We start from the raw sequence: 57,083 nt of genomic DNA on the forward strand, positions 1-57,083 counted from the left end.
CGGGGCGTCCTTTGCCGGCGAGGTGGTTGGCCAGGGCGGTCCCCCAGATGCCGCCGCCGAGCACGCAGACCTTCTCTCTGCGGGCGTTCATCGGACCGCCTTGCGCGCGGCGAGCCGCTCTCCCCGGAGCAGGCTCAGCAGGTTGGGGATGTGGCGCAGGAGCACGAGCGCGGAGGCCGCGCAGGCGAGGAGCATCAGCGGCAGGGGCGGCCGGAAGAGCGCGGCGAAGATCGGAAGGGCGGCGGCGGCGCACATCGAGCCGACGGAGATGTGCCCCGAGCGCGCGACGCCGAAGATGAAGACGAGGAGGGTGGGCACCATCGGGCCTGGCAGGAGCGCGGAGAAGACTCCCGCCGAGGTCGCGACGCCCTTGCCTCCCTTGAAGACGAGGAAGACCGTCCAGACGTGTCCGACGATGGCCAGCGCTCCGCAGAGGAGGGCGAGTTCGAGGTCGTCGGGGCGCATGTGGCGCGCGGCGAGGACCGGCAGGAAGCCCTTGAAGGCGTCGATGCCCAGCGTCCAGAGTCCCGCCGTCGTGCCGGCGATCCGGTAGACGTTCGCCGCTCCGGGGTTGCCGGAACCGTGCTCGCGGATGTCGATGCCCTTCATCTTCTTGGCGATGAGGTAGCCGGAAGGCACCGCTCCGGCGACGTAGGCGGTCGCGGCGAGCGCGACGGACAGGGGGTCGAGCGTCATGGGTATAGTCCCGAATCCCGCGTCCCGGTTTCGATTCTCCCGGGACGCGGAATTCGGGTTTGTCTAGATAAATAAAGCATTTTTTTCGTCGAGCAGCAAACCTACTCGGGAATCCCGGGAGGAGTCCCGGGCGCGGGATTCCCGAGCCTGTGGAGGATGCGGCTCCAGTTCTCCCGGGTGACGCGCAGCCGGGCGTTGAGGCGGCCTCCTTCCGGCCGGAGTTCCAGGACCTGGGCGGAGCGATGGAGGAAGTCGATGAGGGCGCCGTCGGGCTCCACGACGGCCTCGCGCAGCAGCCACCGGTGGTTGAGGACTCCCTGGACGCCTTCGAGCAGGGCCTCGAGCCCCGCGCCGGTCTTCGCCGAGACGAGCAGACGGTCCTCGCGCTCGAGCGCGGCGCGGCGCCCGGCGTCGAGGACGTCCGACTTGTTCGCCGCGGCGAGGCGCGGGATCCCGTCGGCTCCGAGCTCGCGCAGGACGCCTTCGACGGTCGCGCGCTGGGCCTGGGCCTCGGGCGAAGAGGCGTCCTCGAGGATGAGCACGCAGTCCGCTTCGAGGACCTCCTCGAGCGTGGAGCGGAACGCCGCGACGAGCGCGGTGGGGAGGTTGGAGATGAAGCCGACGGTGTCGGTGAAGACCGCCCAGCCTCCCTGGGGAAGGCGCACGCGTCGGGTCGTGGGGTCGAGCGTCGCGAAGAGCTTGTCGTCGGCGTAGACGAGGGCGCGGTTGGAGGGCCGCGCGGCGCCCGCCGCCTTCGTCCGTTCCTCGCGCGCGGAGTCCGACATGCGGATGAGCGCGTTGAGGAGGCTCGACTTCCCGACGTTCGTGTAGCCGATGATGGCGACGGAGGGCACCGGGATGGAGAGCCGCCGTCGGCGCTGGACCGCGCGCTGGCGGCGCACGCGCTCGATGTCGTTCTTGAGATGGGAGATGCGCAGCTGGATGTGGCGGCGCTCGTACTCGAGCTTGCGCTCGCCGGGCCCGCGCGTGCCGATGCCTCCGACCTGCTGCGAGAAGCCGCGCCAGGAGCCGGTGAGCCGGGGCAGCATATAGGAGAGCTGGGCGAGCTCCACCTGCAGCTCGCCTTCGCGGGTGCGGGCGCGCCGGGCGAAGATGTCGAGGATGAGCCGGGTGCGGTCGATGATCTTCGCGTCGAGCTCGCGTTCGAGCGTCTTCTGCTGCGCCGGCGAGAGGTCGCGGTCGACGATCACCGTGCGCGCGCGGGCCGCGCGGACCGCGCGGGCGATCTCCTCGATCTTCCCGCTGCCCAGGAGCGTGCCGGGATGGTAGCGCTCCAGGCGCTGGACGATGCGGTCGACGACGAGGCCGCCGGCCGTCTCGGTCAGCCGCTCGAGCTCCGCGAAGCTCTCCTCCGAGCGCGCCGGGTCCGCGGCGCGCAGGTACGCGCCGACGAGGAGCACCCGTTCCAGCGGCCGCGTCTCGACGGGGCTCATCGGAGCTCCCCCGCGAGGGCGTCGAGGTCCGCGTCGGGCGCCAGCCAGCGGGCGTCCGTCTGACCGCGGAACCAGGTGCGCTGGCGCTTCGCGTACGCGAGGGTCGCGCGCAGCATCCCGGCGAGACCTTCCGCGGGAGCGAGGCGGCCCGCCGCGCAGGCGACGGCTTCGGGATAGCCGAGGCAGCGGAAACCCGGTTCGTCGCCGCGCAGACGCGTGGGGACGAGGCGGCGGACCTCCTCCACCATCCTGGGGAACATCTCCTGCGTGCGCGCGCGGATGCGTTCGCGCAGCTCCGCGGGGCTCCGCTCGACGGCCAGATACTCGGCGCGCCGCTCCCCCGCGGGCGGGCGGACGGCGAGCGCGCTGAAGGGCTTGCCGGTCAGCGCGCACACCTCGAGCGCGCGCACGACGCGCTGGAGGTTGTTGGGCGGGATCGCCCGCGCGGCGTCCGGGTCTCGGCGCTCGAGCTCCGCGTGCAAAGCGGCGCGGCCTTCGGCCGCGGCGCGGCGCTCGAGCTCCGCGCGGAGCGCGGGGTCCCGGGGAGGCAGAGGGGCGAGCCCCTCGAGGAGGGCGCGCACATAGAGGCCGGTGCCGCCGCAGACGATGGGCCGGCGCCCGCGGCGGAGCACGTCCTCGAGGACGGCCGAGGCCCGGCGCGCATAGGCGCCCGCGTCGGTCTCCTCGGCGGGATCGAGCGCGTCGACGAGGTGGTAGGGGGTTCCTTCGACGAGGAAGACCTTCCCCCCGGGGCCGTCCTCCCAGCGGCCGGCGGGCTTGGCCGTGCCGGCGTCGAGGAGGCGATAGAGCTGCCCCATGTCCGCCGAGAGGATCTCTCCGTCGAGGCGCCGCGCGAGGGCGAGGGCGAGCTCCGTCTTCCCCGAGGCGGTGGGGCCGACGACCGCGATCACTTCAGATTTCGGCGCGGACATGTCGGATGTCTCTATGCGCCGGAATCTGACGCGGGGAGAGAATGGCGATGATCTTGATCCGGGGAAACCGGCAGGGCTTCCCGCCTAGGCTCGGGGAGGCCAGTGCGGCGCCTTCTGCGTCTTCGAGCACATCGGGTGGAAGCCGCAGACGGGGACGCAGGCTTCCGGCAGGCCGAGAGAGATGCGGGTCTGGCAGTCGGCGTCGTCGTCGGCCATGCGGTTGATCTTGTTCTGGTACTTCTGGGCGATCTTCGTGAACTGGATGCCGACGTTGAAGATCTCTCCTTTCTTGGAGACGCGGACGACCTTTCCCTCGATGGGCAGGTGGTCGAGGCCGGGGATGGTCAGCGTCATCTTGAAGACCTTCGTGTGGGGCGGGGCGAGGAAGGTGAGCAGCTGCATGCCGCCGGCGGAGAGGTTGGTGAGGATCGCGGGCTGCGTGCGCAGGTGCTTCGGCACGCCCTCGCCCTTCCCGCCCTTCGGCTCGGCGTAGCGCAGGACGATCGGCTCGACGAGGTCGTGGACGATCGTGAAGCGGCGATGCCTGCGCCGCTCGTTGCTGTGCTTGCCGTTCTTGTGTATCACAAGACGAGTGTACTACGAAATCGCGCGCGTTCGCAAGATGTCGGAACGCGCGGTCGGGAGACCGTTTCCGCAATGTCTCCTCCCCGCGGGAGGAGGCGGGAGGAGGGGCCCTCCCTTCTGTTCCCGAAATCGCGCGCGTTCGCAAGATGTTGGAACGCGTGGTTGGGAGACCATTCCCCTAACTCCTCCTCCCGCGGGAGGAGGCTGGAGGAGGGGGATCTCCTGAAGCTCCCGGCGCTGACGATAGTCTCCCCCTCCCCGGCCCTCCCCCGACGGGGAGGGAGCTGCGGAAGAACGAACCCCTATGGGAGAGGACGGCGCCGAGCGGCCTGGACCAAGAGCCCCGCCTGAGAACACCCGGTGACTTCCGCTTCGACGAGCGTCCCCGGCGCGCCGGCCGGCGACGCGAAGCGCGCGGGATGGAACTGCGGGGTCCGTCCCCCCGTCGGGGTCTCGAGCAGGACCTCGACCGAGCGGCCGACCCAGGAGCGCAGCTCGGCGCTGCGCCGGCCTTCGGCGCGCTCGAGGAGGAGCGCGTGGCGCTCCTCCTTGACCCGGGGCTCGACGTCGTCGGCGAGGGCGAAGGAGGGCGTCCCCTCGCGCGGCGAGTACTTGAAGCAGTAGGCGCCGGCGAGCTCCGCTTCGTCGATGAGCGAGAGCGTCCCGCGGAAGTCCTCCGCGGTCTCGCCGGGGAAGCCGACGAGGAGGTCGGTGCTGAGCGCGAGGCCGCTCACGCGCGCGCGCACGGAGCGGACCCGCGAGAGGAAATCCGCGCAGGTGTAGCCGCGGCCCATCGCGGCGAGGACGCGGTCGGAGCCCGACTGCACGGGGAGGTGCAGCTGCGGGCAGACGGCGGGGATCTCCGCCATCGCCGCGGCGAGGGCCTCATCGAGGAAGAGCGGATGCGGGCTCATGAAGCGCAGGCGCAGCACTCCGGGGACCTCCGCGAGCGCGCGCAGCAGGTCCGCGAAGACGCGCCCCTCGCGGTCCTTCCAGCCGTTGACGGTCTGCCCGAGCAGGACGAGCTCGCGGGCTCCTCCGTCGGCCAGACGACGGGCCTCCTCGAGCACCCGGTCGAGGGCGCGCGGCCGGTCGGGGCCGCGCACCGAGGGCACGATGCAGTAGGCGCAGGCGAAGCCGCAGCCGCGCGCGACGGTGAGGTAGGCGGAGATCCCGGGCGGCGGGCGGACGTCCGTCGCGGCGGGACCGGCTCCGCGCTCCTCGAGCGCGCGGGCGATGAGCGCGGGCGTCTCTTCCACGGAGCGGGCGCCGAGCACGAGGTCCACGAACGGGAAGCGGCGGCGTAGCTCCGGGCCGAGGCGCTCGGCCGCGCAGCCGGCCACGACCACGAGGCGGCCGGGCCGCGCGGCCTTCCAGGCCTCGAGCCGGCCGACCGCCGAGACCGCGCGATGCTCGGCGTGCGCGCGGACGGTGCAGGTGTTGACGAGCACCGCGTCCGCGTCGGCGAGGACGGCGCAGGGCTCGAAGCCGCGCGCGAGGAAAGGGTAGGAGAGCTCGAGCGCGTCGGCCTCGTTCATCTGGCAGCCGAAGCTCAGCACGTGCAGCTTCACCGGGACCTCTCGTAGACGAGGAGCGCGTCGGCGGGCGTGCCCGCGGGAGCCTCTTTCCCGAGCTCGTCGCGCATCCCGTCGGGGAGGGCCTGCACCCAGCCGCGCGGACGGTAGCGCCGTGCGAGCAGGTCCCGCACCCCTTCCTCGAGCCGTCGTCCCGGGGCCGTGGCCACGAGGGTGGACGCCGGGAAAGTCGAGTAGACGAGGAAGCGCGGGGGCGCTTCACGCAGGCGCGCGAGCTCCGCCTCGGCGTCCCCCATCCCGCGCGGGAAGAGCGTGAGCGGATAGACGAAGATGTGCGGCGTGGCCCAGCGTCGGCGCGCGCGGAAATAGAGCTGGGGCTCGGAGCCGAAGACGTAGACGCGGTCGGTCTCCGCGCTGTTCTCCCGGATGAAGTCTGCGGCGGCGCGGGCCTCGTAGAGCGGGTTCGGATAGAGGAGCCGCCGCGCGACGCGTTCGGGTCCTTCCCGGAAGTAGACGGTCGACCACGCGGCGGCCGGATAGAGCGCGGCGAGGAGTCCGATGAGCAGCGCGGCGCGCGGGAGACGGGCCGAGAGCCTCCGCACGCCGAGCGCGGCGCAGAGCGCGAGCGGCGGCGCGGCCGGCAGGAAGTAGTGCGGGAAGAGGAAGAGGCCGGTGAGCGCCCCGAGCAGCGCGGCCGCGAGCCAGAGCGCGCACAGACGCTCGAGGGGGGCGTCCTCCCCGGCGGGCCGGGCGGCGAGGCCGAAGAGCGCGAGGAGGAGCAGAGGCCAGTTCCCGAAGAGCATCTGCGGCGCGAGCGTGCGCGCGAACCATCCGAGCTGCATGCGGGCCCCGCCCGGGACGGCGAGCAGTCCCGCGTAATCGAGGTTGCGCCGCAGGGCTTGCTCGACGAGCGCCGGGAGGCCGCCGCGCGCCAGGAAGTACGCGGCGAACGCCGCCGGGACCAGCGCCCCGCCGAGCGCGAAGGCGGCGGCGACGCGCGCGCGCGCGCCGCGCGGCGCGTGCAGGGCCGCGCACGCGCCCAGCGCGAGCGCCGCCCAGAGCGCGGTCTGCTTGGTCGCCAGCCCCGCGCCCGCGAAGAGGCCCGCGAGGAGGGCGGCGCGCGTCCCCCCGCCCTCCCACGCCTTCCGCGCCCACAGCGCGCAGAAGGCGAGCCAGGCGCAGAGGAAGACCTCCGTGTTCGCGGCGAAGGAGAAGTCGCCCATCGGCTCGGTGGAGAGGACGGCGAAGGATGCGGCCGCGCACAGCCGCGGAGCGGTCCCCCACCGTCCGGGGAGCAGGAAGAAGAGCGCGAGGAGCGTCGCGCAGCCGAAGAGCGTCGCCAGGAGCCGCGGCGCCTCCTCGTTCTCTCCGAAGAGTCCGAAGGCCGCGCGGTACAGGAAGAACACCATCGGGGGCTTCTGGTTGAACGCGTCGCGGTAGGGCACCCCGCCCTCCGCGAGCAGGCGCGCCTGGCAGGCGTACTCTCCCTCGTCGCTCATCATCGGCAGACGCCGTCCGTGCTCGCGCAGTCCGGCGTGGAGGAGGAAGAGGAGGGCGAGGGCGGCGGGGACGAGGAACCGGGCGGTGCGTCGGGCCGCGGCGGCAGCGTCCGCGGGGGCGGACGATGCTTGTTTTTGTAACATCGGTCTGTTATTTTACTAAACGTGATGCGCATCGCGCGGCTCGTCGTCGCCCTTCTCTGCGTCCCTGCGTTCCTGCGCGCCCAGAATGCGGATCCCAGGACCGCCCGCGGAGGGCAGGTCGTGCGCGAGCGCACGCACGGTTCCGGCGAGGCCGAAGCCGTTCCCTACCAGGAGCCCAACGTCGGAGGAGGTTCGTCCGCTCCCCTTTCCCCTCCCGGCGGAGGGTCCTCCGAAGGGGATCCCGGAGGCGACGGAGAACGCACCGCCGTGCCCGACGCCCCCGAAGGCGGGGCTCCGGACGCCTCGGCGGCGGGAGCGAACCCCTCCGGCAAAGGGTCCGAGAACGTGGACGGCGGTCCGGACGGCGGGCTCTCCGGCCCCGACGAGACTCCCCCGGGCGGCCTCGAGGGCGAGGAGACGCCGCCGAGCGGGGAGAAGCCCGATTTCCGCAGGCCCCCCGGTCAGACGACGTTCATCCAGGGCGAGGACCTTCCCGACGAGGATCCGGAGTCTTCCAAGTCCCTCGTCGACGTGAAGCCGGCGGCGCCGTCGAAGAAGGCCCGGAAGTCGACGGCCATCGCGTCCGAGGACCCGGACTCCGCCGCGCAGGACGAGGAGGTTCCGGCGAAGAAGAAGGCGGTCTCCGTCGCCAAGGCGCCGAAGGCTCCCTCCGCGAAGAAGAGCAAGGTCCGCAAGCCCGCCGCGAAGGCCGCCGCCAAGCCGGAGCCGTCGGCGAAGCTCGACGTCGTCAACGGCGACGTGCCCCTCCCCAGGAAGCAGAAGGAGAAAGGAGAGCCTCCTTTCCCCTCCGTTCCTCTCACGCCGCTGACGCCGCAGATCCCCTGACGGTCCTCGTCAGGGCTTCTCTCGAAGATACGGGTCGGTGAGCTCGTCGAATTCCCGCGCGCTCAGGAGGCCGCGCTCGAGCACGAGGTCCCGTACGCCGCGGCCGCGCCGCAGAGCGTCCTTGAAGACGTCGGCCGCGCGCGCGTAGCCGATGCGGGGGTTGAGGAGCGCCGCGAGCGACGGTGTCCGCTCCGCGTTCGCGCGGCAGCGCGCGGCGTCGGCCTCGATGCCCCGCAGGCAGCGCTCCTCCACCGAAGGCAGGAAGTTCAGGAAAAGGCCCATCGTGTCGAGCAGGTCGTAGGCGGTGAGCGGCGTCATCACGTTGAGGTCGAGCTGTCCCGCCTGGGCCGCGAGGCCGACGGAGAGGTCGCGGCCGACCGCCTGGAAGCAGAGCATGGAGAGTCCCTCGAGCAGCGCCGGGTTGCTCTTCCCCGGCATGATCGAGGAGCCCGGCTGGACCGCGGGCAGGCGCAGCTCGCCGAGGCCTGCGACCGGGCCCGAGGCGAGCAGTCGGAGGTCGCCCGAGATGCGGATGAGCTCGAGCGCGAGCTCGCGCAGGGCGCCGGAGAGGGCCGTGAAGGGCTGATGGCTCTGCAGGCCGAAGCGCATGTCCCGAGCGGGCTTGAGCGCGAGGCCCGTCGAGCGCGCGAGCGCGCGCACGGCCCGGCGGCGGAAGCCGGCGGGCGTGTTCGCACCCGTCCCCGCCGCGGTCCCCCCCAGCGGGACGTCCTCGAGGAGCCGCGCGCGCCGTGCGAGCTCCGAGGCGCACGCACGGACCGCCGCGGCGTAGGCCGCGAACTCCTGTCCCAGGGAGATCGGCACCGCGTCCTGCAGGTGCGTGCGCGCGGCCTTGCGGACCCTGCGGAACTCCCGCGCTTTGACGGCGAGGGAATCGGCGAACGCGTCGAGGACCGCGCACAGCGCCGTCGTCTGCCGCAGTGCGGCGACGCGCAGGGCGGTCGGGAAGGTGTCGTTGGTGCTCTGCGACATGTTCACGTGGTCGTTGGGGTGGAGGGCGGCGTAGTCCCCCCGCCGGCGGCCGAGGCGCTCGAGCGCGCGGTTGGCGAGGACCTCGTTGACGTTCATGTTGAAGGAGGTTCCGGCGCCCGCCTGGTAGACGTCGACGACGAACTGGCCGGCGAGCGCTCCCGCGACGACCTCGTCGCAGGCGCGGACGATCGCGCGCGCGCGCCGCGCGTCGAGCGCCCGGCACTCCCGGTTCGCCACCGCGCAGGCCCTCTTCACTTCGGCGTAGGCGCGCACGAGCGAGGGGTGCGCGCGCAGACCCGAGACCGGGAAGTTCTCGAGGGCGCGCAGGGTCTGGATCCCGTAGTAGGCCGAGGCCGGGACGCGGCGCTCGCCGAGGGTGTCTTTCTCGATCCGAGTTTTCATGGGGGTTAGATTTTCTCTAACTGGTCGGCAGGAATCCAGCCTTTCAATCCTTCTCTTAGAACTCCTATTTCGACCCAGCCCGACGATTCACCGAGGACCGAGACGCGCCTTCCCTCGGGGACCTTGAAGCTCACGGGGGCGCTGAGCCCCGGGCCGCTGCGCACTTCAGCGTCGGCGGCGAGGATGACGCCGGGGTTCTGCACGTCCGTGAAGGCGATGAGCGCCCACCCGGCGCCGGCCGCCGCCCAGAGCAGACCGGCGCAGAGCGTCCAGGGGCGCAGGCGCGCGCGCCACTCCGGGTTCCAGAGTCCGGCCGAGAGCAGCAGCAGGAGCAGCCAGAAGCCCAGCCAGTGCAGCGCGGAGGTCTCGTCGCGGCTCAGGATGTGGAAGAGGATGAACGCGGGAGCCGGCATCCCCGCCGGGACCAGGGATTCTCCCGCGCGCTTGAGCGCGAAATCGAGGTTGTGCCGGATGTCGGAGTCTCGCGGGCTGAGCGCGAAGGCGCGCTGCCAGGAGGCGATGGCGCGGCCGAGGTCCCCCGCCTTCGCCCGGCGGTAGAAGGCGTTGCCCAGGTCGTAGCGGGCCACCGGGTCGAGCGGCTCGCGGTCGACCGCCTCCTGGTAGCGGGCGACGGCCTCCTCGTAGCGTCCGGCCTCGTAGTGCCGGGTCCCTTCGTCGATGCCGACGCGGTCGGAGGCCGCGGCGGGGAGCGCGAGCAGGAGCAGCAGGAGCGCCTTCATCGGGAGAGTTCCTCCTCGAGCGCCTTGAGCAGCGTGGCGGCCGCGTCGACGAGCGCGCCGAGATCCGAATCCGCGCCGGGCGCCGAAGGCGCGAAGCGCACGAGGTCGACTTCTTCCCAGATGCGCTTGAGTTCGTCGACGTGCCCTTCGGGGAGCTTCGGGAAGCGCTCGCGCAGCTTCCCCTGGAACTGGCGCAGGGTCAGCCCCGCGTGCGCGCAGTCGAGCTTGTCCCCGAGGTACTCTCCGAGAGCGTCGGCGAGCAGCGAGGACGCCTTCCCCGCGTCGCTCGTCCGGCGCGCCTCCTCGAGGGCGGCGAGCGCGCGCGCGAGCGCTCCGCGGAAGCGTACGCCCGCCGGGTCGCGGACGAGGCGCTCGCGGTAGAGGTGCTGCCCGAGGCAGATGAGGAAGACGATGAGCGGGACCAGGTGCACCGGCAGGGCGCGTCCGACGGCCGAGGCCGCGCGCGCGAGGCCCGGTCCGCGCGCGCCGCGCACGTGGCGGATGTCCTCCGCCACCGCGGTGATGCTCCCGCCGCGGGGCGCGGCGGCGTTCGCGAAGCCGGGCCCCGCGTCCTGCTGCGGTCCCGGCGTCACCTCGACGTCGATGGGGAGGGTCTGCGCCGAGACGTAGTCCTTGCGCTGCGGGTCGAAGTAGGAGAAGGCGATGGGCGGGATGCGCAGGCGTCCGGTGGCGCGCGCGACGAGCACGGTCTTGAAGGCCTTCGAGCCGCGCACCCCGACGGCGTCCTTCGTGAGATTGAGCGAGTTCAGCGTGTCGTAGACGCGGAACTGCGGCAGCTCGGGCAGGGTCGGGGGCGTCAGGGATTTGAGGTTCGCGATGCCGTCGACGGTCACCGTGAGGTTGAGCGCGTCTCCGACGCGCGCCGAGCGTCGGTCCACGTCCGCGACGGCCCGCAGCCGTCCCACCGCGCCGGAGAAGCCCGAGGGCCTCCCGTCCGGGAGGGGCCGGACGCTCAGGGAGATCGGACGCGTCTTGAGCTCCTTGGTCTGCACCGCCACCATCCCCTGGGCGAAGAAGCGCTGGAAGAAGTCCGGAGAAAAGGGGTCGGCGTTCAGCTCCTGCTGGACCTGGCAGACCACGCTGCCGGCTCCGATGTGCAGCTCTCCGGGCTGGACCGGGAAGAGGGCGACGCGGATCGTGTGCAGGATGTAGCGGCGTCCGCCCTCGACGACCTCGCGGGGCGGGTCGGGAGGCAGGTCCTCGACGAGGAACCCCTGCGTCGAGGGCGGCCGCCACTCCGCGTTGCCGAGGACGGGCACGCCCGCGTAGAAGCGCACCGTGAGCAGGACCTGCTCGTTGACGTAGGGGTCGTGCTTGTCGGCCTCGGCGGTGATGAAGAGGTCGGGGCTCGTCGCGCGCGCGTGAGCCGCCCCGGCCTGGGCCCGGGCGGGGGCGCCGGGCGGCGGAGCCGGCGCGGTCGTCCCGGGCCGCGTGACCATGACGTCGATGGGCTGGGTCTGGCGGGTGTTCGAGCCGTCGCTCGCGGTGACCGGGCCGATCGTCGCCCGTCCGGCCATGCGCGGGACCAGGATGTAGCGGTACTGCACGCTGTTGCTGACCGTGCCGTTGACGAAGGAGATGGTGTTGCTCTGGCCGAGGCCGTGCACGTTGAAGGCCGGGATGGCCGGCAGTCGGGGCTCGGGGAGGTCCGTGCGGGCGCCGCTCACCGTGACCGTCAGGACCGCCTGGTCGTCGAGGGTCATCATCCCGCGGTCGACGTTCGCCGAGAGCGCGAAGTCCCGCGGCTGCGCCGAGAGGCCGGGCGCGAAGGCGAGGAGGAGGGCGAGGAGAGGCAGAGCGCGGCGGGAGGCGTTCACCAGTCCTTCCCGCGCGGCGCGCCGCTCTTCTCGTCGGGCTTCATGGCCGCGGGCTGGCGCGCGGACTGCGCCGCCTTCTCGCGGTCCTTGACGGCCTGCAGTACGCGCTCGGCGTCCTCGCGGCTCATCCCGCCCTTCTGCTCCTGCTCTTTGCGGGAGCTCGACTGCTGCTTGGGCGGCGAGGGCTTCTCGTCGTTCCCCCCGCCGGACTTGTCCTTCTGCTTGTCCTGCTGCTTCGGATCGGGCTGCGGCGGCTTCTTGAGGGCCACCGCGAGGTTGTGCCGGCAGTCCTCGTCGTCGGGCGAGAGCAGCAGGCAGCGCCGGTAGGCGTCGACGGCCTCGGGGGGCTTGCCCTGCCGAAGGAGGGTGTTGCCGAGGTTGTAGGACGCCGCCGCGGCGACTCCGCGCGGGACCTTGCGCGGGTCGCAGAGAGCGGTGAAGGCTTCAGCCGCGCGCTCATGCTCCTTCATTCTATAAAGCGCGTCGCCCGCGTTGAAGAGGGGCTTGGGGTTCCGGGCGCCCTGCGCGGCGCGCGCGTAGCTCTCGAGCGCGTCGGCGAAGCGCTCCCCGCGGTAGGCGCGGTTCCCCTTCCAGAGGCGGGCGTCTTCGCGCGGGCTGCAGCCGGCGAGGAGCGCGAGGGCGAGGAAGCCCGCGGCCCGCGCGATGCGGCGCGTGCGCGATTGGGGAGAGGGCGGCGGCAGCAGGAGCGCCGCGGCCAGGAGCAGGACGGAGAGCGCGAGCGGGAAGCGGAAGCGGTTGCGGAAGCGCGTGGCGCTCCCCGCGCGGGAGGTGGAGACGCCGCCGCTCTCGATGCGGTCGATGAGCTCTCCGACCTCGTTCTCGGAGCGCGAGAGGCGCGCGTAGTCGCCGCCGCCGGCGGCGGCGACCTTCATCATCAGCGGTTCGTCGATGCGGGAGACCACCGTCTTCCCGGACTCGTCCTTCTTGTAGCCCACGAGCTGAGCGCCCTCGCGCAGGGGGATGGGTCCGCCCTCGGGGGTCCCGGCTCCGAGGATGAAGACACGTACCCCGGCGGCGGCCGCGCGGGCGGCCGCGTCCTCGGCGCCCTGGCCCAGGTCCTCTCCGTCGGTGAGGACCACGAGCGTCTTGCGGCCCGAGGAGCGCGCGAGCATCTCGAGGGAGCGGTCGATGGCCTTCCCGAGCTCGGTGCCGGGCTGCGGGATCAGACCCACCTGGACGCGGGCGAGGAGGCTCTTGGCGGCGTCGACGTCGGCGGTGAGCGGGCACTGGACGTGCGCCTGGCCGGCGAAGGCGACGACGCCGACGCGCGCGCCCTTGAGCCCCTCGACGAGCGTCGCGAGCGCGCGCTTGGCGCAGTCCATGCGGCTGGGCGGCATGTCCTCGGCGAGCATCGAGAGCGAGACGTCCACGGCGACGACGACCTGCGCCCCGGGGGTCTGCGTCTCGACGAGCTCCACCCCCCACTGCGGCCCGGCCAGGGCGAGCAGGAGCAGGGCGAGCGCGGCGGCCTCGAGCTTGAACGCGCGCAGGCGCGCGCGCGCGGCCTGCGGGTCGTGGATGCGGTCGAGGGTCTCCGGCTGCGCGAAGAGCGCGAGCAGGCGCCGTCGCCGCCTTTCCGACCAGCCGAGCAGGGCCGCGGCGCCGGCGAGCGCGGCGAGCGCGGCCCAGAGCCAGGCGGCGTCGCGGAAGAGGCCGCTCACGGGATCCTCATGAGGAGGGTGCGGCCCAGCGCCATGCCCGCCAGGAGGAGGAGCGCCGCCGGGACCAGCAGCCAGGCGTGGAGGTCGTGGTAGGAGACGACGGGCGGCAGGCGTCGTTCCGTCTTCTCGAGCCGGTCGATCTGTCCGTAGATGTTGTTGAGCTCCATCAGGTTCTGCGCGCGGTAGTAGCGTCCGCCCGTCTCCGCGGCGGCGCTCTCGAGGACGCCCTCGTCGAGCTCGTCGTCGATCTGTACGAGCTGTCGGCCGAGGCGGGGGTCGTCGACGGGGACCATGGCGGGTCCCTTGCGGCCGGTCCCGATCGCGTAGATGCGGATGCCGCAGGCCTTCGCGGCCCGCGCGGCGGTGAGCGGATCGACGACGCCGGTGTTGTTGGCCCCGTCGGTGACGAGGATGAGCACCTTGTTCTTGGCCGGCGCGTCCTTGACGTGGGAGACGGCCGCCGCGATGCCGTCTCCGATCGCGGTGCCGTCGGACTCCGTCATCCCGGACTGGACGTCGGAGAGGAACTCGAGCAGGGCGTCGTAGTCGAGGGTGAGCGGGCAGGTCAGCAGGGGCACGCCGGCGAAGACGAGGATGCCGATGCGGTCGCTGGTGCGCCGGCGGATGAAGGCGCGGGCGGCGTCCTTCGCGGCGCCCATGCGGTCCTGGGACCCGAAGTCGAGCGCGCGCATGCTCAGAGAGGTGTCGAGGACGAGGAGGATGTCCACGCCCGAGGTCCAGGAGGCCTCCTGGCGGAAGACGCGCTGGGGGCGGGCGAGCGCGGCGACCATGAGGACGAGCGCCAGCGCCTTGAGCAGCACGGGCAGCCGCCGCCATACGCCGCCGGCCGCCCCGAAGCGGGCGAGCGCGGCGCTCCCCGGGTAGGCGAGCGGCGCTCGGCGCAGGCGCTCGCGGTGCAGGGCCCACAGGGCCCCGGCGAGCGCGAACGGGATCAGGAGCAGCGCGAGGGGGTCGGCGAACCTCACGCGGCCCCTCCCGGCGGCGGAGCCGCGAGCCGCTCGGCGAAGGCCTGGCGCGAGGCCTGGCGCACGATCTCCCGCGCGTTCTCGAGGTCCAGGGTCCGCTCCCGCTCCTCGGGCGCGTAGCGCGCGAACTTCGCCAGGTCGCAGCGTTCGAAGAGGTTCTTGGCGACGGCGCGGACCGACGGGGGGTCGACGGGCCGCAGGGCGCGCAGGAGGTCGTAGGTGGTCATGCGCAGCGCGGGCAGGCCGTAGCGCTTCTCCAGGTAGGCGCGCACGATGTCCGACATGCGGTCGTAGTGGTCCTTCGGCGGGAGTCCGAGGCCCGGGAGGAGGTCGAGCTCGTCGAGCGCGAACTGCTCGGGGGTGCGCAGGTCGGGGGCCCCTCCCGCGGCGTCCGCGCCGCTCCCGCCCTTGCGGCGGCGTCGGCGCTCCCAGAGCCAGCCGACCAGGCTCCCCAGCGCGAGGAGGATGAGCAGCCACGGCCAGAGCGCGGGCGAGAGTGGCTCGCGGATGTCGTGCATCTCGGGCGCCTGCGTGAACGACTGGGGAGGGATCACGCTCAGGCGCACGGGCGGGCTGAGGACCTCTTCGGGCGCTCCCGCCGCCGGGACGACGGTCCAGGGGAGCGCGGGGAGCGCGGTCTCGCCGAGCTCGAAGGCCGCGGCCTTCAGACGCAGCCGGAAGACGGCGCTCCCTCCCTCCGGGGGAGCCGGCTCGACGCGGACCTCGAGGATCTCGTAGGCGCCGGTCGCGTTCCCCTGGAGCGCGAGCGCGAGCCGGGAGCCCTCGGGGAGGCGCGCGGTCCCCGTCACGTCGAAGGGCGCGCCCAGGAGCACGGTCGTCGTCGCGGGGGAGAGCTCGAAGCTCGCCGGCACCGCGCGCGCGGGGGCTGCGGCGAGGAGCAGGAGCAGGAGGAGACTCACGCGCGCAGCCTCTTCTTGCGCTCCCGGAAGTAGCGCACGATGGGCTCCACGTAGGCCTCGTCGGTCCGGACGCGGATGGCCTCGATGCGCGCCGCGCGGAAGGCGGCCTCGATGCGCGCCTTCTCCTCTCCCCGCCCCCGCGCGAGCTCCGCGCGCAGCCGGGCGTCGGGGCGCACGCTGACGCGCTCGCCGGTCTCCGGGTCCTCGAGGTCCAGCCACGCGGGGATCTCGGGCAGGACGTCCTCGCGCTCGTCGGAGACGAGGACCGGGATGACGTCGTGCTTGCGCGCCGCGCGGCGCAGGGACTGCTCGAAGCCGACGTCGCGGAAGTCCGAGACGAGCATGAGGATGCTGCGCCGGCGCAGGACGCGGTTGAGGGTGTCGAGACTCCCCCCCACGGCCGTGCCGCGCCGCTCCGGTTCGAAGACGAGCACGTCGCGGATGATCTTGAGCACGTGGGCGCGGCCTTTGCGGGGCGGGATGTAGAGCTCCTTGCCGTCGGTGAAGAGGAAGAGCCCGACTTTGTCGTTGTTCTTCAGCGCGGAGAAGGCGAGCACCGCGCAGAGCTCCGCGGCGACCTCGCGCTTGAGCTTGCGCGCGCTGCCGAAGAACTGCGAGCCGGAGAGGTCGCAGGCGACCATCAGCGTGAGCTCGCGCTCCTCCTGGTACTGTCGCACGAACGGGCGGCTGAAGCGCGCGCTGACGTTCCAGTCGATGTCGCGGACGTCGTCGCCGGCGGCGTACTCGCGCACCTGCGAGAACTCCATGCCGCGGCCTTTGAAGACGCTGAGGTACTTGCCGGCGAAGACCTCGTTGACGAGGCGGCCGGTGCGGATCTCGATGCGGCGGACCTGGGCCGCGATCTCCTTCGGGATCATGCGCTAGCGCGCCCGCGGGACTCTCAGGGGACCTCGACGGCGTCGAAGATGGAGCGCAGGACGTCCTCCGAGGTGACGTTCTCGGCTTCGGCCTCGTAGGTGAGCAGCACGCGGTGGCGCAGAACGTCCGCGCCGACGGACTTCACGTCCTCCGGGGTGACGAAGCCGCGCCCCTGCAGGAAGGCGAAGGCCTTCGCCGCGAGGATCAGCGAGATGGTGGCGCGCGGGCTGGCGCCGTACTGGATGAGCGGCTTGAGCTTCTCCAGCTTGTGCTCCTCGGGCCGGCGCGTCGCGAACACCACGTCGAGGACGTAGTTCTTGACCTTGTCGTCGACGTAGATGAGGTCGACGACCGCCTGGGCCGCGAGGACCTGCTGCTGGGTGACCACCGGCCGCGCCGCGGGCGGCGTCCCGGTCGTCATGCGCTCGAGGATGAGGCGCTCCTCCTCCTTGCGCGGGTAGTCGACGACGACCTTCAGCATGAAGCGGTCGACCTGGGCCTCGGGGAGCGGATAGGTCCCCTCCTGCTCGATGGGGTTCTGGGTCGCGAGCACGAGGAAGAGCTCGGGGAGCTTGTGCGTGGTCTCGCCGATGGTGACCTGCCTCTCCTGCATCGCCTCGAGCAGCGCGCTCTGCACCTTCGCCGGGGCGCGGTTGATCTCGTCGGCGAGGATGAGGTTCGCGAAGAGCGGCCCTTTTCGGACGCTGAACGCCGCGGTCTGCGGGTTGTAGATGAGGGTGCCGGTCAGGTCCGCGGGGAGCAGATCGGGCGTGAATTGGATGCGGCTGAACTGCGCCTGCACCGCTTGAGCGAGCGTCTTGATGGCGAGCGTCTTGGCCAGCCCGGGGACGCCCTGAAGGAGGATGTGACCCCTCGCGAGCAGGCCGACGAGGAGCCGGTCCACCATCTCCTCCTGCCCGACGATGACTTGGCCGAGCTCCTTCTTGAGCTCGGCGATGAAGACGCTCTCCTTCTGGACGCGCGCGCTGATCTCCCGGATGTCCATCCGTCCTCCTTTATTCGATGCGGAACTCGGGCTTCTTGCCCGTCGAGGGCTCCTGCTGGGCCTTGCGCTTGGAGCGCACGACGATCTCGTTGTAGTCCGTCTTGAGCTGCTCCTGCAGGGGCAGGAACTCGCCCACGCGCTTCTCCTGGATGCGTGCGAGGGTGCGCAGGGCCTGGAGGCGCACGTCGGGCTCGATGTCCAGCAGCAGCTTGCTGACGTCGGGGATGACCGAGGCATCCCCGCGCTCGCCGATGGCGAGCAGGGCCACGATGCGGATGTCCTTCTCCGGGTCGCGCAGGGCGGGCAGGAGCTGCTTCGGGGCTCCCTTCGAGGACTGGTTGCGCAGGATCTCGACGGCGTTGCGGCGGACCTGCGGCTCGCTGTCGATGGCGAGGGTCTTCTCGAGCAGCGTGAGCGCCTCGGGGTCCTTGATGCGGTAGAGGAGCTCGATGGCCGCCCAGCGCACCTGCGGATCGCTGTCCTTGGTGGCGAGGCGGACCTTGTCGAGCTCCATCTCATCGAGCGCGATGGGCGGAGGCATGTCCATGGCGGGCGGCGGCGAGGGCGGCGGCGGGCCGGGGCGCTGCGAGTACTTCTGGTGGAAGTAGAGGAGGCCTCCGACCACGATGAGGACGAGGAGGAAACGGGGCATTATCTCTTGCCTCCCTGCTGCTGCTGCTTGAGCGCCTCTTCATATTTGCGCTGCGCCTCTTCCTGCAGGCGCTTCTTTTCGAGGATCTCTTCGTTGCGCTTGCGCTGGAAGTCGTTGAGGATCCTCAGCGCGGTCAGGCGGACGCGCTCGTCGCCGTCGCGCAGGGCGTCGCTGATGGCGGGGGCCGCGGCGGCGTCGCCGCTCTTCCCCAGCGCCTCGAGCGCGGCGAGGCGCACGTCGCCGTCCATGTCCTTGAGGGCGCCGATGAGGTGCTCGGTGACCTGGGGGCCGCGGCGGCCGGCGAGGACGTTGACGACGTTCTTGCGGATGTCGGACTCTCCGTCGCGCTTGAGCATCTGGAACATGATGCCCTCCGCGCGGGGGTCCTGCGAGCTCATCAGCACCTGGAGGGCTTCCCAGCGCACGCGCGGCTCGGCGTCGCTGGTCGCCGACTTGACGCGCTCGAGCTGCTCTTCGTCGAGCACCTGCGGCGGGGGCATGACGATCGCCGGCGGGGGCGGGGGCGGCGGCGGTTCCTGGTTGACGACGCGCTGCTTGAACTGGGCGAACCCTATCCAGCCGACGGCCACGACCACCAGGACGATCGCGAGCTGCTTCATGTCGGATGCCCCTCCGGGGGACTGCTCTCTAATATGAAAGTACTAAATATACGCGCGCGCGAAAACCGGGTCCTAGGGCCCAGTCGGCACCGGGACCTTTACCCGCCGCCGCGGGCCCCGAAGACCCTTTGTGGGTCCGGGTCTTCCCCTTATAATCTAGGCAGGATGAAGAAGACCTCGGTCGTGAAGAGCGCCCTCTGCACCCTCCTCGCCGCGGCGGTCGTCGTCGCCGCCCCCGGGCTCGGCGCCTATGAGGCCGCCGCGCAGACCGTCCCCCAGATCCACGTCAACGTCCCCGTCGGCGGCATGCCGGCCGGCGTCACCGGGGTCGGCGCCGCCGCCTCGGGCCTGAACACGCGGGTCGCCCCCACTCTCCCCGGCGTCGGCTTCCTCCCCGGCGTCCAGATCCCCTCGGTCCGGATGCAGGTCCCCGGCCTTACGCCGACGGCCAGCCCGTCCGCGAACGCGGGCGTCTCGCTCGCGCTCCCGGTCTCCGTCATCTCGAACTCCGGCGCTTCGGTCCTGCCGGTCCAGCCGGGCCTGCGCCCTGGCGGCGGAGCTCCCGGGGTAACGGAGATGCCGGTCATCCCCGGCCAGGCCGCTTCCGCCCAGGGCGGCGCCGCCATCGAGGCCGTCCCGAGCGTCGGTGCCGTCGCGGGACGCATCGTCGCCTCCGACGTCGCGGCGGTGCCCGCGGTCGCCCCGGACGCCGTCTCGCTGCAGACGGTCCGCGGACGCGAGAACCGCCTCAACCTCCATTTCGACGCCCTGCGCCGGCTCTTCGAGGAGCGCCGGGATTCCTCGGACGTCCGTCCCCGGAGCGCCTCCGAGGGCTCCGCCGCCGCGGCCGCCTCCGAGGGCGGCAGCACCGTCGTCGAGGCCGCCCGCGGCTGGCTCTCCCGCATCCCCTTCCTCTCCCGGCGCGTCATCGCGACGCCCGACGCCGAGGCGGCCGGCGCGCTCGCGCTGAAGCTCAGCGCCGGCAAGGCCGCCGCCGACGTCCCGGCGCCGGTCGTCCTCGAGGGCGTCGAACAGAGCGCCCAGCCGCTCGAGCGCCCCGCGCTCGCCGCGGACGGCAAGACCGACCTCTCCCTGCCCGCGTCCGTCATCCCCGGGACGAAGGCCTCCTCCCTCTCCTCCGCGGCTCCCGTCGCCGCCGAGACGCCGAAGCCCGAGGAGCCGAAGGCGGGTCTGAGCAAGACGGCCTGGTGGTTCATCGGCTCCCTGCTCGTCGCCCAGATCGCCGCCGAGGCGCTCGGCTCTTCGATGCCGACCCTCGTGCAGAAGACCTTCGGGGACTTCACCGTCGTCGCCCAGCTCGCGGTCTTCTCCTCCATCACCGGCATCGTCGGCCGCCAGCTCGGGCCGCTCGTCGTCGAGAAGTTCGGGGTCAAGAAGTCGTACCTCGGTTCGATGCTCCTGCGCACGGCGTCCATCTCGGCCCTCATCGCCCTGATGGCGACCGGGCACATGACCCTGCCGATGATGATGATCTTCTACTCGCTCAACGCCCTCCTCATGGGCGTGTCCGTCACCGCCCTCAACAGCATCCCGCCGCTGCTCGTCGGGCAGAGCAACTCGGCGCTGGAGCGCTTCTGGTCCACCGAGCACATGCTCGTCGAGATCATCGGCATCGCCGGCCCGATCGTCACCGGCATCGTGGTCTCGAGCTTCGGCTTCCTCCCGGCCCTGCTCGCCTTCCCCGTGACGATGCTCGCCTCCGGGCTCGTCGTCTGGCGCACGCTGAAGCTTCCGGCCGACGCGGACCTCCAGGCCTCCACGGCTCCCGTCGCCGGCCAGGCGAAGCCCGCGGGCGTCGCCGGAGTGTTCAAGGCCTTCTTCCAGAAGATCGGCCGCGGCGCGAAGCTCGTCTGGAACATCCCCGCGCTGCGCTACAGCTTCCTCGGCTTCTCGCTGATCATGATGCTCAACCCCTTCCTCTACTCGATGATCGCCCCCGGCTACGCGATCGCCCTCGCGGGCGCCGCGAACGCCGAGGCCGCGACCGCCATCAGCGGCTGGCTCACCGGCTTCTACAGCGCGGGCGGCCTGCTCGGCGCGATGATCATGACGATGCAGGGCCGGCGCATCGAGAAGCAGAAGGAGGCCGGGAAGATCGACGACGCCCAGGAGACCGCGCTCATGCGGTCCTCGATGCTGCGCTGGATGGTCCTGGCTACGGCCGGCCTCGCCGCCTTCGTGCCCCTCATGTTCACCCTCCCGATGCTCGGCGCCGTCGTCGCGCTGCCCTCCTGGCTCTCCTGGGCCAGCGGCATGACGCTGCCGGCGCTCGCGCTGCTCCCCTTCGGCATCGCCCAGGTCGTCAGCTACCTCAAGCTCCAGAGCTTCTTCCAGTCCCGCGTGCCCCGCAAGGAGGACATGGCCGACGCGATGGGCTTCTTCGGCTCGGGCTCGCTCATCTTCTCGACGCTCGGCATGATCGCGCTCAAGTACCTCTTCAAGGCCTCCATCGGCCTGACGCCCTTCTACTACCTCGCGCTGCTCATGATCCCGCTCGCCGTCTCCTACCTGCTCATCATGAAGGCGCTCGCAAAGCATTCGAAGCCGCAGTCCTAAGACTCTCCCCTACTCGTCGTTCCCTCTCCCTCAATGGACTTCTGCCCCCCCCTCTCCCGCCGCGCGGGACGAGGGGGTATCGGGGGTGAGGGGGCCGGGGCTTGCGTCGACGTGTTCATCGAGGTAGGATAGGGACGTGGACGAGCAAGCCCCGGCCGCGCCCCCCTACGCGAAGATCCCCGACCGCTTCCTGGCCTGGCTCATCGACCTTGCCCCCTTCCTGCTCGGCTACTGGGGCACGCTCTACTACCGGCTCGGGCAGGACCCCTCGCTGCTCGCGGGCGGCTGGCGCCGCGTCTTCGCCGCCTGGGCCGCGGCCTACCTGCTCTACCAGGCGCTCTCCAACATGGTCGGCTGCACGCTGGGCAAGCGCCTGCTCGGCCTGCGGGTGACCCATCTCGACGGCGCCCCTCTCGGGCCGGTGCGCAGCGTCTTGCGCGCGCTGGGCTACGTCGGCGGGATGCCCCTGCTCAACATCGGATTTTTGTGGGCGCTCTTCCACCCGCGCTCGCAGGGCTGGCACGACCTCCTCGCGGGCAGCCTCGTGGTGGAATCGCCGCCGAAGTCGAGCGCGCAGACGGCGCGCAACGCGTTCCTCTCCTTCGGAGTGCTCGCCGCGCTCTTCGCGTTCAAATGGTGGTTCTTCATCCTCAGCCCGACGCCGGCCGACGTAGAGGCCCTGCGCAAGGCCCGCGAAGGGCTCAAGGTGCTCTCCTCCATCGAGGAGGCGCACCGTGTGACGCAGGGCGCGTACACCGACGACCTGGGGCAGTTGGCGCGCTCGAGCGGCAACGTCGCCGACTTCAAAGAAGCGATGGGGAAGCTGTTCGACCCGGACGGCTTCGTGCTGAGCGTGGGGAAGGACTCCTATCAGATCCGCGCCCGCGCCCTCGACCGCCGCCGCACCGAAGTCCTCCTCGAAGGTCCATCTGTCGCCGCCCCGCTCAGCCCGGCCCGATAGGTAATCGGGCCCGGGGAGCGGGGTTCCCTCGCTCCGGAGAGGAATAGTCCTTCCGACGTGGCCTGCGCTCGGCGGCTCGCCAAGGTAGGGGAGGGGCCGGCGGCCCCTCCCCTGCGGGTCGGGCCGCTCGGGTGGGGTCCCGTTGGAGGGCTCTGCCCCGGCACCCCCTCCGGAACGACACGGCATCCCAGTGGGGCACCCCTCCGGGGTTCCCCCTATCCCGTTTCGTCGGCGCCGTCGGCCAGCTCGACCGAGGTCCCGCTCGGTCGAGGGCCAGGACGGCTGAACCCCCTCCCGGAGCGGTGCGGCGGCTCTGCCGCCGCGACTGATAGCGCGAGCGGTATCGAGCGGCGCGCCGCCCCTGCGGCGGGCCTTAGCGCCGCAGGGACAACGCGAGAGGAGAACGACTTGCGCGTAGCCGACGGGCAGGAGGAAAAGGAAACGCGCCCCGAACACGGGCGCGTCTCCTGTTTCGTGAAAATATCCGGACCGTACAGGCGCGGGGAACTTTTGTGCGGGCTCGAGCGTATACGGAGTGAAGGCGGGGCTTGTATAACGGCGTTATACGCTCTATACTATGGGAGGCGTCCGTGCGCGCTCTGTTGTTGCTCTGCGATGAGGAGACGGAGATCCATATCTGGCTCCGCAAAGAACATGAAAAAATCCAAGAAGACGGGGACTTCGGATGCGGCGTTGCGGCGCTATTACGACGCCTCGTCCACGCTGGCGGCCGGCGGCCGCATCGAGCGCGTCGGGGCGGCCTTCGCCAGGCCCCGCCGGCTCGTCGCCTTGCGCATCGACGAGGAAGCCCTCTCGGCCATCCGCCGCATCGCCCTCGCCAAAGGCCTCAACTACTCCACGCTGATGAGGATGTGGATCACTGAGCGCCTGCGCCGCGAGTCCCCCCCCGCGATAAGCCCGCCGTTCTCTGTCGAAGGATGATTCGCCCGCCGCTCATGAACGGGCGGTGCCAGGCACGCCAGGGGTGCCGGGTGCCAGGCACCGAGAGGAGCGGCGGCGGGCGCCCTATAGTTCCGCGATCAGGTAATCGCCGACGGTGGTGAAGGTCGGGGGATCGTTCGGGGGACGCAGGGCGCGGAAGGCCTGCAGGGTCTTCTTGGGGAGGACGACGAAGACGCGCTCTCCTTTCTTCACGGCGCGGATCGTGTTGTCGTCGCCGAAGCGGTCGGCGAAGCGGGGGTCGCGCTTGGCGTAGTGGAGCTCGCCGAGCCAGTTCACGACGACGTCCACGCGCCGGCCCAGGTAGAAGGGCAGGCCGTGCAGGTACTTGTCGTAGACGAAGAGCCGGTCGCCGGGCCGAAGGCGCATGGAGAGCTCGGCGGCGAGGTCGCGCGCGCTGAGCTGCGGAGCCAGCGGCCGCGCCCCGGCGAGCATGAGCGCGAAGGCCGCGCAGGCGAGGACGGGCGTCAGCAGCGCCCCGAGCGGCCGCGGGCTCTCCCCTTCTCCCCCCCGCCTCGTCAGGGCGGAGGCCCCCAGGCCGATAGCCAGAAGGGCTGCCGCTGCGGCGGCGAGCGGGACGACGATGGGCGGGAGAGGCGTCTTGAGGAACCTCGGCGCGAGGAAGGGCGCGGCGCACGCCGCCGCGAGGATGAGGGCCGACAGGGCCAGCGCGGGGCGCCGGTACCAACGCGTGCCGAAGTCCGGCTCGCCGCGAGCGATGCGCTCGGCGCCGAGCAGGGCCTGGAAGGCGAAGAGCGGGAGGATGTAGGTCGGGAGCTTGGACTTCGAGACGCTGAAGAAGGCGAAGACGAGCGCGACCCAGAGCGCGAGCTGTCGCCGCTCGGGCGTCTGGGAGCGCCAGCGCAGCAGGGGCAGGAGCGAGGCGGCGAGCAGCAGCGGCGTCCAGGGAAGCGTGCCGGCGGCGTCCACTCCGATGAAGTAGTACCAGGGTCCGGGGCGGGCGTAGCGCGGGGTGAGGAAGCGCTGGAAGTGCTGCTCGATGACGAAGAAGTGGAAGAAGCCCGGGTGGCGGAGCTCCATCGCGGCGAACCAGCCGCCGACGATGACGAGGAAGACCGCGGGGCCCCAGCTCAGCAGGAGTCCCTTGAGCCCGCGGCGGAGCTCCGGGAAGAGGACGAGCAGGGCGGCCGTCCAGAGGCCCGGGAAGAGCAGGGCGATGAGGCCTTTCGAGAGGAAGGCGAGGGCCATGGCCAGCCACGCGAGCGGAGAGGCCCAGCGCGCGTCCTCGGGCCGATGCAGGCAGCGCAGGGCGAGTCCCGCGGCCCAGAGCAGGAAGACGCTCACCGTCATGTCGGGGGTGAGGAGCCGGCCGAGCATGAAGTACTCCGAGGTGGTGGCCAGGACCACGGCCGCCCACATCCCCGTCGCCGGGGTGAAGAGCCAGGCGCCCAGCCACCAGATCCCGAGCAGGCCGAGCAGCGCGAGCAGGGCGTTGGGCAGGCGCGCGGCGGCCTCGCTCACGCCGAAGAGGCGGTAGGAGGCGGCGGGGAGCCAGTAGATGAGCGGCGGCTTCTCGACGTAGTCGCAGTCGTTGAGCGTGGGGGTCAGCCAGGAGCCGCGCGCGACCATCTCGCGCGGCACCTCGGCGTAGCGCGCGTCGTCGACCTCCCAGAGCGGATGGCCGAGGTCCCAGAACGGGGTCGTGAGCGCGAGGGCGAGCAGGAGCTTCAAGGGCACGAGGCGGATATTCTATCATGGCGAAGTCGTTCTCCCCTCCCTCTTCGAGGGAGGGCGGCGGAAAGCCGGGCGAAGAACGGAGGTCGTACCCTTATGAAACTTGCCCTTTGTCAGTTCGACATGGCCTGGGAGGACCGCGAGGCCAACAAGAAGAAGATCGTCCGCATGCTCGACGAGGGCTTGCGCGGGAAGAAGGCGGACTGGCTCGTCTTCCCCGAGATGACCTTGAGCGGCTTCACGATGGACCTCGCGAAGAGCACCGTGGACGCCTCGGACCTCGAGTTCTTCTCGTCGCTCGCGAAGGAGCACGGCCTCTGGCTCTCCTGCGGCGTCGTCCAGGACGGGCGCAACAACCTCCTCACCTTCGACCGGAGCGGCCGCCAGGTCTCCTCCTACTCCAAGATCCATCTCTACTCCTTCGGCAAGGAGGACAAGCATTACCGCGCCGGCGAGCGCCCCGAGCGCTTCCAGCTCGAGGGCTTCTCGGTCGCGCCCGCGGTCTGCTTCGACCTGCGCTTCCCTCACCTCTTCTGGGACGCCGCCGCGAAGACCGACGTCTACGTCGTCATCGCGAGCTGGCCGGCCAAGCGCGCCGAGCATTGGATGACGCTCCTGCGCGCGCGGGCCATCGAGAACCAGGCCTATGTCGTGGGCGTCAACCGCACCGGGGCCGACCCGACGCCGCTCGAGTACAGCGGCAATTCCATGGCCTTCGACCCGCTCGGCCGCGTCGTGCTCGACTGCGGCTCACGCGAGGGCGTGCAGGTCGCCGAGGTCGACGTGGACCGTGCTCAGATCGAGAAGACCCGGACCCGCTTCCCCTTCCTCAACGATCGCCGCTAGTCCCTCTCTTGCGCGTAGGCCTTAGGGCCTATATACTCATAGGACTTCGGCTACGGGTCGATTTGGGCCCGCGGCCCTATCCTACTCCCATGCGCGCAACCCCCCTCGCCGCCGCCGCCCTCCTTCTCTCCGTCGGGCTCTCCGTCCGCGCGGAGGGCGTGCGCGTGCTCGTGCGCGTCCCGACCGAGGAAACCCCCGAGGTTCAGGCCAAGATCGCGCAGAGCGGCGCCGTCGCGGTCGAACTCCTTCGCCCTCCCGTCCGATCCGAGCTCTACCGGAAGATGGAGGAGCCTGCGCAGGTGCAGCGCTTCACCGCGGCCGGCTGGCTCGAGGGGATGAGTCCGGAGAAGAAGCTCGAGGGCATCCGCCGCCTCGAGGCGATCTGGGGGAAGGACGCCGTGCAGGTCGTCGACGAGAGCGACGTCCAGGTCCCGACCCCCGCCATCCGTCAGGAAGCCGTCGACTTCCTCAAGACGCACGGCCTCGCGCAGGGGGCGAAGGGCATCGACAAGGCTTTGACGGGCTTCATCCAGAAGGACGGCTTCGTCTCCTTCGACCAGGGGACCCTGCGCTCGGGCGCCGGCTCCGTCGTCGCCTCGAACGACTCCGCCGCGCCGAACTCGTTCGCGGCTCTGTCGGCCGCTCCGGCCGCCGGCGGCGGCCTGCACATCGACGCGGTGCCCTCGCCGGGCGCCGACGCCGCTCCGAAGGGCCCTTATGAGGACTTCCTCCAGGCCGAGGCGAAGGCCGCGGGCGTCGAGCCGGCCGTGCTGCGCGCGCTGGTCTCGGCGAAAGGCGGCTTCTCGTCCTCTCCCTCTCGCGTGAGCCACGGCTCCTACGGCCTCCTCCTCATAACCCCCCTCGCCGCGAAGTCGGTGGGCCTCGCCGGGCAGGACCTGCGCGACCCCGAGATCAACCTCCGCGCGGGCGCGCTCCTGCTCAAGAACCTCCTCGACCGCTATAACGGGGACGTGCACCGCGCCTTGGCCGCCTATCAGCTCGGCACGGGCGCCGTCACGCGCAGCGGCGGCCTGCCCAACGACCGCGCCCTGAAGGCCTTCCTGGCCGACTATGAGCGCGCCTACCGGCAGGGGCCCGAGAAGCCGAAGGTGGCTCCCGTCGTCCCTCCGAAGGTTCCCGCCGTCCGTCAGGTCGTCGAGACGGCGAAGGACCTGAAGTACTCCGTCCCCGCCGCCGGGAAGGACCCGGTCGCGCGCTACCGCAAGATGATCGAGGTCGTCGCGCGCAGGAGAGGCCTCGACCCGGACCTCATCGAGGCGATGATGCGCGCCGAGAACCCGTGGGGCGACCCGATGCGCGTCTCCGGGGCCGGAGCCGTCGGCCTCATGCAGCTCATGCCCGACACGGCCAGAGGCCTGAAGGTGGATCCTCGCAACCCCGAGCAGAGCGTCGACGGCGCCGCCCGGCACCTGAAGTGGCTGCTCGAGTATTTCGACGGAGACAAGGTGCTCGCCGTCGCCGCCTACAACGCCGGGCACGTGCCCGTGCAGAAGCTCGGCCGCATCCCCCGCAACGGCGAGACGCCCGAATACGTCCGGAAGGTCAGCGAGTACAAGGAGCAGATCTCCGGAGAAGGGCTCAGCTACGCGACGTACATGCCTCCTCCCCGGACCGCGAAGGCGCACCGGAACAGAAGCCGGAACAGAAGGTAGCCGGCGTTCCCGCCGGCCTTCCTCCTCCCCTTATCTCAGGCTTTTGATGAGCTCCCGGCAGAACGCCGGGAGGTCTTCGGGCTTGCGCGAGGTGATGAGGTTCCCGTCCACGACGACTTCGCGGTCGACCCAGCGGGCGCCGGCGTTGCGCACGTCGTCGGCGATGGCGAAGAAGCAGGTCGCCGTGCGGCCCTTGAGGATCCCCGCCGAGCAGAGCAGCCAGGCCCCGTGGCAGATGGCGGCCACGGGCCGGCCCGCGTCGAAGACCGCCTTCACGAGGCGGGCGGGCTCGGGGTAGCGGCGCATGAAGTCGGGGGCGAAGCCGCCGGGGACGACGACGGCGTCGACCTCGGAGGACTCGAGCTTCGCGTAGGAGACCTCCGCCTGGGCGGGGTAGCCGAACTTCCCCCGGTAGACGGCCCCCCTCTCACGGCCGACGAGCAGGGACTCGTGGCCTTCTTCCTTCAGCCGGAGATACGGGACCCAGACCTCGAGCTCCTGGTACTGCTCCTCGAGGAGCACCGCGACGCGGCGGGAGGCCTTCCGGGGGACGCGTCTAGGCGTAGGCGGCCCGCTCCGAGGAGCTCTGGCAGCCGATGCAGTAGCGGGCGAACGGCATCGCGTGCAGGCGCTGCTTCATGATGGGCTTCTGGCAGGATTCGCAGAGTCCGTAGGTGCCCTTCTCGATCTTGCGCAGCGCGCCTTCGATCTGGTCGAGGGCCATGCGCTCGTTGTCGGAGAGCTCGAAGATCATCTCCTTCTCGAGCGAGAGCCCGGCCTGGTCGGCCTCGTCGCCCACTTCCGAGGTGATGGGCTCCATGTCCTGGTTCTTGCGCATCATGTTGGAGATCTCTTCGCGCTTGACCGACAGGGTCTTCTGGATGGTGACGAGCTCGGAACGGGAGAAGACCGGGCCGCTCGCGGCTTTTGGGCTCTTCCTCGCGGTCGCTTTCGCGGACTTGGGGGAAGCCTTCGCCTTCTTCTGTGCCTTCTTTTTCATGGCCATATCGGGCTCCGGAGCGGCGCCGCGTCGAGGGGCGTCCGCGAAGACCGTATAGTTTACAGGATTAGTCTTTTCTGTCAACCCCTGTTTTTTCGTTTATTTTGATTCGATTTTCAGTCGAAAAAGGCCTCGCGGCGCGAAGTCCGCACGCGCCGCGAGCGTTCTGGAGGAGAGGCGGCTATTCGAGGGGCTTCTTGACGAGGTTGCGGAAGGTCGTCGAGAGCATCGCCACCATCTCGTCTTTCTTGCGGAGCTGGCCTTCGAGCTCCTGGCGCTGCTTCTCCCAGTCCGCGAAGCGGTTCTCGACCGCCTCTTTCTCGCGGATGAGGCGGCTGACGTGGTCGGTGAGGGTCTGGAGTTGGGTTCGCAGAGACGAGGCGCTCTCTTCGGTCTGCACGCGCTGGCGGCGTTCCGCGTCGACGACGCCCTGCTGCTCGAGGAGCTTCTCCTCCCAGGCGCGGTCGGAGTCCATGCGCGCCGCGATCTGGCGGCGGACCTTCTCGGCTTCCTCGGCGAGGGTCTGGAGCACGGCGTCGCGCTCGGCGGCGACCTGGGAGATCCGCGCGTCGCGGTCGGAGACCTCCTGGCGGCGCAGCTCGGCCTCGGCCTTGAGGGCCTCGATGGCGCGCTCGAGCCCCGCGACGCTCTCGCGGGTGCGGGCATGCGCGGCGCGCTCGAGCTCGAGCTGGCGGTTGGTCTCCATGAGGCTCTCGCCGAGTCCGCGCTCGATCTCGCGGCGCTCGAGGACGTAGGAACGCAGCTGCTCGGTGCGCTCATGCAGGGCGTTCAGGAGGTCCTTCTTCTCGGCCTCCAGGCCCTTGAGGATCTCGTCGCGGGCGGTCTCCGGTCGAGCCAGGCCGGCGCGGAGGTCCTCGAGGGCCTTGCGGACCCCCTGGACCGCCTCTCCCGAGCCCATCTGGCGCTCGGCGAGCTCGACGACGGTGCGGCGAAGGGCCGCAAGCTGGTCCTCGGCCTTCCGGTCGATCTCGGCGTTCGCCTTGAGCGCGTCCTGGCGGAGGTCGTGGCGCTGGGCCTCGATCGCGTCGCGCAGCGCGGTGCGCTCCCTCTCGAGGGTCTCGAGGCGCTCGCGCTGACGCGCGGCCTCGCCGGCGAAGCGGTCGGAGAGCTCCTTGAGCCGTCCGGACATCGCGTCGCCGAAGCCGGCGACCATCTCGCGCAGCTGCTCGCGGAGCAGGCGTTCGTCTTCCGTGCGGGCCTTGGCCAGCGCGGGCACCAGGGCGGAGAGCTCCTGCACGTCGGGGGAGCGGGCGGGGACCGCGCAGAGGTGCTCCTTGAGCGTCTGGAAATCGCGGCGCAGGCCGGCGACGGCCTCTCCGAGTCCTCGGACCTCGGCGGAGGCCTGTTCGACCTCTCCCCCCCGCTGCGTCATCGCGTCCTTGAGCAGCGAGGCCCAGGTCTTGTGCATCTCGTCGAGGCGCTGCTCGAGGGCCTCCACGCGGCCCTTGGAGCCGGCCTTCTCGTGCTCGAGCTCCTGCAGCGCCTTCTGCTGGCGCAGCTGCTCGGAGATGGCCTTCATCTGGCCTTCGACCTCGGAGCGCAGGGAGTCCTGCTGCTTGATCATCCCCTCCGCGGCGCGGGCCCGTTCGCGCTCGACGCCCAGCTCGCGCTCGAGGGATTCCATGCGCACGCGCAGGTAGTCCATCAGCGGCGTCTCCTCGCGCCGGGTCAGGGCCGAGGGCGGAGGCGCCGGCGGGCGGGGCGGCGGCGGGGAAGGACGGTCCGGGAGTTCTTCGCTCATGGGATCATCGCTCGCGGAACCGGCGGGAGTGCTTGGCCGGCAGGTTCCAGGTGACGGAGAAGCGGTGGGCCTCTCCGAGGATGCCGAAGGGGACGAAGGCGTAGTCGATGGTGGCGTTGAGGAGCTTGACGCCGATGCCGAAGCTCGCGCCCTTGAAGCCTTCGAGGCCGCTGAACTGGTTGAGGGAGTTGTAGCCCGCGCGCAGGAAGCCTTTGACGCTGTTGGGGGCGTCGAGCGTGAGTTCGAGGCCGGCGGCGCCGTAGGGCTGGTTGGAGACCGGGAAGACCGCCTCCATGGAGAGGATCGAGTAGGGCGTCGGCACGATGGCGGCGCCGAGGCGGCCGCGGAAGGGCATGCTGTCCCGGATCTGGTCGAACTTCTGCCCGCGTCCGAGGTTCTGCGCGACGAAGCTGAAATGGAGAGGCATCCGGTTCTCCGGGAAGTGCGCCTGCACGCCGATGTCGCCTCCGAAGCCGCTCGCGTGGGCGATGAGGTCGGAGTGGAAGTAGCGGCCGGTGACGCCCAGGTCGATGTCGCGCTCCGCGTCGGCGAGGTCGCTGATCGACTGCGCCCACCCGGCCTCGTAGACGTAGTTGCGCGGGCGGAAGCTGCCGACCCGGTTGCCGCTCATGTCGGTGTTGTCGATGTCGCCCGCGTCCATGTAGCGCACGGCGCCGCCGAGGACGGAGGTCTCGTTGAGCCGCTGGGCGTAGGCGAGATACTGGAGGCGGATGCCGGCCAGGTATTCGTTGTGCATCGCGGCGCCGGATGCGCGCGGGATGCGCGCGAGGCCGGCGGGATTCCAGTACATCGAGAAGGCGTCGTCGGTGACCGCCGAGTAGGCGCCGCCCATGCCGATGCCGCGGGGGCCGACGTCGAGGTTGAGGAACTCCGAACCGGCGGTGCCGACCGCGCTCGAGGTGAAGTCGCTCGCCGAGGCCGGCGGGCAGAGCGCGAGGGCGAGCGCGAGCGCCGGGGCACGGAGCCCCGCCGTCCGCCGCCGCGCTCGCGTCGGGATCGTCGGCATGTCAGCGCACCACCGCGATCTTCAGGGTCCGGCGGTTGCCGTTGGCCTCGATGACGGCCAGATAGAGGCCGCTGGCGACCGGGCGTCCGGATTTGTTGGCGGCGTCCCAGGTGAGGAGGCCGGAGGCGTTCGCGGTGCGGTCGAAGAGCTCTTCCCCGTGCAGAGTGAAGACGCGCACCCGGCTCCCCGCGGGGAGCCGGTCGAAGGTGAAATAGCTCTGGCTGTTCTTGTAGAGCGGGTTCGGGAAGACGCGCGCCGTCTCGATCGTGCTGGAGGGCGAGAGCTGGGCGAGCTGGTAGATGGAGAGGTGGTTGAGCTGGGCGGTGACGAGCCGGGAGGCGTCGTCGACGCGGCTCTGCAGCGGGACGCAGGCGCGCGAGGTCTCGTCGTAGCGCACCATCCCGAGGGTGGCGACGCTCCCGAGGTTCGCCTCGCCGGTGTTGTAGGAGATGCCGAGCTCGAAGGGGCCCTTGGCCTGCAGGTAGGGGATGGGCGTCACGACGACCGCGGCGTTGATGTTCCCGCAGTTCAGGACGCTGTAGGAGGAGATGAAGAGGCGGACGTCCTCCGAGAAGGTGTTCGGCGGCACGCGCACGAAGATCTTGCGGCCGGAGCCGATGTTGCCGGACATGACCGTCATCGCGTTCTTCGGCGCGAGGATGGCCAGCGAGCCGACGGGGCCGCCGCCGTTGTCGGTGAACGCGCGGGTGGAGACGAACGCGGTCTCGGCGCCGTACTGGTTGCGCGCGTAGATGCGGATGTCGTAGGTGAGTCCCGTGAGGAGCCCGGAGAGCGTCGCGCTCAGCGCCGTGTAGCTCGAGGAGTAGGCGATGGGCGTCGAGTAGTGGTTGACGAAGTTGTCGGAGGAGACCACGATCTGCCAGGTGGTCGTCGACGAATTCGAGTTCGCGCCCCAGACCACGCCGATGCTCGCGGGGTCGGTGAAGGCGACCGTCGGGCTCGCCGCCGGGTTGGCGAGCGTGCAGGTGCTCCCCAGGGCCGTGTAGGCGCTCTCGATGCCGTCGCCGTTGACCGCGGCGACGCTCACGTGGTAGAGCGTGTTGGGGACCATCGCGGCGTTGTCGACCGTCAGCCCGCGGGTGAGGTCCGTGATGTCCGTGATCGCGACCGCAGCGCCCGTCCCGTCGGGGAGGATCTTCAGGTTGAAGGTCGTCCCGGTCGGGTTCTGGTTGGCCTGCCAGGTCGCCAGGAACCCGCCGGTGGAGACGTAGTTCAGCGCCGGGATGCCCGCGCCGGGCGCCGCCGCGTAAGTGTACACGGTCACGCCCGGAGAGAGGAGCCCGTTGCCGGTGTCGGTGATGGCCTGGATCTGGAGGCCGTAGGCCGTGTTCGTCGAGATCCCGCTCATGAGGAAGGACGGGGTGCCGACGGTCGCGATGCGCGTGCCGGAGGTCGTCGCGAAGACGTTGTAGGAGGAGGCCGCGCTGTTGTTCGACCAGGACCAGAGGATGGAGGTCGGCGACTGCGGAGCGCCGGAGAGCCCGGTGATGTCTCCCGAGGGGGTGGTGTAGGGGACGCTGGAGGTGATGACCGGGCCGTCGCCCGAGATGTTGAAGGCGGCGACCTTGATGGCCGCGACCGTGTCGGGACCGAGGTTCCGCTGGATGAAGACGTTCGTCGGCGCGGTCGCGATGAAGACCCCGTTGGTCGCGGAATAGACGATGTAGCCGTCGAAGGACCCGCCGGCCGCGTTCCAGGTCCACGAGATCGAGGACACCCCGAGGACGATCCCCGAGGGGATGCCCGGGCTCGCGCTCGGCCGGGGTGGGCCGATCTGGATGGACATGGCGTCGGAGAACTGAGCGTTGGCCGCTACGCGGATCTGATACCAGCCGCGCGGTGCGAGCCCGGTGCTCGTCGGGATCTGAAGGGTGATCGAGGAGTCCATGATCGACCACGCATTGTAGGCGGGGTCGTAGACGCGGGTCGTCAGGTCGACGACGAAGCCGCTGTCGGACTGCGTGTTGTTCCCCGAGCCGTCCATGCGCTGGATGTAGACGCGGGGCAGGTGGTGGGAGGACTGCGCGTTGCCGCGGCCTCCGGAGGCCTCGCCGTTGCCCTGGAAGTGCGTCCCCCGCAGGGTGATGGAGGTCCCCTGCACGAAGGTCATCGTGTCGATGCTGACGATGGTCGGCTGGCGCAGGCTCGGGGGCGGGGAGGCCTGGTCGATCGTCCCCGGGGCGTAATAGCGGTATTCGACGGAGTTCAGGCGGTCGAGCCCGGTGAAGCCGCCGACCAGCACGACCATCCCGTTGTGCGCGAGGAGCGTGGAGTGGTAGGCGCGCGCGGCCGCGAGCTTGCCCTGCAGCTGCCAGGTGCTGTGGTCGACGTCGAAGCCTTCGGTGTCGATGACCGGCTGACCGAGGCGGTCGATGCCGCCGGTGACGAGCACCTTGCCGTCGGGAAGGAGGGTCGCGTTGTGGCGCAGGCGCGGCACGAGCATGTCGTTGCCGTTCCCCCCCCCGAAGGAGGTCGTGTAAGCCCACGCGTTCGTGACGGGGTTGTAGATCTCCGCGGCGGCGATCTCTCCGTACCCGTCGGAGCCGCCGGTGACGAGCAGACGCCCGTCGCGCAGGAGCGTGGCGCTGTGCGCGTAGCGCGACTGGCTCAGCGAGGTCCGCAGCGTCCAGAGCCCGGTGGTCGGGTTGTACTCCTCGACCTCGCCGCGCACGGTGCTGTTGACGCCGCCGGCGACCAGGACCTTGCCGTTCTGCTGAAGGCTCATCGTGTGCTGGCCGCGCGCGACCGACATCGAAGGGATCGGGCGCCAGACCATCGCCGTCGTGATGTAGATCTCGGCGGTGTTGAGGTAGTTCCCGCTCGCGTCGTAGCCGCCGGCCACGAGGACGTTCCCGTCGGGCAGGAGCACGGAGGTGTGATAGCTGCGCGAGGAGACCATCTGGGAGGTCGGGACCCAGGTCCCGGTCTCGGGGAAGAAGAGTTCCGCCGAGCGCGTCGCACCGGTCGAGCCGATCGAGATGAAGCCGCCCGCGGCCAGCACCCGTCCGTTGGGGAGCAGCGTGGCGGTGTGGAGGTTGCGCGGGTAGCGCATGCCGCCCGTCGCCGCCCAGACGCCGGTCTGCGGGTCGTAGAGCTCGGCGGCGTTGAGCACGACGGTGCCGTTGGTGCCGCCGGCCGCGAGGAGCCGCCCGTCGGGCAGCACGGTCGTCGTGTGGTGCGAGCGCGACGCGAGCATGTTCGCCGACGCCAAGGTCTGCCAGGGGGTGTCGCTGGCAGGCACCGGGATGAGGGCGCCGGGAGTGTCGGTGCGCAGGGTGAGGAAGGCGCTGCAGGTGGCGTCGCCGCAGGTCTGCCCGCCGAAGAAGGCCTCGTCGCCGTTGGGGGTCAGCACGGAGGTGTGGTTGTAGCGCGGAGCGCCGGCGGCGCCGAACGCCATGGTGTTCTTGGAGGGGTCGTAGTGCTCGACGTCGCCGAAGATCATGCGCCGGATGGTCACCGTGGCGATGTCGTAGTCGAAGCCGATCCCGGCCAGGTTCACCGGGCTCACGATGTACTGCAGACGAAGCGTGACGCCGCTGACGGTGAGGCTCACGGGGAGCACGGGGCTCGCGCGGGCGGTCGTGGTGCTGATGACGATCGAGCCGCGGACACCGAGGAAATCGCGGTTGGCCATGTTGATGTGCGCGCCCGTGAGGTCGGTGGTCGGCACGACGGAGCCGCCGGTCAGGTCGCAGGTCCCCGAGGTGAGGGAGAGCGCGTAGGCGCCGATGGTGTCGCTGCCCGATTCCGTGATGTTCGCCGTGATGATGCGCGCCTGGCCGGTGAGGATGGTGCTGGAGGGAGGGACGTAGTCGGTCATGGGGAAGGCGACGTCGATGCTCCCCAGGCGCAGCGTGCCGCCGGAGATGTCGCAGGTGCTGTTGCCCGCGCAGCCGGCGCCCGCCGCGATCACGAGCGTGCTCCCCGCGCCCGAGGGCGTGTCCGGGGTCCCCGCGTTGCGGGCGTCGAAGATGATGGTGCCGCTCGGGTTCGTCATCGGGACCGGGTCGCCGTAATAGTTGACCCGGCCGTTGACGACGGGGTAGCCGTTGATGGAGAAGCGCGTGGTGCGCGTGCTGAAGTAGACCTTCCCGTCCTCGAGCGTGGCCGTGGGGCTCGAGATGAAGATGTCTCCGTCGACGATGGAGCCGTTGGCCGCGACCGCGAGCTGGGGCTGCAGGACGACGTTGAGGTTGCTCGCCGTGGAGATGATGCCCGTCGAGAGCGCCAGCACCGTGTCGATGAGGGTCGAAGGGTTCTCGAAATTGTAGGTCGTCTTGTAATAATAGGTAGTGACGTTGCCCAGACCGCCGAAGAGGGTCACGACCCCGCTCGGGTCGAGCTCCGCGGTGTGGAGCATCTTCCGTTCCTGCATCGGCTGGCCGGGCGAGATGCTGTCCGAGATCGGGTTATAGATCTCGGTGGTCTCCAGGATGCCCTGGGTCTCCTTGGTGTTGCGGGCGTTGTAGCCGCCGGCGATGAGGACGTTGCGGTTCCCGAGCCCGGTCGCCGAATGGTAGGCGCGCTTCGTGATGAGGCTGGGGCCGGGGGTCCAGACGTTGGCGGCATAGTCGTAGAGCTCGGTGGAGACCGAGTAGTCCGGGCCGGGGAAGAGGTAGCCGCCGGCCACGAAGACCTTGCCGTTGTAAAGGAGGGTCGCGGTATGGCCCCCGCGGGGCTGCTGGAGCGCGGTGACCGACACGAAGTCGTCGAACCCCGGGCCCGGGCGGAAGAGGATGCAGGAGCCGGTGAGCGTCCCCGCGGAGTCCTGTCCGCCGGCGATGAGGACGCGGCCGCTGGGCAGCAGGGTCGCGGTGTGGCTGTGCCGGCCGGGTGCGCCCCCGGGGAAGTTGACGGTGAGCCACGAGTTCGTGACGGGGTTGTAGACCTCGGCGTTGTTGAGGTAGGTCCCGCCGTTGTCGATGCCGCCGGCTACGAGCACGCGCCCGTCCGGGAGGACGGTCGCGGTGTGCGAGGAGCGCGAGAAGATCATCGCGGCGGCCGCTACCGTGGGGCCGTCGCGCTGGGACGGGAAGATCTCGGCGGTCTGGAGCACGGTGCCCACGTCGTTGCGGCCGCCGACGATGAGGAGGTTCCCGTCGGGAAGCAGCGAGCTCGTGTGATGGACGCGGCGCGACTGGGCGTCGGCCTGCACGGCCGCGGCCGTCAGGGCGGTGGTCACGATGAGCAGAGCGCGAAGTAGGTTCCGCATGGTGACGGCACGTCGCCGGATAGACGTAGTCCAGGCGCCGTTACTGCGAGTTTAGCCGGGCGATGTTACAAAAACAATAACGTGAGGGAGGTTTTTGCGGCTAGGGGACTTCGACGGTCTGCTTCTTCGTGAGGTGGCGCTTGCCGTGGGCGTCGATGGCTTCGAACCGGTAGGCATAGGGGCTGCCGGACTTCAGGTAGACCGTCAGGCGCCATTCGCCGGAGGAGTCCTTGAACATCGGCTTGCGGCCGTTGGTGCGGACGAGGAACGGACCGAGGAGGTAGACCTCCTTGGCCCCGGCGTCGGCATACGAGAAATCGACGGGTTTGGAGACCCCTCCGGCCGGACGGGCCGAGGCGCCGTTCGCCGGCTCGGCGGCCGGGGCCGCCGCTTTGGGTGCGGGAGGCGCCGGCTTTGCGGCCTCCTTCGCGGCGGGGGTCTTCGAAGTCTTCGCGGGCTCCTTCTTCGTTTCGGGCGCGGCGGGCTTCGTCTCCTGCGGGGACTCCTCCTTCGCGGGAGTCTTGGCTTCGGGGGCCGCGGCGGCGGGCTTGGCCGGCGTCCGGGCGACGACGAGCGGAGGCTGCGAGAGGTGACGGATCCGGGCGTAGAGGCCGCCGGCGCAGAGCAGGAGGACGAGACCGATGACGGCGAGTAGGCCGCCCCAGAGGGTGCGGCTGCCGCCGTGCGCGGGACGGAGCGGGACGGTGTCCGCCGTCCCCGTCTCGCGGGGAGGTTCGTTCTTCACGCCGAAGGGATCGAAGGCCACGACGCGATTCTAGTCCATCCCGCCGTCGGGTGTCAATGTCGCGGAGGCCCGCCGCCAGGGGAGAGGGCGCAGCCGCCAGAGAGGACGGGCGTGGAGCTGGTAGACGCCGTCGCGGCTGAACCAGAGCGTCTCCCCCCGCCAGGCGAGGGCGGAGAGCGGCGCGGCGTCGTCGGGCAGAGGCGCGCGCAGGTCCGCGGAGGAGCTCCCCGCGGGGTCCGTCGGCGAACGCAGGCGCCCCGCGGCGTCGGCGGCCCAGAGGGCGCCGTCGCGCTGCGCGAGCGCGGCCGGCGCCAGTGCGAGGGGACGCTCCTCGAGCGGCGTGAGCGCGTCGTCGAGGGCTCGGCGGCGCAGGACCCGGTCGGCGGCGTCGGCGACCCAGAGGTCGCGGCCGTCGTAGACGACGGCGCTCGGGCGCGAGCCGCCGGCCGGCCAGGAGCGCTCGGGCAGCAACGCGCCGTCCTGGACGCGCATGCGCGAGAGCGCCCGCGCGTCGGCGTCGAGCACGAAGACGGTCCCGTTCGCGCGGGTGAATCCGCTCAGGCGGACGCCCTGCACCGGGAAGCGGGCCTCGGAGACCATCCCCTCCGGCGAGAGGTGCAGCCGGTAGAGGGCGTTCTCGGAAGCGTCGGCGACCCAGAGGACGTCCCCCTCCCAGAGCATGGCGGTCGGGTGCGAGAAAGGCACGGCGTAGTCCGCGCCCTGGAGCCCGAGGGCCCGGACGGCGGCGGCGGCGAGGCCGGCGGCGAGCGCGAGGACGGCGAAGCGGCGCAGCCAGCGCCGCGGACGGTCCTCGGCGTCGACGTCGGGGAGCACCCCGTCCGGCGAAGGGGGCCGGCGCGCGAGCTCGGCTTTCAGTTCGGAGACCTGGCGGCGCAGGCGCGCGATCTCCGTTTCGGCCTCGTGCTTCTGGACGGCGAAGAGCTTCGAGTAGCCTCGGCGGGCCTCCTCGACCTGCTCGACGGTCTCGCGCAGGCGCTCGTTGCTGCGCTCGAGGAAGAAGCGCTCGACGCCGTGCAGCGCCTCCTCGAACTTCGCCAGGTCCTCGCGTCGGATGTTCGTCTGCTCCTCGAGCAGGGCCGCGCGCTCGACCTCGAAGCCTCCGCGCGCGGCGGCGAGCTCGGCGCGCAGGGCGGCGGACTCTTCGTCGCCGGCGCGGCGCATCTCCGTCTCTCGCGCGCGGTGCGACGCGTCGAGCGCGCGCAGGGCCTCGTCCTGGGACTCGAGCATCCTGCGCGTGCGCTCCGCGAAGGTCTTCTCGAGGCTTTGGAAGGCGACGGCGTGAGAGGCGGCGGCGGCCTCGCGCTCCTTCTCGATCTCCACGGAGATGGCGCGGCGCTCGGCGCGGAAATCCTCGCGCTGGCGGCGCAGCTCCTCGGCGAAGCGGTCGAGTTCGGCCCGATGGGCGTCGCGCAGGCGCGCGAGCTCCGCGGCGCCGGCCCCCTCGCGCTCGCCGGCGGCGGTGCGCAGCGAGTCGGCCAGGCGGCGGGCTTCCTCGGCCCGGTCCCCGAGCTCGCGCTCGTGGCGTTCGCGCATCGCGGAGAGCTCCGCACCGAGGCGGCCGGCGCGCTCGTCGTGCTCCTCGCGCAGGCGGCGCAGCTCGAGGGAGTGCTCCTCGCGCAGCCCGTTCTCCCGCTCCTCGGCGCGGCGCAGGAGCTCCGCCTCGCGCTCCTCGACGCGGCGTTGGAACTCCCCCGAGAGGGAGGCCTGGTCGACGAGGACCCGCTGCTGCCAGGAGGAGAGCTGTCCGCGCAGCGCGTCGAGGTCCGCGGCGTGGCGGTCCTCCTGGCGGCGGCGAAGTTCGGCCTGCTCGGCGAGGACGCGCTCGCGCTCGGCGGCGAGGACGTCCCCCTGCCGGGAGAGGTCGGCCTTCAGAGCGGAGATCTCCCCGGCCAGCCGGACGGCGACCCCCTCGGACTCGAGACGGAGGGCTTCGATGCGCGCGTGGAGATCGGAGCGCTCGCGCGCGAAGGCTTCCTCGGCTTTCCGGACGGCCGCTTCCTCCCGGGAGGCGGCGGCCGCCTCGGCGTCCGCGAGCGCCTGCCGGAGTTCGGCGAAGCGGTCCGCGCGGAGGGACAGCTCGGCCTCGAGCTGCCGCTTCTCGCCTTCGATGCCCGCGCGCAGCGCGGCGTGCAGGTCCCGCTCGCGCGCGAGCGCGAGGTCGTGCTCCTCCTGCAGGCGCGCGCGCAGGCGTCCCAGATCCTCCTCGAAGGCCGCGCGGCGGCGCGCGGTCTCCTGCTCGAGGAGCAGGGCCTTCTGGTGGGACTGGTCGGACTGCAGCCGGATCTCGGCGAGGGCGTCCTCGCGCGCGCGCTCGGCCTTGGCGCGCTCGGTCTCGACGGCCTCGCGCGCGGATTCCTCGCGGGCTTCGAGCTCCCCGTGATAGCGCGCCTGGGCTTCGGCGAGGGCGCGGGTGTAGGTGCCCTCCATCTCGGAGAGCATGCGGGCGTGGCCCTCGAGCTCGCGCTTGTGGGCCTCCTCCGCCTCGGCGAGGCGCTTTCGGACCTTCGCCTCGAGGACCTCCTGGGTCTTCTCGAGGTCCTGACGGCGACGGACGAACTCTTCGACCTGCAGCTCGCCCTTGAAGAGGCTGTTGAGGATGCCCTGCATCTCGGCGACGAAGCGTTCGCGCTCGGCCAGGCGCGTGAGGCGCTCGTCGACGGAAAGCCGGAAGCGCTCGAGCTCCTTGACCGCGTCCTCTCGTCCGAGGGCGGCGGCCTTGAGCAGCTCGCGCATCTCCCCCTGGCCGCTCTCGAGCATGCGCATGCGCTCGAGCGCCCAGCGCAGGGTCATGCGCGCGGTGTCGAGGTTGGCGACGCTGTCGAGCAGCTCTTCGGGGCCCTTCTCGGGCTGTTCAGCGCTCATTCAGGATGTATATAGCAGGCCTGCGCCTCATTTTCAATGACGCGCTTGTTAACGGGAATCCCCACTGGGGGATTCCCGTTGGATGTTTCCGATGGATGGATAGACCGTCCCACTATACTCCCCTCCGGGAAATTCGGCATGGAAAAAGCTGAATCGACGCTCGGCGGGACGAAGGCGGCCGAATTTCCCGGATTATGCCGACGGCTTCTTGTCCGAGTTCGAATAGCGGTAGTAGTAGTGATAGTCGCCGTAGTAGCGGCCGCCGCGTCCGGTGACCTGGTTGAGCACGGCCCCGGAGATGCGCAGGCCGCCTTCCTCGATCTTCTGGCGCGCGCGGCGCGCGAGCAGGGCGTGGGCTCCGCCGAACTTCGCGACGAAGACCGCGGCGTCGGCGTGCCGGCCCCAGAGGAGGGCGTCGGAGATGGGGAGGACGGGCGTCCCGTCGACGATGACGCGGTCGTAGCGTCCCCGGGCCCAGCCGATGAGGGCGTTCACGCGCGGGGTGCTCAGGAGTTCCGAGGGGTTCGGAGGGATGCGCCCGCACGGGAGCACGTCGAGATTGGCCACGCCCGAGGGGCGCACGAGGCCTTCGAGCTCGGAGACGTCCTTGCCGTGCGCGAGGAACCAGCTCACGCCGGACTCGTTGTTGACCGCGAAGCGCTTGTGCACGTTCGGCCGGCGCAGGTCGCCCTCGAGGAGCAGGACTTTCTCGCCGAGCTGCGCGAAGACGATGGCCAGGCTCATCGCGAGGAAGGTCTTCCCCTCCCCCTGCGTCGTGCTGGTGATGAGCAGGGTCTTGAGGTCCCTCCCCGCGCCGGCGAAGCCGAGCATCGTGCGGATGTTCCGCAGGGACTCCCCGGTGAAGGAGTCGGGCCCCGCGAGCACGTCGACGTAGGACTTCAAGGAGTCTCCCGCGAAGGTCGCGCGCGGTACGGCGCCGAGGAAGGGCAGGCCGAGCTTGCGCTCGACGTCCTCCTGCGAGCGCACGGTCTGGTCGAGGGCGTCGGCGCCGAGGGCGAGGAAGAAGCCCGCGAGCAGCCCGAGCAGCGCGGCGAGCGCGAGCGAACGCGCCTTGCGGGGCTTCGAGGGGGTTCGCGGGACCTCCGCCGGGTCGACGATGCGCACGTTGTTCCCGAGGAGCTGTCCCGAGAGCTCCGCTTTCATGCTCTGGACGATCTTCCCCGTCTCGTCCTGGATGCGGGAGCGCAGGGCCTCCATCTGGGACTTGAGGCGTATGACCTCGGGGTGCTCCGGGGTGTAGCGGCGCGAGAGGTCCCCCCAGCGCGCCTCGAGGCCGGCGTAGGAGGCCTTCAGCGTCTGGATGAGCTGGCTGTTGACGACGGCGGGCAGGGAGTCCGGGGAGACGTCGCGGGGGTCCTTCGCGGCGCCTCCGGGGTAGAGGGCGGCGAGGATCTCCTTGGAGATGAAGAGTTTGTTCTCGACGTTCTCCGCGACGAAGGAGGCGGCGACGGCGTTCGCGACGCCCGCGGCGAGCGCCGGGTCGTGGGATTCGACGGTCACGTTCACGAGGCGGCTGCGGCGCACCGGAGAGATCGCGACGGCGCGCTCGAGCGCCTCGACGCCGGAAGAGAAGTCCTCGGCCTTGGAGAGCGCGAGGTTCTGGTGGACCTTGCGCAGGAGACTTCGGCTCTTGAGCAGGCGGTACTGGGTCTGGTAGTAGTCGTCGTCGCTCGCCTCCACCATCGCGCCCTCGCTGTAGACCGGGGCGCGCCGCTCCTTCTCGATGAGGAGCAGGGCGGAGGCGGAGTAGACGGGGCGCGCCGTGAAGACGTAGAGGAGCGCGCCGAGGGTCGAGACGAGGAAGGCCGAGAGCACCACCCAGCGGCGGCGCACGAGGACCTGGAGATAGCTGGCGAGGTCGATGTCCGGGGCGTTCTCGGCGGGCTGCTCGTCCATGGGGTCCTCCGGGAGAGCCCTTAGAAGAGGCTCTCCGGGATGATGACGACGTCGTTGGGCTGGAGGCGCAGGTCTTTGCTCTTGTCCCCGCGTTTGGTGATGGCCGTGATCTCGATGAGCAGGGTCTCGCTTCGGCCGTTGACGTTGCGGACGATGCGCGTGCGGTCGACGGCGGCGTAGGGCGTGAAGCCGCCGGCGAGCGTGACGGCCTCCAGGACCGTGAGCGGGGCCTCGGTGGGCAGCGGGTAGGAGCCGGGGTTCTTGACCTCTCCGAGGACGTAGACCTGCTTGTTGCCGTATTCCTGGATGAAGACGGAGACCTGGGGGTCGACGAGGTAGCGCTTGAGCTTCGCGAGCACCGCGGCCTCGGCCTCGGCGACCGTCAGGCCGGCCACCTTCACGGCTCCCGCCAGCGGCAGGGTGATGCCCCCCTCCGGGCTCACGCGGACTTTCCGGTCGAGGTCCTTCTCCTGATAGACCGTGATCTCGAGCAGGTCGGCGGGACCGACGCGGTAGGAGGTCTGCTTCTGCTGGACGAACTGGAGGGCGTTCTTGAGCGCGGCCTCCTCGGCCTGTTCTCGCCGGACGCCCTTGGGAGCGGCGGGCTTGTCGGCGGCCGGTGCGGCGGCGTCCGTCGCGGGCGGGACGGCGGCCGAGGCCGCCTTCGCCTCGGCGTCCTCGGAGGACGGGACGCGGACGCTCACGCAGCCGGCGAGCGGCAGGAGGCCGGCGAGCAGGAGCAGCGCGGAGAAGCGGCGCAGCACGCCCGTCCAGGAGCCCCGGGACTTGAGGATGAGCTCGGCGACTTCGCGCACTGCGCCGTGCCCCCCGGGACGGCGGGTGACGAGATGGGCGAAGCGCCGGACCTCGGCGCGGGCGTTGGGGACGCAGACCGCGAGGCCGGCGCGGCGCAGTACGGGGACATCGGGGAGGTCGTCGCCGATGAAAGCCGCCTGCGAGGCCTTCAGGCCCGTCCGGCGCAGGATGTCCTCGAAGGCCGGGAGCTTCTCGAAGGTCCCGAGGACCACGTGGCGCATGCGCAGCATCTTCGCTCGGCCGACCACCCCTTCGGACTTGCGGCCGCTGATGAGGCCCGTCTCGACGCCGTTCTCCGAGAGCCAGATGAGGGCGATGCCGTCCTGGCTGTCGAAGCCCTTGAGCTCGACGAGCTTCCCGTCGCCGCCGCCGAAATGGAAGAGCCGGCCGTCGGTGAGCACGCCGTCGACGTCCATCAGCAGGAGGCGGATGCGTCGGGCGCGCTCGCGGAGGGTCATCCGTCCTTCAGGAATTCCTTCTCGATGGCCTTGACCTTCTCCAGGCGCGTGCGGTGGCGGGTCGCGTCCGAGAAGCGGGCCTCGAGCCAGGCGTCGACGATCGCGAGCGCGAGAGAGGAGCCGACGACGCGCGCTCCGAGGCAGAGGACGTTGACGTCGTCGTCCTCGACGCCCTGGCGGGCCGAGAAGGTGTCGTGGCAGAGCCCGGCGCGCACTCCGGGGAACTTGTTGGCGGCGACGCAGGCGCCGACCCCGCTGCCGCAGACCATGATGCCCCGCTCGCAGTCTCCGGAGCGCACGGACGAGACGACCTTGCGCGCGTAGTCGGGGTAGTCGGCGGGAGGTTCGGACGCGTCCGTTCCGTGGTTCATCACCACGTGTCCCTTCTGTTCGAGGTGCAGGTGGATGATCCGCTTCAATTCATAGCCGGCGTGGTCGGCGCCGATGGAGATCTTCATGGCTGGGAGTCTAGCAAACTCAAGGCGGCTTCCTCCGGCGGCGGCCCGGGCGGCAGAACGCGGAAGCGCAGCGAGCGTCCGGCCAGGGCCCGGCGGAACTCCCGCGCGAAGAGCGGGCTGCGGAAGAGCCCCCCCGCGGCGGCGAGCGGGACCGGCGGGCGCAGGCGCAGAGCGCGGGCGGAGCTCTCGGCGAGCGCGGCGAGGTCGGCGCAGGCCGTGCGGACGATCCTTCGCGCGCGGGCGTCGCGCGGCGCGCGCCGCAGCACCTCGCGGGCACGGGCGGCCACCGCCCGGACGGGGGCCGGCTTCTTGACCGCGCGCAGGGCCGCCGGCTCGGGCCCGAGCCGCAGCCAGGCGCGGCCCATCCAGAAGGCCGAGCCCTCGTCGCCGAGCAGCGCGCCGAGGCCTCCGAAGCGGCCGACCTTCCCGCCGGGTCCGCGTCCGTAGGCGGCCGAGCCGGTGCCCGCGACGAGCAGCAGGCCCGGAGCGTCCCCGAAGGCGGCGCTGCGGGCGAGCTCGAGGTCGGAGAGCACGAGGGCTTTCCGGGCGAGGGGGCGCAGGCGCGCGCGCAGCGCGGCCTTCTCCCGCGGGAGCCAGACGCCGCGCGCGCCGAGCACGAGGCGTTCGACGCGGCGCAGCCCGAGTCGCCGCAAGGCGCGGGCGAGGGAGCGCTCCACGGGGTCGCCGAGCCGGAAGGGGATGCGCGTGCGCAGGAGGGCGCGGCGGCCGGGGACGCGGACGGCGACGCGCAGCCAGGTCCCGCCGACGTCGGCGGAGCAGACCGCTCCGGTCATGGGACGGGCTTGTAGGCGGGGAGGCGCTCGCGCTCGCCCTGCACGCGCAGGAGCGCCTGTTCGAGCGAGCGGGCCCAGCTGATGGCGCTGTCGCGCATATCCTGGGGGACCTTGGGGTCCATCATCATCCCGATGACCTCTTCGACGAGGAGGCGCCGCGTCGCGACGCTGGCGTCGAAGCGGACGATGACCTTCGGCCTCTCCCCCCGCTCGTAGGGCAGGAGCTGGATCTCGAGGACTCCCAGCGGGACGACGCGCTTGGGGCGGACGTCGAGCTCGTCGAGGCGCAGGATGTCGCGGGGGAAGGGGACGCGGTAGGAGCGGCCCTGGACGACGACGCGCAGCTGCGGCTGGGCGGTCCCGAAGAGGTTGCGCGTGGGCCCGAGGCGGTAGACGCCCGGCTCGATGCGCAGCAGCTGAGCCCGTCCTGGGCGCAGGTCCAGGGCGTAGCGCTCGTCCTCCGATTCGAGGTTGATGCTGCCGGCTCCGTCCTTCGTCTCTCCGGAAGGCGCGAGGACCCTGCAGCCGACGATGACCGAGGAGAAGCCGAGGCTGGATTCGGCGTAGCGGATCGGGGAGGTCCCGCGGCAGGCCGCGAGGCCGAAGAGGGAGGCCGCGAAGAGGGCCGCGCTCGCTCGGAAGACGGTCGGGCGTCGTTCCATACGCACGCGCGAGTATAGCGCATCACTGTTACGGAAACAATGCCGGCGCCTCCAGCGCTTCCCGTAAATGTCGAGGCGCCCCTCACCCCCCGATTCCCCCTCTCCCGCACGGCGGGCGAGGGGGCTGTCGAGTGTACGGATTATGTCCAGAATTCCCGCATATGATATCTTCTCTTCACATGAAGCCGATGGACCGACTCATCGCCGTCGTGGACCGCCTGCGCGGACCGGGCGGCTGCCCCTGGGACCGCGCCCAGGACCACCGCTCCCTCATCCGCTACCTGCGCGAGGAGACCCGGGAGCTCGAGCACGCCCTGCGCCGGGGCGAGTGGCACGAGATCGAGGAGGAGCTCGGCGACGTGCTCCTGCAGGTGCTCCTGCACGCGCGCATCGAGTCGGAGAAGGGGCGCTTCAGCATACAGGACGTCGCCCGCGCGCAGGCGCTCAAGCTGGTTCGCCGGCACCCCCACGTGTTCGGCGGCCGCGCCCGCGTGCGGACCGCCGGCGAGGTCCTCGCCATCTGGCAGGACGTCAAGACGCGCGAAAAGACCCTCCGCCGCCGCGACGTCCGGCGGCGCGCGGTCCGCAAGCGCACGTCTCAGTAGCGGAGATTCCCGAGTTCCGTTCCGGGGTAGTAGGCCTGCAGGATCTCGGCGTAGGTCTGTCCGTACTCCGCGCGGCCCATCGCGCCGGACTGGCACATCCCCACGCCGTGCCCCCACCCCCCGCCGTAGAAGGTGAAGACCTTCGGCTTGCCGTCCTTGCCGTACTCGGTGTCCACCACGAAGAGTCCGGAGCGCTGGGAGCCGTCGCCGAGGAGGCCGCGGATGGCGATCTCCTTGGTGACGACCTTCGTCGCTTTCGAGCCCCGGACCGCCACCGCGTTGAGGTGGCCCGAGCGCGAGCGCGTGAGCGTGCGGACGGCGAGCAGCTTGCCGACCTTCAGGGTACGGTTGATGTGCTCCTCGAGGTCTTCGGCGGTGATGACGCGCGTCCAGCGGAAGTGCGAGGGGTGCACGTAGCTCGAGCCGCGGCAGAAGGCGCTCGGCCGCGAGCGCAGCCACAGGCGCAGGGTCCAGGGCGAGTAGGGACGCTCGATCGCGCCGGGAGCGTCGAGGACGCCCTTCCAGTACGGCACGTCCCCCCAGCCCTGGAGCTCCTTGCCGCTTTGGGTGTGCCCGCCGCAGTTGGAGGCGTAGAGGACGTGCGCGATGCGGCCTCCGTAGGCGGCGACGCGTCCGCGCGTGGCCTCGACGACGGCGCGCGAGCGCGCGTTCTCGTTGCGCACGCCCCAGTACACCTGGCAGTGCTGGCCGTCGCAGATGTCGAAGCCGTCCCTGGCGTGGCGCTTGGTGACGGTCTTGATGAAGAGCGCGTGACTGCGCGCGACGACGGCCTGGGCCTTGAGCGCCTCCATCGGCGAGCCGATGGGCATCTCGGAGGCGAGCACCCCGTGGGTATAGCTCTCGAGGTCGACGACGTTGACGAGGCTCAGGCCGCGGCGCATGAGGGCGACCTCGATCTCTCCGCGCAGGGGCCGGTCGCCCCCGCCGCGGGAGGAGGAGCCGTAGTCGGCGGGGACGTCGCGCAGGACCGTGACGCCGCCGGACGCGGCGTCGGGGCGGATGCGCAGGGAGCGGCTCGAGACGGCGCGTCGATGCCCGTTCTCGTCGAAGATTTCGATGCGCGAGGCCTTCTTCCCCGGGCGGATCTTCCAGGTCTCCCCGCGCGGCCCGGAGACGAGGAGCTTCCCGGTCTTCCCCTCGATGATGTTGAAGGCCCGGGTGCAGCGGAAGGCGAGCTCGCGCCGCGGCAGCGGCTTCCCCAGCCCGCTCGTGCCCAGCCCGACCCGGAGCACGGGGAGGCGGCCGACCGGCGGCAGCGGCGGCCCCAGCGGTTCGGCCTCCGCGCTCGTCTTCGGGGCCCCGCCGTTGGGGCGGGGTGCGTCCTCGGGCTCGGGCCGCGAGGATTCGATCGCGCGCTTGCTCACCCCGGCCAGCATTCCGCGGAACTTGCGGTTGCGGGGGTCGCTGTCCTGCAGGTGCATGACCTGCTTCCAGGCCTCGTAGAAGCGGTTCGAGCGCAGGTAGGCGCGTCCGAGCTGGTAGCGGGCGGTCGTGAAGTAGGAGTCCTTCTGCACGGCCCGCCGGTAGGCCTCGATGGAGCCGTCGCGGTCGCCGGCCGTCTCGCGCGCCTTCCCGAGCCAGTAGTGCGCCAGCGAGAGCTCGGGGGCGGTCTCGGCGGCCGTCTCGAGCGCGGCGGCGGCCTTGCGCGGCTCCCCGAGCGTGAGCCAGGCCCGCCCGCGCGCGATGAAGGCGTAGGGGTCGGGCGGGGCGTTGGAGATGAAGGCGTCGAGGACCTCGAGGGTGCGCGTGGCGCGCCCGAGGCGGAACTCGGCCTCCGCGAGCGCGGTGCGGACCTCCTGGTCCTGCGGCGCGAGCTCGAGCGCCTCGGCGAACCATTCGGCCGAGCGCCGGGCGTCGCCGATCTCCGCCTGCACGATGGCGCCGTTGACCCAGGCCTCGAGGTTCTTCGGGTCGGCGCGCACGGCCTTCAGGTAGTTCTCGAGGGCCTTCGGATGGTCTCCGGTGTAGTAAAGCCGGTGCCCCTCGAGGACGTTCGTCTGGGGCAGGGGGCCGGGCGCCTGCGCCGGCGAGAGCGGCGCCGCCGAGAGGTGGAAGAGGTACGCGCACGCCAGCACGCCCGCGATATGTCGCACTCGCGCGAGAGTATACCCGCGCGCTGTTAAATTACTGTGGCGAGCGCCGCTCATCGCCTCATGTTATAAATTTGTCCGCTCCCCTCGCCCGGAGAGAACCGATCGTTTGCGTCGAGCCCGCATCCGGCAACAACGCCGGCTAGGGCGCAAGATCGGACGAACCTGCGTCAAGGACCCATGGAACGGGACGAAGGCGCGGCTACAATCGTGGCATGCGGCGGATAAGGCACGCGAGATGACTCTTCGACGGCGATTCCAGGCATCGATGGCCCTCATCCTGTTCCTGGACGTGCCGGGGACCGGTTTCTATTCCGTTTGGGCGCAGTCGATCCCCCGACAGGTCCCGACGCAAGGCCTCGTCGCTCCCCTCCAGGTCGTCCCTTCCGTTTCTGCGAGTGCGGATATCGGCGGTGGAGCGGGGCTCTCCCTCGGGGTCTCCCACCAGGCTCCGCTCGTGCCGGTCCGCTTCGACGTCCTGCCGAAGCTCGATATCCAGCCTCGGGCCATGCCGCCCGCCGCGAGCGCAGGCGTTCCCATCGGGCTCCTCGGGGCGGAGGCAACGCGAATCCCGCTCGCGGACGGAGCTCTTCCGATTTTTGCGGCGTGGAGCCGGCTTGCAGCGCGCAAGGAGAGCCCGCAGGACGGGGCGTTCCCCGTGCGGACGAAGTTCTCGGACGGAACGACCCCGACGCGAACAGGGGTGCGCCGGCTCGCCGGCGTTCTGCCTTCGGCGTTCTCGTTTCAGCAGGCTCTGAGCGCGCTTGCGGCATGGGGTTCGCCCTCTGAGGCCTCCCCCGCGGCGGCGGCCTATGCGATGCCGCTCGTCGTCTCGCGGCGGTCGACGACGCGGTCGGACGACGCTCCGGCGGATGCGACGGTCCTGAGTCGACGTGCTCTTCCCATACCCCCGGAGCCGGCTCGCGCGCGAGCGGAGGTCCTGGATGCCGCCTATCGCTCTCGCCATCGGGAGGCCGCGGTCAAAACCGCCCTGGGGTACGCCGGTCTCTCGCTGCTGACCGCGATGAGCGCGTATCTTTTTCACATCGCCGCGTGTTCGATCGCTCCGGGATATCTCCTTGCCTGCTTCCTCGGGCTCATGGTCCTGATGTTTGCACCTGGGGGCGGGACGGACAACTCCTTCACGGAGATGGACGAGCCGAGCAGAGCCGAACTCGAGCCTTTGGTCGGGGCTCTCGCTGCTCGGGCGTCCGTGGCGGTTCCGCGGCTGCTGCGTTCGGACTCCGAGGGGCCGAATGCCATGGTCGTGGGCGTGCCCCTCCCCTTCACGCGGGCGAGGACGCGTATGGCCTTCACCCGGAGCATTCTGCGGGCGGTCTCTCCCGACGGGTTGGGGGCGGTCGTCGGGCACGAGCTCACGCATCTGCGCAACGGCGACATGCCTCGGCAGATCTTGTCCTCCCTCATCGTGGTCGCGGGGACGGTCCTGTCCTACGCCGCGCTCTCCGCTCCGGCGTCCTGGGTCACCGCCGCGGCGTTCTGCGGACTCGTTGCCGCGGCGTTCATCCACGCGGCGATCCTGCGGGAAAGCGAGAGCCTGGCGGATTTCGGTTCGGCGAGGCTCATGGGCGACGCCGATCCGATGTCCCGGAGCTTGCTGCGGCTCGATATTTGGAATCGCGTCGTGCGCGGGGAGAATGCGGCGCCCGTCAAAGCCTATACGTTCGCCGCGCTCCTCCAGGCGCATCCTCCGGTTCTCGCGCGCGTCGAATCCCTGCGCCGCTTGCAGACGCCCGGGGCTCCGCGACAGTCCGCTGCGCTCGGAGCGCGAGGGGGATGGCGGAGCTCAAGCATCCCTCTGCTGCACCTCCTCCTGGCGCCGGTCCTGGTCGCGGCGGGTGCGGCCGTCGGGGTCTCCGTGGGCGTCAGCATGGCGGCGGCCCTTCTCCTCGAAGGAGTCGCGATGCTCGCCGTCAAGCGATCGACCGCCCGTCGGGGAGGCGACGCATCGGCGCTCGCCCAGGACCGGCTTCAAGCCTACCTGAGCCATCCCGACCTCGTGCTCAGGCGTTGGAGCGCCCAGGCCCTGCGTTCGGCCGCGTTCCGCGCAGAATCCATATCGATCCTTCGCGGATTGCGGCGAGCGCTCCGGGACGCGCTCGGACGTGAGGAGGACGCCGGCGTCCAGGCGGAGCTTCGTTCCGCTGAAAGGCGCGCGCAGGCGCGCGAGCGCGCGGTGCTCAAGAAATCCGCCTCAAAGGAGGCCGGTTTCGAAAAAAGCATGGATTTCCTGAGCCGCATGCGGTCGCTTTCGACGGAAACGGCCGTGCCGCTCGATGAATCCTCCGCGGGCAGGCTCGGAAAGCCTTCGTTGGAATTCTATCGCGTCGATTCCGAGGATCGACGTCCCTATTTCAGCGGTCCATGGCTGATGCGGGGAGAGAGTTCGCATCTGTATGTCTTCTTCTATTCCGACGCGTCCACGGGGAAGATTTTCGTCTCAAAGTCCTTCTGGCGGGAACTCTCCCCCCGAGAGCGCATCGGCCTGCTCGTCCGCGAGCGGATGATGCTCGACGCCCGCAAGAAGTTCGTCGCGGAGGGCGGGATCTGGACGACGGAGAATCCCGACACGGTCTCCATTTTGAAGGGGATCGACGCCGAAGCTCGTTCCTACGGCTTCGACGCTGCGCGCCTTGCGAAGATCGGGGCGCGCCTGACCGACGAGACTCACGCGGAGGAGAAACGCGTCGCGAAAGAGCGCCGCGAGGAAGAAAAGCGTCGGGGACGCCGCGGCTGAGCGAAGGGAATCGAACTATGAGGGCTCCGTCTTCCGCAAAGAAAGGCGCCTGTATGCCGCGCTACGCGGCTGCGCCCCGCGTCCATCCCTCGTCGTCGTGAATCGCTGTCAGCGGAATCCATCGGTTCGGCGGGTGACGCTCGGGAAGGCGGTCCGCCGACGAGGAGCGCAATGTCCGTTGCTGTCTGAGCACCGCAGTCGGCGGAAGGGGCCCGGGCGGCAGGCCCTGCCGAACCATGAGGGTGTCCTTTTGTTGTGGAAAAGAACGATCGGCTGAAAGCGGGCGAAGGGAATCGAACCCTCGTCTAGAGCTTGGGAAGCTCCCGTTCTACCATTGAACCACGCCCGCTTACAGCCGACCGGAAGAACGCCTCAAGTATAACAAACTCCCCGCAGCCCTTTCATCGGCAAATCCATCGCCTGCAATAGCTCGTTTAGACGGACGAAAATCCGGACGTAGTCCGGATTTTCAGGCTTTCGCGGTGCGCGCGGCCTTCACGGCCTTCGTCAGCCGCTCGAGCCCCTTCTTCGGGTCGCCGACGAGGCGCACGAGCAGCGCACGGCGCTTCGCCCCTTCGAGCGCCTGGAAGTCCCCGATGGCCTGCGCGTTGACGAGGTCCGCGAAGCCGTAGGGCTGATTCGGGATCGCGGCGTCCTGCGCCCCCTCGCGCAGGATGAGGAGGAAGAGCCCCTTGTCCGGCCCGCCCTTGTGCAGCTGTCCCGTCGAGTGCAGGTAGCGCGGACCGTAGCCCGTCTGCAGCGCGTTCATCGAGCCCGCGCGCAGCGCCTCGGCGAGCTTGGCGACGGCGGCGTCGTACTCTCCGAGCGTCGAGAGGAAGGGCAGCAGGCAGAGGTAGTCGCCCGGCTTCGCGAGGCCCAGGAAGCCCGCGAGCGCGGCCTCCGGGGTGTCCCCCCCCGCCTTCGCGGCGGCCTTCGAGAGAGTGAGCTTCATCCCCGCGTCGGCGACGTGCTGCTCGGTCGCGGGGAGCGCGCCGGTCTTCGCGCGGTGCTCCAGCACCGTCTTCGTCCGGTCCTTCGCCGACTGCACGTCGGGCTGGTCGAAGGGGTCGATGGCGAGCGCGTGCCCGAGCGCCGCGGTGGCGAACTCCCAGCGGAAGAACTCGGCGCCGAGCTCGAGGAGGTCGTCCATCTCGAGGACGAGGACGGGATGGCCTTCCTTGCGCGCCTTCGCCGCGAGCCTCTCGTGCTCCGCGTCCTTCTCGCCCTTGAGCTTCACGACGACGAAGACGCGGTCCTCTCCCCAGGCGCCCGCGGGTTCTCCCGCGACGGGGACGACGCCCTGCCCTTCCTTGCCGGTGCTCTCGGCGACGAGCTGTTCGAGCCAGAGGCCGAGGCTCTCCACCTCGCGGGGCAGCAGGAGCGTGAGCTTGTCGCGGCCCGCCTTCGCGTGCGCGCCGAGTTCGAGCCCCAGCAGGAGGCCCGGGTTCCCCGCGCCGTCGAGGGCGCAGTCTTTCGCCATCTTCCCCGCGCGCTCGAGGAGCGCGCGCACGTCGACGCCGATGAGCGCGGCCGGCACGAGGCCGAAGTAGGAGAGCGCCGAGAAGCGTCCGCCGATGTCCGGGAAGTTCTGGAAGACCTTTCGGAAGCCCCGCTCCTTCGCCTGGCCCTCGAGGAAGGAGCCGGGGTCGGTGATCGCGACGAAGTGGGCGCCCGCCTTCGCGCCGAGGGCGGATTGCGCGCGTCCCCAGAAGTAGTCGAAGAGGCGCAGAGGCTCGGTGGTGGTGCCCGACTTGCTCGCCACGATGTAGAGCGTATGTTCCGGCGGGCACGCACGGTCCGCGCCGGCGACCGCCTCCGGGTCGGTGCTGTCGAGGACGAGGAGCTCGGGGAAGCCGGCCTTCGCGCCGAAGACCCGGCGGAACACCTCGGGCGCGAGGCTCGAGCCGCCCATGCCGAGGAGGAGCGCCTTCGTGAAGCCGGCGCCGCGCGCGTCGGCGGCGAAGGCCTCGAGCTCGTCGGCGCGGCCGCGCATCGTCTCCGGCATGCCGAGCCAGCCCAGGGAGTTGAGGATGAGCTTGCGGTGCGCGGCATCGTCCTTCCAGAGCGCGGCGTCCTTGGCCCAGATGCGGGCGGCGAGTCCTTTCATGTCTCTCCTCTCGATCCTCGGAGTCTTTGAGTCTTGCCCCGCGGGGGAGCCCGTTCAGCTCCCCCGCGCGAGCGCGAGGAACTCCTCGCGGGTGCGCGGGTCCTTCTGGAAGGCGCCTAGCATCGCGCTCGTCACGGTCGGCGAGAGCTGGCTGCGCACCCCCCGCATCTCCATGCAGAGGTGGCGCGCTTCGATGATGACGCCCACTCCCTGGGGGGCGAGCGCGTTCATCAGCGTGTCGGCGATCTGGCGGGTCATGCGCTCCTGCACCTGCAGGCGCTTGGCGAAGACCCCGATGAGGCGCGGGATCTTCGAGAGGCCGAGGACCTTCTTCGTCGGGATGTAGGCGACGTGCACCTTGCCGAAGAAGGGCAGCAGGTGATGCTCGCAGAGCGAATAGAACTGGACGTCCTTGACCACGACCATCTCGTCGTACTCGACGTCGAAGAGGGCTTCGTTGATGATCTCGTCGACGTCGGCGCGGTAGCCGGCGGTCAGCTCCGCGAAGGAGCGCGCGAAGCGCTCCGGCGTGCGGAGCAGCCCGTCGCGCGCGGGGTCCTCGCCGATCGCCGTCAGGATCGCGCGGACGTGTTCGGCGACGCCCGGGACCCCGCCGTTGTGGCGGCAGTATTCGGCGCCGCACTCGTCCCAGCGGCGGGTCTCCCCCTTCCGCGCGCCGTTCCTGGTCTTCATCGCAGCCCCAGCAGCCACTCGGCGCTCGCGCGCACGAGCGCGCCCGTCCCGCCGGCCGGGCCGAGGTCGTTGCCGCCGTCGGTCCAGGCGGTGCCGGCGAAGTCGAAGTGCGCCCACGGGGTCTTCGGCGGGACGAACTCCTGAAGGAAGAGCCCTCCGATGATGCTCCCCGCCTCTCCGCGGGCCTTGCCGATGTTCTGCAGGTCGGCGAAGCGGCCCTTGATGTTCTCCTTGTATCCTTCGAAGAGCGGGAGCTCCCAGACCGGCTCGCCGCAGGACTTCGCGGCGGAGATGAAGCGCGCGAGGAGCGCGCGGTCGTTGGACATGGCGCCCGTGACCCCGCCGCCCAGGGCCGTCACGACGGCCCCGGTGAGCGTCGCGAAGTCGAGCAGCGCGTGCGGCTCCAGAAGGCCGGCGTAGCAGAGCGCGTCGGCGAGGATGAGCCGCCCCTCGGCGTCGGTGTTCAGGACCTCGATCGTCTTGCCGTTCATCGCCCGCAGGACGTCTCCCGGCTTGACGGCGTCCCCGTCGGGGAGGTTGTAGGCGAGCGGGGCGATGCCGTGCACCTCGGCCTTGACCTTCAGGCGCGCGAGGACCTTGAAGAGGCCGAGCACGGTGGCGGCGCCGGCCATGTCGCACTTCATCGTCTCCATGCTCTGCGCCGGCTTGAGGGAGAGCCCGCCCGAGTCGAAGAGGACGCCCTTGCCGACGAGGGCGACGCGCGTCTTCGCCTTGCCCGAGGGCTTGTAGACGAGGTGGAGCAGCAGCGGCGGCTGCGCCGCTCCTCGCCCGACGCCGAGCAGCGCGCCCATGCCGAGCTTCTCGCAGTCGGCCTTCGTCAGGACCTTCACGCTCACGCCGCCGCCGGCGAGCGCCTTCGCGCGGGCCGCGACGGATTCGGGTGTCTTGTCGGAAGGCGCCTCGTTGACGAGGTCGCGGGTGAAGTGCACGGCCTCGGCGAGGAGGAGGGCCTTCTCGACGGCCGCCTCCGCCTTGCGCCGTTCGGAGGGCGCCGCGACGAGCACGCGCACGCCGGCGAGCTTGTCGGGGGTTTCGGGCTTCTTGTACTTCGTGAACGCGTAGGAGGAGAGCAGGAGCCCCTCGAGTTCCGGCCCGGCCGGGCGCGGGGAAAGCATCCCGAGGACCTCGTGGCGCGCGCGGGCGGCCTTCCAGAGCGCCGCGCCGGCCTTGCGCAGGGCCTCGCGGTCGGCGGAGGCCTTCGCTCCGAGGCCGACGAGGACGAAGCGGCGCTCGCGCGTCCCGTCGGAGGCCGGGAACGCGGCGGTCTCCCCCGCCTTGCCGGAGAAGCCTTCCTCGCGGGCCCGCTCGAAGAGGGCCTTGCGCGTCGCGGCGGAGACCCCCGGCGCGGCGATACCGTCTTCATAGGCGAAGAGGGCGAGGGGCTCCGTACCGGCGTGGAACTCCTTGAGCGTCGTGACGGTGATGCCGATCATGTCTTTCTCCTGAGCACCCATTGCGAGAAGGCGATGCCGACGAAGGCGCCGGCCAGCGGTCCCGCCCAGTAGACGTAGTGGAGCGTCCAGTATCCGGTCGCGGTCGCCGGGCCGAAGGCGCGCGCCGGGTTCATGAGGGCTCCGGTCCATCCGCCGGCCATGAGCGCGGCCGACGCGCAGAAGGCTCCGACGGCGAGCGCGGCGCCGGCGCCGCCCTCCTCCGCCGCCCGGCGCGAGAGCACCGCGAGGAAGAAGGCCAGCACGGCCTCCACGAGCGTCGCGGCCCGGTAGCCGAGCGCGGGCGCTCCCGCCCCGAGGAACGGCGCCGTCGAGAGCAGGTCGGGCGCGGCCCGGCCCACGACGGCGGCGAGGAAGGTCCCCGCCAGCGCCGCCGCGAGCAGCTGCGAGACGAGGCAGAGCAGGGCCCGCGTCGGCGGCAGAGACTTGGTCAGCGCGAGCGCGACGGTGCAGGCGGGGTTCAGCAGACCGGCGGAGCCGCGACCGAAGGCTGCGAAGGCCGCGGCGGCGGCCGCGCCCTGGGCGAGCGCGACGCCGACGGGGCCGAGCCGGCCGCCCGACATCGCGTCGGCGCAGACCGCCCCCGCCCCGAGGGAGACCCAGAGGAAGGTCCCGACGAACTCCGTCAGCAGCGCGCGCAGCGTGCCGGCCATCAGGCCAGCGTCTTGAGGAAGCGCTCCACCTCGGAGTAGTCGCGTTCCTTGGTGATGTCCGCGTTGACCTTCACGAACGCGACCTTGCCGTCCTTCCCGAGGATCACGGTGGCGCGCTGGCCGATGTTCGCCGGCGCGAAGTACATCCCGTAGGCCTTGAGGACCGAGCGGTGCATGTCCGAGAGGAGGCGGTGCTTGAGCTTGAGCTGCTCGGCCCAGGCCTTGTGCGACCAGACCGAGTCCACCGAGATCGCGGCGACCTCGCCGTACTTGCCGAAGCGCGAGAGGTCCTGCGAGAAGCAGACGTTCTCGTTGGTGCAGGTCGGGCTCCAGTCGAGCGGGTAGAAGAAGAGGATGACGGGCTTCTTCCCGAGATGGTCGGCGAGGCGGAAGTCCTGGTCGTTCTGGTCCTTGAGGGTGAAGTCCGGAGCGGGCGTCCCGACGGCGATGGGGGTCGTCTCCTTCGAGGCGGCGGTGACGGTCATGGTTTTCCTCCCGATGCGGCTGCCGGCGCGGCTTCGCGCGCTCGGCGGTTGTGGTTCTGCAGGCTGACCTGCGCGGCGACCTGCCGCGCGAGGGAACGGAAAGCGGCGGCGGCGGCGCTCTCCGGATGCGAGAGCACGACGGGGACTCCCCTCTCCCCGCCTTCGCACACGAGGGGGTCCAGCGGGATGCTCCCGAGGTCGGGGATGCGGAAGTCCTCGGAGAGGCCCTTCCCTCCGCCCGCGCCGAAGAGGCGGGACGCCTTCCCGCAGTGCGGGCAGGCGAAGACGCTCATGTTCTCGACGACGCCGAGGACGGGCACCTCGAGCTTGCGGAACATCGCGACCGCCTTGCGCACGTCCGAGACCGCGATCGACTGCGGGGTCGTTACGACGAGGGCGCCGACGATGGGGGCGGACTGGCAGAGCGAGAGCTGGACGTCGCCGGTGCCGGGAGGGAGGTCCACGAGAAGGTAGTCGAGCTCGCCCCAGAGGACCTCGGCGAGGAACTGCCGGACGGCCCCGTGGAGCATCGGGCCGCGCCAGATGACCGGGGTGTCGTCGTCCATGAGGAAGCCCATGGACATGAGCCGGACCCCGTGGTTCTCGAGGGGAAGGATGCGGTTCTCGGCGTCGACCTTCGGCCGGCGTCCCCCCAGTCCGAGCATCTGCGGCTGGTTCGGGCCGTAGACGTCGGCGTCGAGCAGGCCGACGCGGGCGCCCTCGCGGGCCAGCGCGGCCGCGAGGTTGACGCTGACGCTGGACTTCCCCACCCCGCCCTTGCCGCTGCCCACGGCCACGACGTTGCGCACGCCGGGCGGCAGGACCGACTCGAGCCGGGCGTCCTTCTGGACCTCGGCGTCCATGCGGACGCGCACCTCGCGCACGCCGGGAACGCGCAGCACCGCGGCGCGCGCCTCCTCCTCCATGCGGCCCTTGAGCGGGCAGGCGGGGGTCGTGAGAACGAGGTCGAAGGAGACGGTCCCCTCCTCGATGCGGACGGCGCGGATCATCCCGAGGGAGACGAGGTCTCGTCCGAGTTCGGGGTCCTTGCAGGTCCTCAGCGCGTCGAGGACGTCTTTCTCGGTGGGCTTCATCGGAGCTCTCGCGCCATCCTACAAAATGGAGAGCGCAAGGGGAGCCTACCAATCCTGACTTAAATAGTCAAGTAGTCCGTCCTCGCCGCGCGCGGCGAGGCGGGCGGCTCAGAAGCGGTAGGTGAAAGCGAAGCGGTGGGCCTGGCCGAGCACGCCGTAGGGGGCCCAGGCGTAGTCGAAGCCCCCCCCGGCCAGGCGGGCGCCGAAGCCGAAGGAGAAGCCGGTGATGCCG

The 57,083-nt window shown here is 70.9% G+C and carries 46 protein-coding genes and 1 tRNA gene (2 of these 47 cut by a window edge); 8 read left to right on the forward strand and 39 right to left on the reverse strand.

Features of this window, described 5'->3' with window-relative positions:
• From WC969_05355 to WC969_05385, 7 genes are all read right to left on the reverse strand, one after another.
• Positions 1-91: the beginning of an NAD(P)H-dependent glycerol-3-phosphate dehydrogenase gene (locus tag WC969_05355; GenBank protein ID MFA6029258.1), read on the reverse strand. The gene continues 917 nt to the left of window position 1, outside the view; only the first 91 of its 1,008 coding nucleotides appear in the window; its start codon is at positions 89-91; the stop codon falls past the left edge of the window.
• On the reverse strand, positions 88-696 hold the full coding sequence (gene plsY / locus WC969_05360; GenBank protein MFA6029259.1) for a glycerol-3-phosphate 1-O-acyltransferase PlsY: 609 nt from the start codon (positions 694-696) through the stop codon (positions 88-90). The genes WC969_05355 and plsY overlap by 4 nt, the downstream gene beginning before the upstream one ends.
• Before the next feature lie 101 nt (positions 697-797).
• A complete protein-coding gene (gene hflX, locus WC969_05365; protein MFA6029260.1) occupies positions 798-2,150 on the reverse strand; it encodes a GTPase HflX in 1,353 nt (450 codons plus the stop codon).
• On the reverse strand, positions 2,147-3,082 hold the full coding sequence (miaA, locus tag WC969_05370; GenBank protein MFA6029261.1) for a tRNA (adenosine(37)-N6)-dimethylallyltransferase MiaA: 936 nt from the start codon (positions 3,080-3,082) through the stop codon (positions 2,147-2,149). Before miaA ends, hflX begins: the two co-directional genes overlap by 4 nt.
• A gap of 84 nt (positions 3,083-3,166) precedes the next feature.
• Entirely contained in the window at positions 3,167-3,667 is a 501-nt protein-coding gene (locus tag WC969_05375; protein MFA6029262.1) for a PilZ domain-containing protein, read from the reverse strand.
• Between the two features lie 302 nt (positions 3,668-3,969).
• Positions 3,970-5,238 (reverse strand): MiaB/RimO family radical SAM methylthiotransferase, encoded by a 1,269-nt coding sequence (locus tag WC969_05380; GenBank protein ID MFA6029263.1) that lies wholly within the window; start codon positions 5,236-5,238, stop codon positions 3,970-3,972.
• The gene (locus WC969_05385; GenBank protein ID MFA6029264.1) at positions 5,235-6,845 is read right to left on the reverse strand and encodes a glycosyltransferase family 39 protein; all 1,611 of its coding nucleotides are present in this window, start codon (positions 6,843-6,845) and stop codon (positions 5,235-5,237) included. Before WC969_05385 ends, WC969_05380 begins: the two co-directional genes overlap by 4 nt.
• Positions 6,846-6,869: 24 nt before the next feature.
• Here WC969_05385 and WC969_05390 point away from each other — a divergent pair, with 24 nt between their 5' ends.
• Positions 6,870-7,691 carry a hypothetical protein gene (locus WC969_05390; GenBank protein ID MFA6029265.1) on the forward strand — a complete coding sequence of 274 codons (822 nt, stop codon included), beginning with the start codon at positions 6,870-6,872 and terminating at the stop codon, positions 7,689-7,691.
• A 9-nt stretch (positions 7,692-7,700) separates the two neighbouring features.
• Here the strand turns inward: WC969_05390 and WC969_05395 are convergent, their stop codons facing one another.
• The 10 genes from WC969_05395 to WC969_05440 are packed head-to-tail and all read right to left on the reverse strand — an operon-like array spanning position 7,701 to position 18,406.
• Complete coding sequence (locus WC969_05395) at positions 7,701-9,083, reverse strand: aspartate ammonia-lyase (protein MFA6029266.1); 1,383 nt, start codon at positions 9,081-9,083, stop codon at positions 7,701-7,703.
• Positions 9,084-9,088: 5 nt separating this feature from the next.
• Positions 9,089-9,823, reverse strand: coding sequence for a tetratricopeptide repeat protein (locus tag WC969_05400; GenBank protein ID MFA6029267.1), 735 nt, complete (start codon positions 9,821-9,823; stop codon positions 9,089-9,091).
• On the reverse strand, positions 9,820-11,661 hold the full coding sequence (locus WC969_05405) for a BatD family protein (protein MFA6029268.1): 1,842 nt from the start codon (positions 11,659-11,661) through the stop codon (positions 9,820-9,822). The genes WC969_05400 and WC969_05405 overlap by 4 nt, the downstream gene beginning before the upstream one ends.
• Positions 11,658-13,343, reverse strand: a complete 1,686-nt coding sequence (locus WC969_05410; GenBank protein MFA6029269.1) for a VWA domain-containing protein — start codon at positions 13,341-13,343, stop codon at positions 11,658-11,660. Before WC969_05410 ends, WC969_05405 begins: the two co-directional genes overlap by 4 nt.
• A complete protein-coding gene (locus WC969_05415) occupies positions 13,340-14,329 on the reverse strand; it encodes a VWA domain-containing protein (protein ID MFA6029270.1) in 990 nt (329 codons plus the stop codon). Before WC969_05415 ends, WC969_05410 begins: the two co-directional genes overlap by 4 nt.
• Complete coding sequence (locus WC969_05420; GenBank protein ID MFA6029271.1) at positions 14,326-15,249, reverse strand: hypothetical protein; 924 nt, start codon at positions 15,247-15,249, stop codon at positions 14,326-14,328. The genes WC969_05415 and WC969_05420 overlap by 4 nt, the downstream gene beginning before the upstream one ends.
• Entirely contained in the window at positions 15,246-16,127 is an 882-nt protein-coding gene (locus WC969_05425; GenBank protein ID MFA6029272.1) for a DUF58 domain-containing protein, read from the reverse strand. The genes WC969_05420 and WC969_05425 overlap by 4 nt, the downstream gene beginning before the upstream one ends.
• Positions 16,128-16,150: 23 nt before the next feature.
• Positions 16,151-17,134, reverse strand: coding sequence for a MoxR family ATPase (locus WC969_05430; protein ID MFA6029273.1), 984 nt, complete (start codon positions 17,132-17,134; stop codon positions 16,151-16,153).
• Positions 17,135-17,144: 10 nt separating this feature from the next.
• Positions 17,145-17,786, reverse strand: a complete 642-nt coding sequence (locus tag WC969_05435) for a HEAT repeat domain-containing protein (GenBank protein ID MFA6029274.1) — start codon at positions 17,784-17,786, stop codon at positions 17,145-17,147.
• Complete coding sequence (locus WC969_05440) at positions 17,786-18,406, reverse strand: HEAT repeat domain-containing protein (GenBank protein ID MFA6029275.1); 621 nt, start codon at positions 18,404-18,406, stop codon at positions 17,786-17,788. The genes WC969_05435 and WC969_05440 overlap by 1 nt, the downstream gene beginning before the upstream one ends.
• 165 nt (positions 18,407-18,571) lie before the next feature.
• On the opposite strand from WC969_05440, the gene WC969_05445 reads away from it, so the two are divergent.
• The 3 genes from WC969_05445 to WC969_05455 all read left to right on the forward strand — a co-directional run bounded on the left by WC969_05445 (position 18,572) and on the right by WC969_05455 (position 22,886).
• On the forward strand, positions 18,572-20,983 hold the full coding sequence (locus tag WC969_05445) for an MFS transporter (GenBank protein ID MFA6029276.1): 2,412 nt from the start codon (positions 18,572-18,574) through the stop codon (positions 20,981-20,983).
• Between the two features lie 136 nt (positions 20,984-21,119).
• The gene (locus tag WC969_05450; protein MFA6029277.1) at positions 21,120-21,944 is read left to right on the forward strand and encodes an RDD family protein; all 825 of its coding nucleotides are present in this window, start codon (positions 21,120-21,122) and stop codon (positions 21,942-21,944) included.
• Between the two features lie 654 nt (positions 21,945-22,598).
• Entirely contained in the window at positions 22,599-22,886 is a 288-nt protein-coding gene (locus WC969_05455) for a hypothetical protein (GenBank protein MFA6029278.1), read from the forward strand.
• Between the two features lie 84 nt (positions 22,887-22,970).
• Here WC969_05455 and WC969_05460 read toward each other — a convergent pair whose 3' ends face one another.
• On the reverse strand, positions 22,971-24,602 hold the full coding sequence (locus tag WC969_05460; GenBank protein ID MFA6029279.1) for a glycosyltransferase family 39 protein: 1,632 nt from the start codon (positions 24,600-24,602) through the stop codon (positions 22,971-22,973).
• A 93-nt stretch (positions 24,603-24,695) separates the two neighbouring features.
• Between WC969_05460 and WC969_05465 the strand changes: the two genes are divergently transcribed.
• Both WC969_05465 and WC969_05470 read left to right on the forward strand, forming a co-directional pair.
• On the forward strand, positions 24,696-25,445 hold the full coding sequence (locus WC969_05465) for a nitrilase-related carbon-nitrogen hydrolase (protein ID MFA6029280.1): 750 nt from the start codon (positions 24,696-24,698) through the stop codon (positions 25,443-25,445).
• 89 nt (positions 25,446-25,534) lie between these two features.
• Positions 25,535-27,118: a transglycosylase SLT domain-containing protein gene (locus WC969_05470; protein ID MFA6029281.1), complete on the forward strand. Its 1,584-nt coding sequence runs from the start codon at positions 25,535-25,537 to the stop codon at positions 27,116-27,118.
• A gap of 30 nt (positions 27,119-27,148) precedes the next feature.
• On the opposite strand, the gene WC969_05475 is transcribed toward WC969_05470, so the two are convergent.
• The 12 genes from WC969_05475 to WC969_05530 all read right to left on the reverse strand — a co-directional run bounded on the left by WC969_05475 (position 27,149) and on the right by WC969_05530 (position 44,873).
• Positions 27,149-27,640: a type 1 glutamine amidotransferase domain-containing protein gene (locus WC969_05475; protein ID MFA6029282.1), complete on the reverse strand. Its 492-nt coding sequence runs from the start codon at positions 27,638-27,640 to the stop codon at positions 27,149-27,151.
• Between the two features lie 34 nt (positions 27,641-27,674).
• Positions 27,675-28,118 (reverse strand): TraR/DksA C4-type zinc finger protein, encoded by a 444-nt coding sequence (locus WC969_05480; protein ID MFA6029283.1) that lies wholly within the window; start codon positions 28,116-28,118, stop codon positions 27,675-27,677.
• Between the two features lie 181 nt (positions 28,119-28,299).
• On the reverse strand, positions 28,300-29,880 hold the full coding sequence (locus WC969_05485; GenBank protein ID MFA6029284.1) for a hypothetical protein: 1,581 nt from the start codon (positions 29,878-29,880) through the stop codon (positions 28,300-28,302).
• Between the two features lie 4 nt (positions 29,881-29,884).
• A complete protein-coding gene (locus WC969_05490) occupies positions 29,885-30,907 on the reverse strand; it encodes a PorV/PorQ family protein (protein MFA6029285.1) in 1,023 nt (340 codons plus the stop codon).
• 1 nt (position 30,908) lies between these two features.
• A complete protein-coding gene (locus WC969_05495) occupies positions 30,909-36,140 on the reverse strand; it encodes a kelch repeat-containing protein (GenBank protein ID MFA6029286.1) in 5,232 nt (1,743 codons plus the stop codon).
• Positions 36,141-36,240: 100 nt separating this feature from the next.
• A complete protein-coding gene (locus WC969_05500; protein MFA6029287.1) occupies positions 36,241-36,906 on the reverse strand; it encodes a glycogen-binding domain-containing protein in 666 nt (221 codons plus the stop codon).
• Between the two features lie 9 nt (positions 36,907-36,915).
• Positions 36,916-39,768, reverse strand: coding sequence for a hypothetical protein (locus WC969_05505; GenBank protein MFA6029288.1), 2,853 nt, complete (start codon positions 39,766-39,768; stop codon positions 36,916-36,918).
• Positions 39,769-39,960: 192 nt separating this feature from the next.
• Entirely contained in the window at positions 39,961-41,685 is a 1,725-nt protein-coding gene (locus WC969_05510) for a polysaccharide biosynthesis tyrosine autokinase (protein MFA6029289.1), read from the reverse strand.
• A gap of 20 nt (positions 41,686-41,705) precedes the next feature.
• A complete protein-coding gene (locus WC969_05515; GenBank protein MFA6029290.1) occupies positions 41,706-42,959 on the reverse strand; it encodes a polysaccharide biosynthesis/export family protein in 1,254 nt (417 codons plus the stop codon).
• Positions 42,956-43,417: a ribose 5-phosphate isomerase B gene (gene rpiB, locus WC969_05520; GenBank protein ID MFA6029291.1), complete on the reverse strand. Its 462-nt coding sequence runs from the start codon at positions 43,415-43,417 to the stop codon at positions 42,956-42,958. The genes WC969_05515 and rpiB overlap by 4 nt, the downstream gene beginning before the upstream one ends.
• A complete protein-coding gene (locus tag WC969_05525; GenBank protein ID MFA6029292.1) occupies positions 43,414-44,211 on the reverse strand; it encodes a BadF/BadG/BcrA/BcrD ATPase family protein in 798 nt (265 codons plus the stop codon). Before WC969_05525 ends, rpiB begins: the two co-directional genes overlap by 4 nt.
• Entirely contained in the window at positions 44,208-44,873 is a 666-nt protein-coding gene (locus tag WC969_05530; protein ID MFA6029293.1) for a hypothetical protein, read from the reverse strand. The genes WC969_05525 and WC969_05530 overlap by 4 nt, the downstream gene beginning before the upstream one ends.
• A 179-nt stretch (positions 44,874-45,052) precedes the next feature.
• Here WC969_05530 and WC969_05535 point away from each other — a divergent pair, with 179 nt between their 5' ends.
• The gene (locus WC969_05535) at positions 45,053-45,478 is read left to right on the forward strand and encodes a MazG nucleotide pyrophosphohydrolase domain-containing protein (protein MFA6029294.1); all 426 of its coding nucleotides are present in this window, start codon (positions 45,053-45,055) and stop codon (positions 45,476-45,478) included.
• On the opposite strand, the gene WC969_05540 is transcribed toward WC969_05535, so the two are convergent.
• Positions 45,472-47,592 (reverse strand): SpoIID/LytB domain-containing protein, encoded by a 2,121-nt coding sequence (locus WC969_05540; GenBank protein ID MFA6029295.1) that lies wholly within the window; start codon positions 47,590-47,592, stop codon positions 45,472-45,474. The genes WC969_05535 and WC969_05540 overlap by 7 nt on opposite strands.
• Positions 47,593-47,857: 265 nt before the next feature.
• Here WC969_05540 and WC969_05545 point away from each other — a divergent pair, with 265 nt between their 5' ends.
• Positions 47,858-50,347, forward strand: coding sequence for a M48 family metalloprotease (locus tag WC969_05545; protein MFA6029296.1), 2,490 nt, complete (start codon positions 47,858-47,860; stop codon positions 50,345-50,347).
• Positions 50,348-50,625: 278 nt separating this feature from the next.
• On the opposite strand, the gene WC969_05550 is transcribed toward WC969_05545, so the two are convergent.
• The 8 genes from WC969_05550 to WC969_05585 form a co-directional block, all read right to left on the reverse strand.
• Positions 50,626-50,696, reverse strand: a tRNA-Gly gene (locus WC969_05550).
• A 120-nt stretch (positions 50,697-50,816) separates the two neighbouring features.
• A complete protein-coding gene (locus WC969_05555; protein ID MFA6029297.1) occupies positions 50,817-52,454 on the reverse strand; it encodes a glucose-6-phosphate isomerase in 1,638 nt (545 codons plus the stop codon).
• Between the two features lie 54 nt (positions 52,455-52,508).
• The gene (gene folE, locus WC969_05560; protein ID MFA6029298.1) at positions 52,509-53,147 is read right to left on the reverse strand and encodes a GTP cyclohydrolase I FolE; all 639 of its coding nucleotides are present in this window, start codon (positions 53,145-53,147) and stop codon (positions 52,509-52,511) included.
• The gene (locus tag WC969_05565) at positions 53,144-54,601 is read right to left on the reverse strand and encodes a leucyl aminopeptidase (protein MFA6029299.1); all 1,458 of its coding nucleotides are present in this window, start codon (positions 54,599-54,601) and stop codon (positions 53,144-53,146) included. Before WC969_05565 ends, folE begins: the two co-directional genes overlap by 4 nt.
• Positions 54,598-55,272 (reverse strand): aquaporin, encoded by a 675-nt coding sequence (locus tag WC969_05570; protein ID MFA6029300.1) that lies wholly within the window; start codon positions 55,270-55,272, stop codon positions 54,598-54,600. The genes WC969_05565 and WC969_05570 overlap by 4 nt, the downstream gene beginning before the upstream one ends.
• Positions 55,272-55,757, reverse strand: a complete 486-nt coding sequence (locus tag WC969_05575; protein MFA6029301.1) for a redoxin domain-containing protein — start codon at positions 55,755-55,757, stop codon at positions 55,272-55,274. The genes WC969_05570 and WC969_05575 overlap by 1 nt, the downstream gene beginning before the upstream one ends.
• Positions 55,754-56,851, reverse strand: a complete 1,098-nt coding sequence (locus WC969_05580; protein MFA6029302.1) for an Mrp/NBP35 family ATP-binding protein — start codon at positions 56,849-56,851, stop codon at positions 55,754-55,756. The genes WC969_05575 and WC969_05580 overlap by 4 nt, the downstream gene beginning before the upstream one ends.
• Positions 56,852-56,959: 108 nt before the next feature.
• Positions 56,960-57,083, reverse strand: the 3' portion of a protein-coding gene (locus tag WC969_05585) for a PorV/PorQ family protein (GenBank protein MFA6029303.1). The gene runs 851 nt beyond the window's last position; only the last 124 of its 975 coding nucleotides appear in the window; its start codon lies beyond the right edge, outside the window — the gene reads right to left on this strand; the stop codon is at positions 56,960-56,962.

Source organism: Elusimicrobiota bacterium (genome assembly GCA_041660925.1).
In the GTDB taxonomy this organism is placed as follows: domain Bacteria; phylum Elusimicrobiota; class Elusimicrobia; order UBA1565; family UBA1565; genus JBAZUV01.

Bases quoted from the DNA above. Each gene is read 5' to 3' on its own strand.
- plsY (MFA6029259.1), bottom strand. From the start codon at position 696: ATGACGCTCGACCCCCTGTCCGTCGCGCTCGCCGCGACCGCCTACGTC.
- miaA (MFA6029261.1), bottom strand. From the start codon at position 3,082: ATGTCCGCGCCGAAATCTGAAGTGATCGCGGTCGTCGGCCCCACCGCC.
- WC969_05575 (MFA6029301.1), bottom strand. From the start codon at position 55,757: ATGACCGTCACCGCCGCCTCGAAGGAGACGACCCCCATCGCCGTCGGG.
- WC969_05490 (MFA6029285.1), bottom strand. From the start codon at position 30,907: ATGCCGACGATCCCGACGCGAGCGCGGCGGCGGACGGCGGGGCTCCGT.
- WC969_05455 (MFA6029278.1), top strand. From the start codon at position 22,599: ATGAAAAAATCCAAGAAGACGGGGACTTCGGATGCGGCGTTGCGGCGC.
- WC969_05440 (MFA6029275.1), bottom strand. From the start codon at position 18,406: ATGAAGCAGCTCGCGATCGTCCTGGTGGTCGTGGCCGTCGGCTGGATA.
- WC969_05470 (MFA6029281.1), top strand. From the start codon at position 25,535: ATGCGCGCAACCCCCCTCGCCGCCGCCGCCCTCCTTCTCTCCGTCGGG.
- WC969_05385 (MFA6029264.1), bottom strand. From the start codon at position 6,845: ATGTTACAAAAACAAGCATCGTCCGCCCCCGCGGACGCTGCCGCCGCG.
- WC969_05485 (MFA6029284.1), bottom strand. From the start codon at position 29,880: ATGAGCGAAGAACTCCCGGACCGTCCTTCCCCGCCGCCGCCCCGCCCG.
- WC969_05480 (MFA6029283.1), bottom strand. From the start codon at position 28,118: ATGAAAAAGAAGGCACAGAAGAAGGCGAAGGCTTCCCCCAAGTCCGCG.
- WC969_05580 (MFA6029302.1), bottom strand. From the start codon at position 56,851: ATGAAGCCCACCGAGAAAGACGTCCTCGACGCGCTGAGGACCTGCAAG.
- hflX (MFA6029260.1), bottom strand. From the start codon at position 2,150: ATGAGCCCCGTCGAGACGCGGCCGCTGGAACGGGTGCTCCTCGTCGGC.
- WC969_05505 (MFA6029288.1), bottom strand. From the start codon at position 39,768: ATGAGCGCTGAACAGCCCGAGAAGGGCCCCGAAGAGCTGCTCGACAGC.
- WC969_05525 (MFA6029292.1), bottom strand. From the start codon at position 44,211: ATGACCGGAGCGGTCTGCTCCGCCGACGTCGGCGGGACCTGGCTGCGC.
- WC969_05435 (MFA6029274.1), bottom strand. From the start codon at position 17,786: ATGCCCCGTTTCCTCCTCGTCCTCATCGTGGTCGGAGGCCTCCTCTAC.
- WC969_05425 (MFA6029272.1), bottom strand. From the start codon at position 16,127: ATGATCCCGAAGGAGATCGCGGCCCAGGTCCGCCGCATCGAGATCCGC.
- WC969_05510 (MFA6029289.1), bottom strand. From the start codon at position 41,685: ATGGACGAGCAGCCCGCCGAGAACGCCCCGGACATCGACCTCGCCAGC.
- WC969_05390 (MFA6029265.1), top strand. From the start codon at position 6,870: ATGCGCATCGCGCGGCTCGTCGTCGCCCTTCTCTGCGTCCCTGCGTTC.
- WC969_05395 (MFA6029266.1), bottom strand. From the start codon at position 9,083: ATGAAAACTCGGATCGAGAAAGACACCCTCGGCGAGCGCCGCGTCCCG.
- WC969_05445 (MFA6029276.1), top strand. From the start codon at position 18,572: ATGAAGAAGACCTCGGTCGTGAAGAGCGCCCTCTGCACCCTCCTCGCC.
- WC969_05515 (MFA6029290.1), bottom strand. From the start codon at position 42,959: ATGACCCTCCGCGAGCGCGCCCGACGCATCCGCCTCCTGCTGATGGAC.
- WC969_05555 (MFA6029297.1), bottom strand. From the start codon at position 52,454: ATGAAAGGACTCGCCGCCCGCATCTGGGCCAAGGACGCCGCGCTCTGG.
- WC969_05530 (MFA6029293.1), bottom strand. From the start codon at position 44,873: ATGGAACGACGCCCGACCGTCTTCCGAGCGAGCGCGGCCCTCTTCGCG.
- WC969_05400 (MFA6029267.1), bottom strand. From the start codon at position 9,823: ATGAAGGCGCTCCTGCTGCTCCTGCTCGCGCTCCCCGCCGCGGCCTCC.
- WC969_05465 (MFA6029280.1), top strand. From the start codon at position 24,696: ATGAAACTTGCCCTTTGTCAGTTCGACATGGCCTGGGAGGACCGCGAG.
- rpiB (MFA6029291.1), bottom strand. From the start codon at position 43,417: ATGAAGATCTCCATCGGCGCCGACCACGCCGGCTATGAATTGAAGCGG.
- WC969_05565 (MFA6029299.1), bottom strand. From the start codon at position 54,601: ATGATCGGCATCACCGTCACGACGCTCAAGGAGTTCCACGCCGGTACG.
- folE (MFA6029298.1), bottom strand. From the start codon at position 53,147: ATGAAGACCAGGAACGGCGCGCGGAAGGGGGAGACCCGCCGCTGGGAC.
- WC969_05535 (MFA6029294.1), top strand. From the start codon at position 45,053: ATGAAGCCGATGGACCGACTCATCGCCGTCGTGGACCGCCTGCGCGGA.
- WC969_05495 (MFA6029286.1), bottom strand. From the start codon at position 36,140: ATGCGGAACCTACTTCGCGCTCTGCTCATCGTGACCACCGCCCTGACG.
- WC969_05570 (MFA6029300.1), bottom strand. From the start codon at position 55,272: ATGGCCGGCACGCTGCGCGCGCTGCTGACGGAGTTCGTCGGGACCTTC.
- WC969_05430 (MFA6029273.1), bottom strand. From the start codon at position 17,134: ATGGACATCCGGGAGATCAGCGCGCGCGTCCAGAAGGAGAGCGTCTTC.
- WC969_05545 (MFA6029296.1), top strand. From the start codon at position 47,858: ATGGCCCTCATCCTGTTCCTGGACGTGCCGGGGACCGGTTTCTATTCC.